This window comes from Mycobacterium sp. 1245852.3, from assembly GCF_001669335.1.
Lineage (GTDB): Bacteria > Actinomycetota > Actinomycetes > Mycobacteriales > Mycobacteriaceae > Mycobacterium > Mycobacterium europaeum_A.
Genome location: NZ_LZLL01000492.1, coordinates 1 through 41,500, shown reverse-complemented (window position 1 = coordinate 41,500; position 41,500 = coordinate 1). Strand labels below are relative to the sequence as shown.

At 68.6% G+C, this 41,500-nt stretch carries 36 protein-coding genes, 1 tRNA gene and 1 pseudogene; 11 read left to right on the top strand and 27 right to left on the bottom strand.

From position 1 onward, the window contains the following. Together A9W96_RS30700 and A9W96_RS21940 are read right to left on the bottom strand one after the other, a co-directional pair. Nucleotides 1-178 (bottom strand): ATP-binding protein (locus A9W96_RS30700; protein ID WP_156765360.1); only part of this gene is annotated, 178 nt, incomplete at its 3' end. A gap of 450 nt (nt 179-628) precedes the next feature. Next, nucleotides 629-3,337, bottom strand: a complete 2,709-nt coding sequence (locus A9W96_RS21940; RefSeq protein ID WP_369830858.1) for a LuxR C-terminal-related transcriptional regulator — start codon at nt 3,335-3,337, stop codon at nt 629-631. Nucleotides 3,338-4,470: 1,133 nt separating this feature from the next. Here A9W96_RS21940 and A9W96_RS21935 point away from each other — a divergent pair. The 3 genes from A9W96_RS21935 to A9W96_RS21925 are packed head-to-tail and all read left to right on the top strand — an operon-like array spanning nt 4,471 to nt 6,576. Then, complete coding sequence (locus A9W96_RS21935) at nt 4,471-4,872, top strand: helix-turn-helix domain-containing protein (protein ID WP_231999785.1); 402 nt, start codon at nt 4,471-4,473, stop codon at nt 4,870-4,872. Further along, entirely contained in the window at nt 4,853-5,353 is a 501-nt protein-coding gene (locus A9W96_RS21930) for a hypothetical protein (RefSeq protein WP_066876002.1), read from the top strand. Before A9W96_RS21935 ends, A9W96_RS21930 begins: the two co-directional genes overlap by 20 nt. Continuing rightward, the gene (locus tag A9W96_RS21925; RefSeq protein WP_067143021.1) at nt 5,350-6,576 is read left to right on the top strand and encodes a DUF6545 domain-containing protein; all 1,227 of its coding nucleotides are present in this window, start codon (nt 5,350-5,352) and stop codon (nt 6,574-6,576) included. Before A9W96_RS21930 ends, A9W96_RS21925 begins: the two co-directional genes overlap by 4 nt. Nucleotides 6,577-6,593: 17 nt before the next feature. Here the strand turns inward: A9W96_RS21925 and mshC are convergent, their stop codons facing one another. The 6 genes from mshC to A9W96_RS21895 all read right to left on the bottom strand — a co-directional run bounded on the left by mshC (nt 6,594) and on the right by A9W96_RS21895 (nt 11,460). Further along, nucleotides 6,594-7,829: a cysteine--1-D-myo-inosityl 2-amino-2-deoxy-alpha-D-glucopyranoside ligase gene (gene mshC, locus A9W96_RS21920; RefSeq protein ID WP_067143014.1), complete on the bottom strand. Its 1,236-nt coding sequence runs from the start codon at nt 7,827-7,829 to the stop codon at nt 6,594-6,596. A 197-nt stretch (nt 7,830-8,026) separates the two neighbouring features. Continuing rightward, a complete protein-coding gene (locus A9W96_RS21915) occupies nt 8,027-8,821 on the bottom strand; it encodes a 3'(2'),5'-bisphosphate nucleotidase CysQ (RefSeq protein ID WP_067143011.1) in 795 nt (264 codons plus the stop codon). A 66-nt stretch (nt 8,822-8,887) separates the two neighbouring features. Continuing rightward, nucleotides 8,888-9,703 carry an SCO1664 family protein gene (locus A9W96_RS21910; protein WP_066875956.1) on the bottom strand — a complete coding sequence of 272 codons (816 nt, stop codon included), beginning with the start codon at nt 9,701-9,703 and terminating at the stop codon, nt 8,888-8,890. Next, nucleotides 9,687-10,274, bottom strand: a complete 588-nt coding sequence (locus A9W96_RS21905; protein ID WP_007770786.1) for a DUF3090 domain-containing protein — start codon at nt 10,272-10,274, stop codon at nt 9,687-9,689. The genes A9W96_RS21910 and A9W96_RS21905 overlap by 17 nt, the downstream gene beginning before the upstream one ends. Before the next feature lie 62 nt (nt 10,275-10,336). Continuing rightward, nucleotides 10,337-11,122: a histidine phosphatase family protein gene (locus A9W96_RS21900; protein WP_066875958.1), complete on the bottom strand. Its 786-nt coding sequence runs from the start codon at nt 11,120-11,122 to the stop codon at nt 10,337-10,339. A 35-nt stretch (nt 11,123-11,157) separates the two neighbouring features. After that, nucleotides 11,158-11,460, bottom strand: coding sequence for a hypothetical protein (locus A9W96_RS21895; protein ID WP_066873465.1), 303 nt, complete (start codon nt 11,458-11,460; stop codon nt 11,158-11,160). 165 nt (nt 11,461-11,625) lie between these two features. On the opposite strand from A9W96_RS21895, the gene A9W96_RS21890 reads away from it, so the two are divergent. The 6 genes from A9W96_RS21890 to A9W96_RS21865 all read left to right on the top strand — a co-directional run bounded on the left by A9W96_RS21890 (nt 11,626) and on the right by A9W96_RS21865 (nt 17,307). Next, entirely contained in the window at nt 11,626-12,636 is a 1,011-nt protein-coding gene (locus A9W96_RS21890; protein ID WP_067143008.1) for a YncE family protein, read from the top strand. After that, the gene (locus tag A9W96_RS21885; protein WP_066873471.1) at nt 12,633-12,902 is read left to right on the top strand and encodes a DUF5703 family protein; all 270 of its coding nucleotides are present in this window, start codon (nt 12,633-12,635) and stop codon (nt 12,900-12,902) included. Before A9W96_RS21890 ends, A9W96_RS21885 begins: the two co-directional genes overlap by 4 nt. A 32-nt stretch (nt 12,903-12,934) precedes the next feature. Continuing rightward, on the top strand, nt 12,935-14,005 hold the full coding sequence (locus A9W96_RS21880; RefSeq protein WP_067143006.1) for a quinone-dependent dihydroorotate dehydrogenase: 1,071 nt from the start codon (nt 12,935-12,937) through the stop codon (nt 14,003-14,005). A gap of 108 nt (nt 14,006-14,113) precedes the next feature. Further along, nucleotides 14,114-15,649, top strand: coding sequence for a CdaR family transcriptional regulator (locus A9W96_RS21875; protein WP_067143004.1), 1,536 nt, complete (start codon nt 14,114-14,116; stop codon nt 15,647-15,649). 212 nt (nt 15,650-15,861) lie between these two features. Further along, a complete protein-coding gene (locus A9W96_RS21870) occupies nt 15,862-16,458 on the top strand; it encodes a hypothetical protein (RefSeq protein WP_231999783.1) in 597 nt (198 codons plus the stop codon). A gap of 318 nt (nt 16,459-16,776) precedes the next feature. Continuing rightward, nucleotides 16,777-17,307: a GreA/GreB family elongation factor gene (locus A9W96_RS21865; RefSeq protein WP_067142998.1), complete on the top strand. Its 531-nt coding sequence runs from the start codon at nt 16,777-16,779 to the stop codon at nt 17,305-17,307. Nucleotides 17,308-17,537: 230 nt separating this feature from the next. Here A9W96_RS21865 and A9W96_RS21860 read toward each other — a convergent pair whose 3' ends face one another. The 3 genes from A9W96_RS21860 to A9W96_RS21845 all read right to left on the bottom strand — a co-directional run bounded on the left by A9W96_RS21860 (nt 17,538) and on the right by A9W96_RS21845 (nt 21,232). Further along, nucleotides 17,538-18,920 carry an HNH endonuclease signature motif containing protein gene (locus A9W96_RS21860; RefSeq protein ID WP_067142995.1) on the bottom strand — a complete coding sequence of 461 codons (1,383 nt, stop codon included), beginning with the start codon at nt 18,918-18,920 and terminating at the stop codon, nt 17,538-17,540. 373 nt (nt 18,921-19,293) lie between these two features. Beyond that, nucleotides 19,294-19,824 carry a YbhB/YbcL family Raf kinase inhibitor-like protein gene (locus A9W96_RS21850; protein ID WP_066873491.1) on the bottom strand — a complete coding sequence of 177 codons (531 nt, stop codon included), beginning with the start codon at nt 19,822-19,824 and terminating at the stop codon, nt 19,294-19,296. Nucleotides 19,825-19,858: 34 nt separating this feature from the next. Next, nucleotides 19,859-21,232: a M20/M25/M40 family metallo-hydrolase gene (locus A9W96_RS21845; RefSeq protein ID WP_369806919.1), complete on the bottom strand. Its 1,374-nt coding sequence runs from the start codon at nt 21,230-21,232 to the stop codon at nt 19,859-19,861. 112 nt (nt 21,233-21,344) lie between these two features. On the opposite strand from A9W96_RS21845, the gene A9W96_RS21840 reads away from it, so the two are divergent. Both A9W96_RS21840 and A9W96_RS21835 read left to right on the top strand, forming a co-directional pair. Beyond that, nucleotides 21,345-21,430 (top strand) — tRNA-Leu (locus tag A9W96_RS21840). Nucleotides 21,431-21,698: 268 nt separating this feature from the next. After that, nucleotides 21,699-22,376: pseudogene (locus tag A9W96_RS21835) on the top strand (phosphoribosyltransferase); the annotation flags it as partial. A 24-nt stretch (nt 22,377-22,400) separates the two neighbouring features. Here A9W96_RS21835 and A9W96_RS21830 read toward each other — a convergent pair. From A9W96_RS21830 to A9W96_RS21755, 16 genes are all read right to left on the bottom strand, one after another. After that, complete coding sequence (locus A9W96_RS21830; RefSeq protein ID WP_067142990.1) at nt 22,401-22,733, bottom strand: phage holin family protein; 333 nt, start codon at nt 22,731-22,733, stop codon at nt 22,401-22,403. A 91-nt stretch (nt 22,734-22,824) separates the two neighbouring features. Continuing rightward, on the bottom strand, nt 22,825-23,634 hold the full coding sequence (locus tag A9W96_RS21825) for a DivIVA domain-containing protein (protein WP_066873501.1): 810 nt from the start codon (nt 23,632-23,634) through the stop codon (nt 22,825-22,827). A 275-nt stretch (nt 23,635-23,909) separates the two neighbouring features. Further along, nucleotides 23,910-24,200 (bottom strand): YggT family protein, encoded by a 291-nt coding sequence (locus A9W96_RS21820; protein ID WP_007770770.1) that lies wholly within the window; start codon nt 24,198-24,200, stop codon nt 23,910-23,912. Nucleotides 24,201-24,378: 178 nt separating this feature from the next. Then, entirely contained in the window at nt 24,379-25,026 is a 648-nt protein-coding gene (locus tag A9W96_RS21815; protein ID WP_066873504.1) for a cell division protein SepF, read from the bottom strand. 66 nt (nt 25,027-25,092) lie between these two features. Continuing rightward, on the bottom strand, nt 25,093-25,866 hold the full coding sequence (locus A9W96_RS21810) for a YggS family pyridoxal phosphate-dependent enzyme (protein ID WP_066873525.1): 774 nt from the start codon (nt 25,864-25,866) through the stop codon (nt 25,093-25,095). 5 nt (nt 25,867-25,871) lie between these two features. Further along, nucleotides 25,872-26,579, bottom strand: coding sequence for a peptidoglycan editing factor PgeF (gene pgeF, locus A9W96_RS21805; RefSeq protein WP_067142987.1), 708 nt, complete (start codon nt 26,577-26,579; stop codon nt 25,872-25,874). 78 nt (nt 26,580-26,657) lie between these two features. After that, nucleotides 26,658-27,815, bottom strand: coding sequence for a cell division protein FtsZ (gene ftsZ, locus A9W96_RS21800; RefSeq protein ID WP_067021187.1), 1,158 nt, complete (start codon nt 27,813-27,815; stop codon nt 26,658-26,660). Nucleotides 27,816-28,088: 273 nt separating this feature from the next. Beyond that, nucleotides 28,089-29,060 (bottom strand): cell division protein FtsQ/DivIB, encoded by a 972-nt coding sequence (locus A9W96_RS21795; protein ID WP_067142984.1) that lies wholly within the window; start codon nt 29,058-29,060, stop codon nt 28,089-28,091. Then, nucleotides 29,057-30,541: a UDP-N-acetylmuramate--L-alanine ligase gene (gene murC, locus A9W96_RS21790; RefSeq protein ID WP_067143030.1), complete on the bottom strand. Its 1,485-nt coding sequence runs from the start codon at nt 30,539-30,541 to the stop codon at nt 29,057-29,059. The genes A9W96_RS21795 and murC overlap by 4 nt, the downstream gene beginning before the upstream one ends. Further along, entirely contained in the window at nt 30,538-31,773 is a 1,236-nt protein-coding gene (gene murG / locus A9W96_RS21785; protein ID WP_067021189.1) for an undecaprenyldiphospho-muramoylpentapeptide beta-N-acetylglucosaminyltransferase, read from the bottom strand. The genes murC and murG overlap by 4 nt, the downstream gene beginning before the upstream one ends. Continuing rightward, on the bottom strand, nt 31,770-33,476 hold the full coding sequence (gene ftsW, locus A9W96_RS21780; RefSeq protein ID WP_067142982.1) for a putative lipid II flippase FtsW: 1,707 nt from the start codon (nt 33,474-33,476) through the stop codon (nt 31,770-31,772). Before ftsW ends, murG begins: the two co-directional genes overlap by 4 nt. Nucleotides 33,477-33,483: 7 nt before the next feature. After that, on the bottom strand, nt 33,484-34,968 hold the full coding sequence (murD, locus tag A9W96_RS21775; RefSeq protein ID WP_156765361.1) for a UDP-N-acetylmuramoyl-L-alanine--D-glutamate ligase: 1,485 nt from the start codon (nt 34,966-34,968) through the stop codon (nt 33,484-33,486). A gap of 17 nt (nt 34,969-34,985) precedes the next feature. After that, a complete protein-coding gene (gene mraY / locus A9W96_RS21770) occupies nt 34,986-36,065 on the bottom strand; it encodes a phospho-N-acetylmuramoyl-pentapeptide-transferase (protein WP_066873412.1) in 1,080 nt (359 codons plus the stop codon). Further along, entirely contained in the window at nt 36,062-37,717 is a 1,656-nt protein-coding gene (murF, locus tag A9W96_RS21765) for a UDP-N-acetylmuramoyl-tripeptide--D-alanyl-D-alanine ligase (RefSeq protein ID WP_231999781.1), read from the bottom strand. Before murF ends, mraY begins: the two co-directional genes overlap by 4 nt. Then, nucleotides 37,714-39,261: a UDP-N-acetylmuramoyl-L-alanyl-D-glutamate--2,6-diaminopimelate ligase gene (locus A9W96_RS21760; RefSeq protein ID WP_067142977.1), complete on the bottom strand. Its 1,548-nt coding sequence runs from the start codon at nt 39,259-39,261 to the stop codon at nt 37,714-37,716. Before A9W96_RS21760 ends, murF begins: the two co-directional genes overlap by 4 nt. A gap of 133 nt (nt 39,262-39,394) precedes the next feature. Then, nucleotides 39,395-41,362, bottom strand: coding sequence for a penicillin-binding protein 2 (locus tag A9W96_RS21755; protein WP_067143026.1), 1,968 nt, complete (start codon nt 41,360-41,362; stop codon nt 39,395-39,397). Nucleotides 41,363-41,500: the final 138 nt, after the last annotated feature.

Genomic DNA, 41,500 nt, shown 5'->3' with positions numbered 1-41,500 from the left:
ACCCCGTTTGCGTGCCCAGCGCGAATCGCACCGTGCGGCCGGCCGACTCGAGCGTCTTCGCCAGCATGCGAGCCAGCGTCGACTTGCCCACTCCGCTGTCGCCGACCAAGGCCACTCCGTTGAAGTCCCCGTTGCTGAGCGCCGCCAGTGACCGCCGAAACTCGGCGTCGCGGCCCACGATGGGCCACGTCGATTCATTCGCCCGGTGCGTCAAAATTTCCCCACTCCCGCCGACGCCGGCGACAAGCGCTCGTCGACTACCGCGAGCCAGCGCCGTTCTCGTCTGCCCGACAAGACGGCCCGAGCTCGCCGTTCGCTACATGAAGGCCGAACTCGCTGCCGCCAGATAAAGCCTGAAAGCGTCAAGCGGCGCCGAGGTCCCGCCCACGCGGCCCGATGCGAGTCGGCCCTCGACTGTGAGCGGCTCCCGTGGCAAAACCGTCACCGCGGGTCCGGACGGGTCAACATCGTGGTCAACGATCGCGACTTTGCGCTTCCGAATGCCTCTCATGGGCGGGAGCGTATGGCCCCTCAAGCAGGCATCATTGGAATCCACAGCTAAGTCGAGTGGTGAGCGCGCAGAGATAGAGTGGCGGGACGCCGAACTTCATAGGGTACCTATGAAGAGTCAGCCCGTCCGGGGGTGGTCGTGGCTCCCGTACCTCAGGGACTCGTCGTCACGAAGTGACAACTCCCCTCGTTTGGGCGGCTCCTGCCGGGTAAGGCAGATGAGTTGGTCGCGATTGTTGATGCCGAGCTTGGTGAAGATCCGGTACAGGTGTCCTTCCACCGTGCGTACCGAGATGACCAGCCGGTCGGCGATCTGCCGGTTGGACAGCCCGGCGGCGACCAGCATGACGATCTGGCGTTCACGGCCGCTGAACGGCAGCGGGCGAGCCGACGCGTCGACCGACGGGGTGCGCAAACCGCATTGGCTGGCCAGCGCGTGTGCGCGGGTGGACGAATCGAATCCCTTCGCGCGGTCGCCCCGGCGGGTGTGTTCGGCGGCGGCCTGGGCCGATGCGTCGGCGGCGAGAGCCAACGCGCCGAGGTCGGCGAACCGGTGTGCCGCGGCATCGAGCAAATTGCCGTCGTGCCGTGCCAGCCCCCGGGCATGATCGGCGACCGCCCCGGCCAACGGCGTGTCCAGTATGCGCGCCAGCTGCTCCAGCCGCGCCACCTGCGAGCGATCGCCGAACCGCACGGCGGCATGGCGCGCCTGCATTTCGACCGCGTGCATCCCGGCCACTCGCGCGTTTTGCGCCGCGCGCAACGCATGCGTCTGGGCGGCCGTGGTGTCACCGGCGGACACCCGCTCCCAGGCCCGGGCAAGCTCGAGTTCGGGCAAGAACACCGCGATATGCGGTCCGTAGGCTTTCTCCGCGCGGCGCAGCGCCGCCGCTGCCGCGGCACTGTCGCCCCGCGCACCCTCGGCCTGGGCATGGCGGGCGGCCACCAGTGCCAACCACGGCGACGGAAAACCCTCGGTGAACACCGCCCCCGATTTGACGAACGCGGCGCACGCCGACGCGAGCTCGCCGCGCGCGAGATGCACGAGTCCCAGCATCGCGTCCACCATGGCCTCGGCTTCCGGAAGGCCGGTGGCCATCGCGGCGTAACGCTTGTAGCTGCGTTCGGCCATGCGATCGTTGCCGGTGGCGGTCGCGGCGATGACCTCCGTCATCCCGATGTTGAACTGATGCGGCCCCAGTCCGCACAGTGCGGCCGCGCGCAGCCCGACGTCGGCGACGCGGCTTACCTCCGACGGTCGACCGGCCACGGCCAGGGCACCGCAGGTGGGGAAAGCAGCCCACACCGTCGCGATCGGTAATAGATCGGATTCGCAGAGCGCCGGCCCAAGTGCGATGGTCGTCTCGACGTCGCCGCGGAAGTAGCCCATCGACAACTCCAGCGCGTCGATCAGCTGCACACCCGCCTCGGCCGCCACCCGCTTCTTCACGTCATCGAGCGCCCGGGTGGCGGCTTCGACGTCGGCGCAGCCCCAGTACAGGTTGGCAGCGCGCAGACAGCCCCACCGCGCTATCAGCCATTCGTCGCCGCCGTCGGGTTCGGCATCGACGAGCACGGTATCGGCCTCCTCGCCGCGGCCCTGCCAACTCACCGCCTCGGCAAGCACCAACGCGGCGGGCAGGCCGCCGCCCCGATCGACAGCGAACCTCGCCAGCTCCTCGCCCAGCACCACATTCGACATCGACAACGCGTCCACCGCGGCCGCGGTGACGACCTCGAGGTCGGGCTCCATGTCGCTGCGCATCATGAACTGCGCCAGTCGGATTCGGCCCTGCAACCCGGGCAACTTCAGCACGCCGTCCCCGGCCCGCTCGTGCTTTTGCAGGGCCCGCACCAATTTGCCGTTGACCTGCCGCGAGCGCACCATTCCGGCGTGCCGGGTAGCCGCTTCACCGAGCATGGGTTGGTTCAACTGCGCCACCGCGTGCGACCCGTCGGCGACCAACTGGATCAGACCACGGCGCTCCAGGCTCGCCACCGCCTCCGGATCGCAGATGTCCCGCAGCACCTCCCACTTCAGCCGTTCGGCGGTGGCCAGGATCTCGACCACCTCCAACTCGTCCGGACTCAGTGATTGCAGCCGGAACTCCAACACATCGTGCAGTTCGCGATCGGCGCGCAGCGGTCCCCGAAGTCGCCAGCCCTCTTCCGTGCGAACCAGCGCCCCAGTCTCTTGCCCCGCCGCGAGAAAACCGCGCAGTAGCAACGGATTTCCCGCGCTGCGCTCGAACAACTCGTCGACCAACTGGAAATCGACCGGACCGCCCAGAACCGCGCGGGCCAATAGGGCCGTCTGCTCGCGGGTGAACGGATCGACGTGAACGGTCAGCAAGATGCGTTCCTTGAGCAACGCGGTCACCGCATCCGAGACCGGTTCGCCGGACCGGATCGTCACGATCAACCGTGCGCTGCGACCGGCCGCCAGCTGATTGACCAAGGTGGCCGACAACGGATCGAGCAGCTGCGCGTCGTCGACCACCACCACCAAGTTCTTCTCTTGAGCCAGCGTCTTGTGCGCAGCGGCCAGCATGACGGCCGGTTCGTGGGTAACCCCGAGGCTGACCGAGCGCGAAAACGCGCCCAGCGGCACCGCGTAGCCCGTTTGGGTCCCGAGCGCGAACCGCACTGTCCGGCCTGCCGATTCGACCGTCTTGGCCAGCATGCGCGCCAGCGTCGACTTGCCCACCCCGCTGTCACCGACCAATGCCACCCCGTGGACATCCCCGCTACTCAGAGCCGCCAGCGATCGCCGCAACTCCACATCTCGCCCAACAATGGGCCATGTAGACCCGACTTCCCCCGACACTTGTAAACCCTAATTTTTAGCGAGCGAGCACAGACACCTTGGCGTTTGGCAAAGCCAGGAAGGTAGCCAGTGGGCAGCGTTCCAAATTCCAGATGGGCCGGCGACCGGCCCAATCGGTAACGGCCACATGACGCTCCTGTGGCCGACGATGATCACGACGCAGCGGCCGACGGGGGTGACCGTCTATCGACAGTCGCGCGGGCTCGCTCGTCATGTGCACCGGACTCATCCCTTCTGCAGTCCAGTAAGTATTGAAAATGCTACCCCGATTTGCACCTAACAGCAAATTATTCCGACCCGCTGCGATTCGACGCATGTGTAAATTAATACCCAGGTTATACAGGTGTTTCATAGGTACGCACGTCGGATCCCAGGTAAGTTCATAGCAAACATCACTACACTCCACGGCTCGCCGCCGGCCGGCAATGGCGCCGCTGCGCAGAACAAATCTTTGGCTTCAAATCGTGGCGTTGGCTAACACCAACAGCGGGCGTCGTCGCAGGTGAGGATTCACCTAGAAGTGGCGCTTCTGCATCTGGATAGGGCCGTGTTACCCGATGTCGACAATGGCCATCAAACCGGAATTCGAGTTTGCTGTGCTGGGCGGCGATCTCCCGCCCTCGTGGTGAATTGCGCGGCGCATTGTTTCGCCGACAAAAAAGGCCTGTTAAGGCAGGATGGCCACGGCGAGACATCCCGGGCCGCCCCGCGCGAAGCCGGACCCGGCGCTCTGGCGTCCGCCCCTCGTCGTTCACCAGCAAAGCCGCGCCCGGACGCGCAGCGCGCGGCATGTCGATCGCCCTATCGGAAGGAAAAGGCGCCGCGCCGCACCGTACACCACAGTACACGCCGGAAATTCAACCGTACGCTGAAGAAAATGTAAACCCGCGCGCCGCCCCCTGTGCGTAACGAGGTGAAGCGCTTCACCATCCACAGACACCGAGGTCACAGCCGCGCACCGGAGCGTCTTCGCGAGTAGTGTTTCGAGGCCGTCGAGAAGGGCCTACCTGTAACATGAGTACACACCGAGAGAGATCTGATGAAACGAGAGTGCATTGGCAGCCGATGGCGCCCCAGCCAAAGGGTCCGACGACGGCGTGTTGGCAGCCCGCCTGAACAAGCTGTTCGAGCTCATGCGCAAGGCGGGCACGCCTCCGCTGTCCAACGCCGCGGCCGCCGCGGCGATCACCGAGAAAACCGGCGTCCCGATCAGCCCGGCTTACCTCTGGCAACTCAGAAGCGGCATAAAGACGAACCCCACTGTCGCGCACCTGAGGGCGATCGCCGATTTTTTTGGGGTGCCGCCGTCATACCTGATCGATCGCGGCACCGACCCGGCGATCGACGCGCAACTGAATCTTCTGCAGGCACTGCGCGATAACGGCGTGCGCGACCTGGCGGCGCGCGCCTCGGGGCTGACCCCCCAGGCCCTCAACAGCCTGGCGGCGATCGTCGACCACCTCCGCGAGCTTGAACGGCTGCCCCCGATTTCCTCCCAGAGAGATGACCAACCCGATGGCGGCCTCGAACGCTGAGATACTCGCGCTGACGCGCGAGCTGCCGATCCCGGTGCCCTGGGACCGGAACGTCTTCATCGAGAACCTGGGCCAGCTGCGCGGTCGGCCGATCAGGCTGGTCCCGACGGACACCGCGGCGCTGGCAGACAGCCCCTGCGGAATCTGGCTGGCCTGCGACGACGAAGACCTGATCCTGCACGAGGCCGGTACCACCGACTACCACATCGACCAGATCGTGGGCCACGAGATCGGACACATCTTGCTGGGCCACGGTCGAAGTGGCGGTCACAGCTTCGAGGAGGCACCGGAATACAAGGTGTGCCGGCAAGCCTTGCCCGACATCGATCCCGCCACAGTGCGCGCGATATTGGGACGCGGCGACTACGCCAGTGATCAGGAGCGCGACGCCGAGATGTTCGCTTCCCTGTTGCTGATCGCCGCCGCGGAGGCCGCCGAACGTCGCTCGATGATGCGCAGCGCCTTCTTTCGTCGCCAATGACGTCCACCATCCCGGGTATCGTCGCGTGGCCCGTGATCGCGATCATGGCGATGCTTCTCGCTGCCCGGTTCCGGTGGTGCAGGGCCAACCTGTATCAGACCTACTTCAACAACGTGATGGCGTGGCTGCTGCTGGCGCAGCTGCTGCGCGAGCGCCGAGTGGAAGCGGTGTTGTCGAAGAGCGCCCTCATGAACGTGACAACTGCCCAGCAATTGTCCTGTGTTGCAATGATTTTGGCGTCCGGCGAATTCATCGGTTTCACCATGCTGTGGAACCGGATCTCACCGGAGGCAACGCGTCGCAGTCACCGCTATTACCGCCTGGCCGCGATCGCGCTGTCCGCGGCCTTCCTGGTCGCAGGCACCCGGGCTCGCGTCGTGGGCCAGCCGTTCGAGGTGTCCGGCGGCTGGGATGCGGTGTTGGCGTTGAGCCTGTACCTGACCATCATCGTCATCTTGGTGGCGCGGTTGCTGTGGATGTTCGGCTCGGAGTTGCTGAGGGCCACCGACACCCGCGAATTGCTGCTCGCCGCCGCCGGGGTGCTCGCGGTTGTCCTGACGTCCGCGGCCTGCCTGGAGGCGCTGGTGCTGGCGGTGAGCGACCAGCTCGGCTGGAGCAATACCGTGGCATTCCGGGTGCGGGTGCACGGATTCGAATTTTTGTGGATGGCCGTCATCGTCTATCTCTTCGGCGCGGTTCCGCTCGCCGTGCGCCTGCATTCCTACCTCGGACTCGACCGCGTCAGCCGCACCTGGAGAGGTCTGCAGCCGCTGCGGCTCAGCATGACAGCCGTGGTCCCGGAAAGCAGTTTCAACCTCGAACACGACGACCTCGAACACGACGACCGGCGGTTTCGAAAGTCGACGCTGCAGCTGCACCAGACGGTCATCGAAATCCGCGATGCGATCCTGCAGCTGCGCCACTATGTCCGTGCCACCGCTCCAGACGAGCTGGCCCGATTCTTCCAGACATACTCCGTGCCGGCCGACGAACGCGATTCGGCGACAAACGCTTTCGAGCTGGCGCACGCCGCCAAGGCCAAGGCCGCGGGAGACCGACCCGAGACACCCGACCAAGCCGTGGTGGTCAATTCCCGGTCGACGAGCCTCTACGAGGAAGCGGCCGATCTGTCGGCACTGGCGAAATGGTGGCCGGCCGCCTTGGCGGCGACCGAACAGGTCATTCCCGAGGGACCCAAGACGGGAAGCGGCCTGCCGGCGTGACCGAGCGCATGCTCTCGCTAGACCGCCACGCCCAATAGCGCATCGATCGCCGTCGCCACCCGCCTGGGCGCCTCGGCGTCGTGGCCACCGTACTCCAGCGCGTCGGTGACCCAACCATCAAGGGCGGCAAGGGCTTTGGGCGTGTTGAGGTCGTCGGCTAGATATTGGCGCACCCGCGCGATCACGTCGCTGGCGTCCGGCCCGACGGCCAGCCCCGTAGCGCTACGCCAGCGGTGCAGCCGGGCGACGGCGTCATCGAGCACCTGGTCGCTCCAATACCGGTCCCCGCGGTAGTGCCCGGCGAGCAGCCCCAAGCGGATGGCCGCAGGCTCGACACCCTGCGCGCGCAGGGCAGACACCAGGACCAGGTTGCCCCGGCTCTTGGACATCTTGTGCCCGTCCCAGCCGATCATCCCGGCGTGTACGTAGTGGCGGGCGAATCTCCGCTCGCCGCGCACACATTCGGCGTGCGCGGCGGTGAATTCGTGATGCGGGAAGATCAGGTCGCTGCCCCCGCCCTGAATGTCCAGGCCGCTGCCGATGCGGCTGAGCGCGATCGCCGCGCACTCGACGTGCCAGCCGGGACGGCCCGGACCGAACGGCGAGTGCCAGCTGGGCTCCCCCGGCCGCTCGGCCCGCCACAGCAGCGCGTCGAGCTGGTCTGTTTTGCCGGGCCGTTGCGGGTCGCCGCCGCGCTCGGCGAACAGCCGCAGCATGGTGTCGCGGTCATAGCCGGATTCGTAGCCGAACTGCATCGTGGCGTCGGCGCGGTAGTAGATGTCCGGGTATTCGCCGTCCACGACGTAGGCCGCTCCGGACGCCAGCATCTTCTCGACGAGTTCGACGACCTCGGCGATGGCCTCGGTCGCCCCGACGTATTCGCGGGGGGCCAGGATGCGCAGCGCCGCCATGTCTTCGCGGAACAGCGACACCTCACGCGCGGCCAGCTCGCGCCAGTCGATGCCGTCGCGCTCGGCGCGCTCCAGCAGCGGATCGTCGACGTCGGTGACGTTCTGCACGTAGTGGACGTCGTGCCCGAGATCGAGCCACTGCCGATGGATCAGGTCGAACGCCAGATAGGTTGCCGCGTGGCCCAGATGGGTCGCGTCGTACGGGGTGATGCCGCAGACATACATCGTGGCGGTCGATCCGGCCGTCACGGGACGCACTTGCCGGTCGGACGTGTCATACAGCCGAAGCTCCGGGCCGCGCCCCGCCAACACGGGGACCTCTGGGGAAGACCACGACTGCATGGCAATCAGCCTAAGCGCGCCGACGATGCGGCCCGCGCGGCGGGCCGGGAAGGCGGCGCGCGACGAAAAACACGCGATGAAAGGAGCCGCTCTGGCATCCCTGCGGCACCAGGAAGGGCAGCTTCATCGAAAACATGGTGCGGATGCTCTCGGCGAAAGACTTGCGGCGCCGGCTCGGCCGCTGACGGCCTAACGGCCTACGTGCCGCGGATGGCGCTCAACAGGATGGGCGCCAGCTCGGCGCGACACATCACGAAGTCGGGCAGGTACGGGTCGAGCTGGTTGTAGCGCATCGGCGATCCGTCGAGCCGCGACGCGTGCATGCCGGCGGCCATCACCACCCCGGCCGGGGCCGCCGAATCCCACTCCCACTGGCCGCCCGCGTGCACGTAGGCGTCGACGTGCCCGTCGATGATGGCCATCGCCTTGGCACCGGCCGAACCGATCGCGACGGGCTGAATGGGCAACGTCTGGCGCATCCGGTGCAGGACCGCGGGGGGCCGGGTGGCGCTGACGGCGATGCGGATGGTGTCGCTGACGCCGACGCGCGCGGCGTCGGCGGTCACGGTGTCGCTGCGGTAGACGATGTTGCCGCGGGCCGGCAACGACACCGCCGCGTCGGTGATTTCGCGCTGGCCGTTACTGGGGCGCTGCCACAGCGCGATGTGTACCGCCCAGTCGTCGCGGCCCGGCGTGGAGAACTCCCGAGTGCCGTCCAGTGGGTCGATGATCCACACGCGGTCATGGTTGAGGCGGGACAGGTCGTCGTAGGCCTCCTCGCTGAGCACCGCGTCGTCGGGCCGCTCCGCGTGCAGCCGCCGCAGGATCAAGGCGTTCGCCAGGCTGTCACCGGCATCACCCAGCGCCCAGGGATACCCGAAGCCGACTTCGTCGCGGACCTTGAGCAATAACTCCCCGGCTTCGGCGGCGAGATCGGCGGCCAGCGCGGCATCGGTTATCTCGTCGGCGGTTATCTCGTCGGCGGGGCTCACCGCTTCAGTATCGCCGACGGCGTACCGCGGCCTTCACCGATGGCAGCGCCGCGCTTGCGATCACCGCTAGAAAGCCGGCCAGGGAATGGGGCGATGCCGGTTCGGCCCGGGCATCACCGGACGGTCCAGCAGCGCGTGGGCGCGCCTGCGCAGCGCTGCGACTTCGGCCCGGGTGATGTGCTCGGCCAGTTCGTCACCGAACTGATCCTCGAGCGCGTCCGCCAGGCCGGCCACGGCTTCCAAGGTGTGATCGTCGATTGGCTTGCCGGCCCATCCCCACAGCACCGTGCGCAGCTTGTCCTCGACGTGCAGGCACACGCCGTGGTCGACCCCGAAGATGTGGCCGTCGAGGTCGCGCAGCACATGGCCGCCCTTGCGGTCGGCGTTGTTGACCAGCACGTCGAACACCGCCATCCGCCACAGGCGAATGTCGTCGGCGTGCATCAGGACGACCTCGTCGCCCGCATAATCGAGGGCGCGCAGCACCGGAAGGTAACCGGGCTGCTTGCTGCCGGCGGGAAACAGGTCGACCAGGTCCGGCCCCGGCCGCGGCTCGGTGTCCACCGCGTCGCCGGGTTGCTGCACCCATTGCTGCAGCATGCCCGGGCCCGCCGGTCCGTGCCGAATGATGGTGTAGGGCACGATATTCCAGCCGAGCTTCGCCGACACCAGATACGCCGCCCGTTCGCGGCCGGCCAGCGTCCCGTCGGGAAAATCCCACAGCGGCGCCTCCCCCGCGACGGGTTTGTAGACGCAGTGCACGCTGGACTCGCCAAGCGTCGATTCGCAGAGAAAGGTGCCGTTGCTGGCCGAGCGGATCCGTCCGATGACCGTCAGCTCGCCGTCGCGCAACACCTCACGGTCGTCAGACCTCGGGGTCATCGTCAGGCCCGAGCAGCGCACTGCGCCGATATCCGTTGGCGCGCGCGCAGATATGGCCCTCCGGGTCCAGTGGTTCGTCGCACAGCGGACACGGCGGCCGTCCCGCGGAGATGACGCGATTGGAGCGGGTGGCGAACTGGCGCGCCGACTCCGGCGTCAAGAACACCCGGACCGCGTCGGGACCCTCCTCGGTGTCGTCGAGCACCACCGACGCGTCGAACTCGGCGTCGGTGACCGCCAGCAGCTCGACCACCACCGTCTGGGCCTCCGAATCCCAGCCCAGGCCCATGGTTCCGACCCGGAACTCGGCGTCGACGGGGGTGACCAACGGATCGAGGTCTTCAATCTCGGCGGGCTCGGGGGGAACCGGCGTGCCGAACCTGCGGTTCACCTCCAGCAGCAGCGCACCGATGCGTTCGGAGAGCACCGCCACCTGCTGTTTCTCCAATATCACCGACACCACTCGGGCGTCGTGCACAGCCTGGATGTAAAACGTGCGATTTCCGGGCTGGCCAACGGTCCCGGCCACGAAGCGGTCGGGTGTGCGGAAAACATGAATTGCGCGGGCCATGGCACTTCCCAAAATACCGGCAGTTGCCGTCGCCGTGCGATCCGATGGACCCACCCGCCGAATTAATCCGCGGAACCGCCGACCACCGCGTCGCTGGACGGCACTCCCGCACCCGGCCGCTGTGCTTCTCCGTTGGATTTGGGGTCGGTGTCGGGCGTCGTGTCGTGCTTCGAGCCTTCCTTAGCCTCTTCCTTCGCCGGAGGGCCGGCGCGCAAGGATGCCGCCAGCCGCGCACCGGTGTGGTTGACATGCAACACAAACGGACGCAGCTCGGTGTACCGGATCACACTCACCGACGCCGGGTCGGCGGTGACGCGTTGGAAGCCGTCCAGGTGGATGCCGTACGCGTCGGCGATGACGGCCTTGATGACATCACCGTGAGTGCAAGCGACCCACAGCACGTCGCCGCCGCTGTCTGCACCGGCTTCGGCGGCCAGGCGGCGGTCGTGCTCACGCACGGCGGCCACCGCCCGGGCCTGCACCTGCGCCAGGCCCTCGCCGCCGGGGAACACCGCCGCGCTGGGGTGAGCCTGCACGACCTTCCACAGCGGCTCGCTGACCAGGTCGCCGATCTTGCGGCCCGTCCATTCGCCGTAGTCCACCTCGGCAAGCCGGTCGTCGACGAGCGGCGTCAGGCACAGCGCGTCGGCCAACGGTTCCAGGGTGCGCCGGCAGCGCAGCAGCGGCGAGCTGACCAGCGCCCGGATCGGCAGCTCGCCGATCCGGTCGATGAGCCCCTCGGCCTGTTCACGGCCCTTGTCATCGAGGTCGACGCCCTCGGAGCGACCGGCGAGAACGCCCGCCGTGTTCGAACTCGAGCGGCCGTGCCGTAAGAGGATGACGGTCATATCGACCACGACGGTACCCGCTGGCCGGGTCACCGCTAGCGCGAAACGGGCACCGCATGCGCGATGGAGTCGCGCACCGCAGCGCTCAGGCTGCGCTCGTCGGTCAGGTCGATGTCGACCACGTCGCGGACCGCCGTGGCGACCACCTCATCGGCCTGCGGCACGGGCCCCGCCAGCCGCGGCCGGTAAACCTCGACGACCAGGGATCGGTTCTCGATGTGGAACGAAAAGCTCCGTCCATCACCGACTTGTCCGTATCCGCTTGCGGCAATGCCCGTCGACATGTCCTCGACAGCAAACTCTTTCTGCGTCAAATGACGGTCAGCGGTGACGGCCATGAGCTGACCATACCTCGCCGGTAGGGTCGGATGCAGGCGGCATGGCCCGGTGGAGGCGAAAGCGTTTCATAGAATCTGTGTTCCACGTGCTTCTCGCCGCCAGACCACGAGGGAAATGAATTGCTGCCACTACCGTCGCGCCGGAAACGGGCAGTTCGGGGCGGTTTGACGAGTCTCGCGGTTTTGCTGCTGGCGATAGCCGGATGTTCGTCCAATTCGCTCGGTGGCGCTCCGCACACCATCGAACCGGCACGCGCCGCCGTGTCGCCGCCCGCGTCACAGCAGCCCGCCGGCGCCGTGCGGCCGCTGGCCGGTCACGCCGCGGCGGCGGTCTTCGACGACGGCACGCATCAGCTGGTGGTCCTGACCCCGGGGGCCGACGCGGCCTCCCCCGCCAGCGTCACCGTCTTCGGTGATGCGCAGGTCACGCCGCGTGTCGTCGAGTTGCCGGGACCGGCCACCGCCTTAGCCGACGACGGCCACGGAACCGCCTACCTCGCCGCCCGCGGCGGCTACTTCACGGTCGAGCTGTCCACCGGCCGGGCGACTCAGGTGGCCGTCGCCGACGCTTCCCAGACCGATTTCACCGCGGTGGCCCAGCGCGCCGACGGCAAGCTGGTGCTGGGCAGCGCCGACGGCGCCGTCTACACCCTTGCCTCCCCGACGCCGGGCGCGACCGTCGTTAACCGCAACAAGATCTTTGCGCGCGTCGATGCCCTTGCCACACAAGGCAATACGACGGTGGTGCTGGACCGCGGCCAGACGTCGGTGACGACGATGGGCGCCGACGGTCATGCCGAGCAGGCGCTGCGCGCGGGCCGGGGCGCCACCACCATGGCCGCCGATCCGGCGGGCCGGGTGCTGGTCGCCGACACCCGCGGTGGCCAGCTGCTGGTGTACGGCGTGGACCCGTTGATTCTGCGGCAGGCCTACCCGGTTGCGCAGGCGCCGTACGGCCTGGCCGGCTCCCGCGCGTTAGCCTGGGTTTCGCAGACCGTTTCCAATATCGTCATTGGTTACGATCTGTCCACCGGAATTCCCGTCGAAAAGGTGCGTTACCCGACCGTGCAGCAACCGAACTCGCTGGCCATCGACGAAGCGTCAGGCACCCTGTACGTGGTGTCGGGTTCCGGTGCGGGAGTTCAGGTCATCGAGCACGCGGCGGGTACGCGTTGACCGCGGCGCGGCGCAGCCGCCTGCCCGCGGGATGGGACACCGAGATGTCCGACGAATACGAATGGGCGCCGCTGCGTTTGCCGCCGGACGTGACCCGGGTCAGTGCGTCCACCCGATTGTCCATCGAGGCCGAATACCGCGGCTGGGAGTTGACCAGGGTGCGGCTTTACACCGACGGTAGCAGACGAGTGTTGTTGCGCCGCAAGAAGTCTCGCATCGAGGGCGCGGCTTCCGAGGGGCGACGGCCCGACCAGCCGGAACTGTGACGGCCGCCCGGCCACGCGAGGGCGGACACCGGATGTACGGCCTGGCGCGACGGCTGCTTTTCGTGATCCCGCCCGAGCGGATTCACACGCTGGTGTTCGCCTTGCTGCGTGGTGCCACCTCGGTCGGCTGGACACGGCGGTTGCTGCACCGGCTGCTGGCCCCGACGGATCCGGCACTGGCGAGCACGGTGTTCGGGGTGCGCTTCGCCGGGCCACTGGGACTGGCCGCCGGCTTCGACAAGGACGGCCTGGGGCTGCTCACGTGGGGGGCGCTCGGATTCGGGCACGCGGAGGTCGGGACGGTCACGGCCCGCCCACAGCCGGGCAACCCGGCCCCCCGGATGTTTCGGCTGCCGGCCGACCGGGCCCTGCTCAATCGGATGGGCTTCAACAATCTCGGTGCCGGCGCGCTGGCGGTGCGCCTCGCGCGGCAGCGGCCCGAGGTGCCGATCGGGGTCAACATCGGCAAGACGAAGGTGACGCCGGCCGCCGCGGCCGTCGACGATTACCGGGCGAGCGCCCGGCTGGTCGGCCCCCTGGCGTCCTACCTGGTGGTCAACGTCAGCTCGCCGAACACCCCCGGGTTGCGTGATCTACAGGCCGTCGACACGCTGCGGCCCATCCTTTCGGCGGTGCTCGCCGAGACGTCCAAACCGGTGCTGGTGAAGATCGCGCCGGACCTTTCCGATGCCGACGTGGACGAAATCGCGGACCTGACAGTGGAACTGGGCCTGGCCGGCATCGTGGCCACCAACACCACGGTGTCACGGCAGGGTCTGCGGACGCCCGGGGTCGACGAGCTGGGTCCGGGTGGCATCTCCGGGCCGCCGGTGGCACGCCGCGCGGTCGAGGTGCTGCGCCGGCTTTACGGCCGGGTCGGTGACCGCCTGGTGCTGATCAGTGTGGGGGGCATCGAGACCGCGGACGACGCCTGGGAGCGGATCACCGCGGGCGCATCGCTGCTGCAGGGTTACACCGGCTTCATCTACGGAGGAGGCTTGTGGGCCAAGCAGATTCACGATGGCATCGCGCAGCGGCTGCGCGACGGCGGATTCGCGTCGCTCAGCGATGCCGTCGGCTCGGCGGCCCACCCGCCGGATTGAGTCGGGCCGCGCGGTCGAGCAGAAGCTCATCGGCCTAGCAATGCATTTTCATCGGACCCGCTTGACGCCTGGCTAGGCTGACTACCAGTTCGGCATAAGGAGCGGCTGGTGATCACGTTGGACCGCTTGGTGAACGTGCTGGGTGGTTATAGGGTCCGCTTGCGGTGGTCGTCGGTGCCCAGGTCGACCGAACTGCGCAGCGTGGTGATCCACGAAGCCGCGCCGGATCGTGTGGTGGTAGGCGATGTATTGCTGGCCATCGGCGCCGGCTCCGTTCGCGAAGCGGTGCGGTGGGCGGCTTCGGCGCGCGCCGTCGTGGTGTTGGTACGCGACGGTGAGCCGATCGCGCTCGACAGAGAGGCGTTCGACAGCGAGGCCGAGGTCGGCGCCGTCCTGGTGGTTGACGAGGCGGTCACCTGGAGCGAGGTGAGTGCGGTCGTCTACGGTCTCGTGTTGGAGGGCCGCGAGACCGAATCCGGTCGTGGCCCAACGGATTTGTTCGCGCTGGCCGATAGCCTGGCGGATGCTGTCGGCAGTTCAGTCGTCATTCACGACGCGCTGTTGCGGGTGTTGGCGTATTCGAAACAACAGCAGCATGCTGACCCGGCGCGGGTGCAGACCATCCTGGAACGACAGACGCCCGAGCAGCTGCGCGAATTGTTCGATGCGCGGGGCGTATTCGCACACCTGGGGGTCTCCGACGAACCGCTGTTCGTCCCCGAGGATCCCGAACACGGTTTGATCGGGCGGGAAGTGGTGGCGGTGCGCTCCGCGGGAGAGCTGATCGGGTCGGTATGGGTGGCGTGTTCGGCGCCTCTCGACGAAGCGGCGCGCACCGCCTTGGCCGCGGGTGCGCACACCGTAGCCCTGCATCTTCTCCGGTCCCGCGCGAGCGCGGATTTGGAACGTCAAGTCGAATCCGAACTCGTGCTTCGGCTGCTGGAGGGCACTGCTGATGCAGCCATGGTGGCGAGCAGGCTGGGTCTGCCGCACGATGGCCTGAGAGTCATTGCGCTGCAGGCGTTCATCGGCGATGAACGCGATGCCGCTTTGTTGTTGTCGTTCGAGCGTGCTACCACCGGATTCGGCTGGTCACGGCCGGGGCGCAGCGCTTTGGCGGGCAAAATCGTGTACACGCTGCTGCCCGCCGAGCAAGCGGCGACGGCGCGACGCTGGGTAACCGGTCTGCGGGCGGCCCTGCCCGAACAGGTGACGGTGTTGGCCGGTGTAAGTGGCGCGGCTGAGGTGACAGACCTTGCCGCTGCACGCCAGGAAGCCGAGGAATGTCTTGCGCTGCATGAGATATCACCCGGGGCCGCGCCTCCGGTCTATGACGAGTCATGGGCTGACATCCTGCTGCAGCGGTTGCGCGCCGCGGCGCGCAAAGGCCGTTCCCCATCCCGTGGGCCGGTGGCCGAGCTGGGCCGTCATGACCGCGCCCACGGGACCGACTACGTCGCCACGCTGCGAGCATGGCTGGAGGCCCAGGGCGACCCGGCCGAGGCCGGAGAACGGCTCGGAGTGCACGAAAACACCGTGCGTTACCGGCTGCGCAAGATGGCCGAGATCACCACTTTGCCGTTAGACGACGCCAGAAAGCGGCTGGCGATGATGATCGAACTCGCGGCTATCGACACCGATTGACCACGCGCTGTCGGAACCCGACAAAGCGGGTCGGCGACATTGTCCGGCCGCGGCAAAGCTTGCGGCGAACATCCGCATCATCATGAAGGTTGCCCAGTCAGAGGCCAGGCTTGACTCACGATTGGTTTCCGCCCCCATTCCGCGACCTCAACCCTAGGCCGAACCCTCCGATAGGAAATGCGATGTCCACCCCAGAGCCCGATCATCAACGGATGGCCAACCGCCGACCAGACGATGACGCCGCGATGGAAACATTCACCCTGCCCGTGCCCCGAAGGCTGTTGGCGCGACTGTTTGGTCGTAACCCGCTGATACGCAAGACAGACCGAGTGGAGGCACTGATTCTGGTACTAGCCGTTGCGATGTCGTTGATCGCCGTACCCATCGGTGCCGCCGTGGGCACGGTGGTCCATGATTCTCGAAGCCGTCTCTATGCCGAGCAGGTCCAAACTCGCCGCCCGGTGACCGCGACTGTCACCGGTGAGAGTCAGCGTCGCAACCTTGACAGCCCGACAGTGACGGTTCCCGCTCGATGGTTCGCCGCCGGGACCGAACGCACCGGCGACGTTACCGCGCCGCTGAAAGCCAAAACCGGGGACGAGATCGAGATCTGGGTCGACGACCGGGGCCTTCCGGTGGCAAGACCGCTAAACACCGCCCGCAACGACGCGCTGGTCTTTGCAGTAGCGACCTGGTGGGGGGTGAGCCTCTTGGCAGTCGCCCTGTTCGCCCGCGCGCGCATCACCCTTGACCGACTCCGCTACGCCCGATGGCAGCAGAGCTTCGACCGCCTGGTCGAACGACGATAAGCAGCGCGCTCCACTCTATCTCCGACTCAGCCCCGCGGGGGTTGAGTTTTGGTATTTAGAAGCGCGCTCCCCTGTGGTGTGTTGGGACGCTACCAGCCACAGCGTTGTCGGGGCGTGACAATGCCGCGCACCGCGGTTGTCGGTGTCCGGCAAGCACCCTCGTACCGATGCAGGCACCATGGAATTAGAGCGCTACACGAAAAACTTTGAACCGCATCAAAATCTCGCCCACCACGGGCCTCCGAGTCGTCAGTGGCGGCTGCCCACTTCGGCCCGCCCCTGACGACGCTCCCCTACAAACGAAGGGACACCGCTGAAATGACCAGCTCCGAACCCATCTGGATGACACGACAGCAATACACCCGTCTGCGGAACAGACTCAACGCGTTGCGCTCGGGGCTCATCGTTGAAACTCCCGACGACATAATGGACTTCGACGCGAATCGCGTAGCGCGACAACGACGCATCCGCGAGATTCAAAAGCTGTTGTCCAAGGCGGTCGTTGACGAGAGTCCCGCCGGTGACTCCATGGCCGAACCGGGCATGGTTCTGACCATCCGTTACGACGTCACCGGCGAGACCGAGACTTTTCTGCTCGGCAGACGCGGCAGCGAGGGCGCCAATATCAAGGTCTACTCGATGGCGTCGCCCTTGGGCCGCGCGATAGCCGGCGCGCGTCCCGGCGACCAGCGCATCTACTCAATTCCCGATGAGACGGGGCGGCTGGTGACGCTACTCAAAGCCGTGCCCTATGACATGTATCTGGCGGACGGTAGCCGCGGAAAACCAACCGCATCAACGACGTTCGCATCACAAAGGGCAGCGGCCCGGACTCGCACTACGGCATAACGAGAATGACAAATATGATTAGCACGCAACGTATCCCGCTAGGCGTCGCGATCGCATGATGCCCGGATGTGCTGAACCACGGCCGGTTACACCAGTTCTCGACGCCTCGCTGATCCAGGGATGATCACATGATCTTCGAAGTGATCGACCCGGTCGCAATCATGTTTCTGTTGCTGGCGGGTTTGGGTCTAATCATGGCCGTCGCGTACGGACGTATGTAAGTCGCCGCCTTAAGCCGCCCCCACTGAGTTGTCGTTCTCGCCGTCTTCTCCCTCGCTCAGCAATTCCTCCGGGTGATGGAACGTGTTGGTCCGCGGTTGCCGCCGATCGAGATGCGGCGGGGGTATCCATTCGGTGTCGCCGTTCGCCCGTTTTCGGGTGGTCCAGCCCTTCTCGAGAAGCCGGTGGTGCGGTCCGCAGGCCAAGGTGAGTTGGTCGATGTCGGTGCGGTATGTCTTGGCCCAATCTTCGACGTGGTGCACTTCGCAGTAATAACCGGGCACGTCGCAGTCGGGATGGGAACACCCTCGATCCTTGGCGTACAGCATGATTCGCTGACCCGGTGATGCCAGTCGCTTGGTGTGATACAGCGCCAGCGCCTTGCCCTTGTCGAAGATCGCCAGGTAATGGTGGGCGTGCCGGGCCAGGCGGATCACATCCGACATCGGCAGCAGGGTGCCGCCGCCCGTCAAGCCCGTTCCGGCGGCGGCTTCGAGTTCCCTGAGCGTGGTGGTCACGACGATGCTGGCGGGTAATCCGTTGTGCTGACCCAACTCTCCGCTGGCCAGCGCAGCTCGCAACGCCGCGTTGAGCCCGTCGTGATTGCGCTGACCGGGGGTGCGGGTGTCATGTTGCACAGCCTCTTCCGGCGGGGCGCCGTCCACTATCGGCGTGTCGTCGTCGGGATTGCACATGCCCGGCGCGGCCAGCTTGGCCAGCACCGCCTCCCAGCTGGCTCTGGCTTCGGGCGTCAGCCATCCACTCAGGCGCGACATGCCGTCGGGTTGCTGATTGCCGAGTACGAGCCCGCGCATTCGTGCTCGATCCTCGTCGGTGTAGTTGCCGTCGGGATTGAGGCAGTCCATCAGGCGGCGGGCGAGCTTGGCGAGCTGATCGGGCCGGAATTCGCGCGCCTTGGCTGCCAGCTGCCGCTCGGCGTGCTCACGCGTTTCGATGTCGACGGACTCGGGCAGCTGGTGGAAAAGCCGACGGATCACCGCCACGTGGTCTTGCCCGATCGCCCCGTCGCGCTGGGCCGCCGCAGTGGCCGGCAACGCCGGAGCCAACGGCTCACCCGTCAGCGCCCGGCGGGGGCCCAGATCGGCGGCCTCAGCGATCCGGTGGCCGGCCTCGGCGCGGGTGATGTGCAGCCGATCGGCCAACACCCAGGACAGCTTGCCGCCAAACTCCGTTGAATCCCCTTGCTCACCAAGCTGATTGATGAGCTGATGACTTGGCGTTTGAAGCTTGCGTGTTACGCGTTCGAGTGTCTCCAAGATTCCGAGGCGTTCCGGGTTGGTCAAAGCCTCGTAGGAATGCTCCTGAAAGCGAGCGGCCGCAGCGCACAATGCCTCAACGTCGTCCTGAATCTGCTCGCGGTTGGTCAAAGTCATGGGCGCGTCCCACCCAGCCGTGCGAAAGGGCTTCGCAGCTCATATATGAGGGCATCCAGCCGGCCGATAAAAAACGCGTATCTCTCCAGCGCGTCAACCAGCTCGGCAGGCGTCAGAGCCTCCCAGGAAAGCGCCTGGAAGCGCGAGACGGCCGCGCTCAACGCGTCAACGTCAGCCTGAATCTTTTCCCATGCACTCGAACACATGTTCGAATGCTACGACAGCCCACCGACAAAACGCGCCGCCGCGAAACCACCGGGACGAAACTGGCGACGTGATTTGGGATGCCGGGCGGCCGGAGCGTGCCTCGCGCCGGAGCCCCACCAGCGCCGGGAACCTTCCCGCCCGGAACGCCGTTGGCCGTAACCCGCCCCTACTTCTGTTCGTAGGTGGCGTGGATGACCGCTCGCGCGATGGCGTGCTGGAACAGATTGAACCCGAGGAAGGCTGGGCTGGCGTCCTCGGGCAGATCCAGCTTCTCGGTGTCCACGGCGTGCACGGCGATGTAGTACCGGTGGGGGCCATGGCCCGCCGGCGGCGCGGCCCCGATGTAGCGGCGCTGCCCGGCGTCGTTCACCAGCGTCAGCGCATCGCCGGGCAGGTTGCTGCCGTCGCCGGCGCCCGCGGGCAGCTCGGTGACGTCGGCCGGCAGGTTGGCCACCGCCCAGTGCCAGAACCCGGAGGCCGTCGGGGCGTCGGGGTCGTAGACCGTGACAGCGAAGCTGCGGGTCTCGTCCGGGAAGCCCGACCAGCTCAGCTGGGGGCTGACGTCTTCGCCGCCCGCGCCCATGATTCCGCTGACTTGCGGCTTGGCCAGCGGTTGGCCGTCGGTGACCGACTGGGAGGTCAGCGTGAAGGTCGGCAGCTTGGGCAACGATGCGTACGGGTCGGGAGCAGTGCTCATGGCGGTCCTCTCGTGTGATCGGCTTGCGTCTGATCTAGCAGTGGGTCAGGAAGTGGGCCAGCACGTCGGTGCCGAACCGCAGCGCATCGATGGGTACCCGCTCATCCACGCCGTGGAACAACGCCGTGAAATCCAAGTCCGGCGGCAACCGCAGCGGGCTGAAGCCGAAACAACGAATACCCAAGCGCGCAAACGACTTTGCATCGGTGCCGCCGGAAAGCATATACGGCACGGTACGGGCGCCCGGGTCGAACGCCAGCACGGCGGCGTTCATGGCATCGACGAGGTCGCCGTCGAAGCTGGTCTCATAGGACGACAGATCCTGGATCCACTCGCGCGTCACGTCCGGTCCCAGCAGCTCGTCGACCTCGGCCAAGAACGCCTCCCTGCGGCCCGGCAATATCCGGCAGTCCACCACCGCCTCCGCGACGGCCGGTACGACGTTGGCCTTGTACCCCGCCTTGAGCATGGTGGGGTTCACGGTGTCGTGCAGCACGGCCTTGAGCATGCGGGCCATCGGGCCCAGCTTGTCGATCGCCCCGCGCAGGTCCCCCGATTCGGTGTCGAAGGTGAGGCCGGTCTCCTCGCTGACCGCGGCGAGAAACTGCGCGACGGCGTCGTTCAGCACGAGCGGAAACTGGTGGCGGCCCAGGCGGGCAACGGCCTCGGCGACGGCGGTGACGGCGTTCTGGTCGTGCACCATCGACCCGTGTCCGGCCGGCCCCCGGGCGGTCAGCTTCATCCAGGACAGCCCCTTTTCGGCCGTCTCGATCAGATAGAGCCGACGTTCGCCCCCGTCCTTGCGCGGCACCGTCAGCGAGAAGCCGCCCACCTCACCGATCGCCTCGGTGATGCCGGTGAAGAGCTCCGGGCGATTGTCGACCAGCCACTGCGCGCCGAAGGTCCCGCCGTGTTCTTCGTCGGCGATGAACGCGAAGACCAGGTCACGCGGCGGCACGATGCCCGCCCGCTTCAAGTGGCGGGCCACCACGATCATCATGCCGACCATGTCCTTCATGTCGACCGCGCCGCGACCCCAGACGAAGCCGTCTTTGACCGCGCCGGAGAACGGGTGCACGCTCCATTCGGTCGGCTCGGCCGGCACCACGTCCAGATGCCCGTGAATCAGCAGGGCGCCACGCGAGGAGTCCGCTCCCGGCAGCCGGGCGAACACGTTGCCGCGGCCCGGGGCGCCGGATTCGACGTAGTGCGGCGCGTAGCCGACCTCGGCGAGCTGCTCGGCCACCCACTGCGCGCAGTCGGCCTCTCCCTTGGTCGTCTCCGGTTCGCCGGTGTTGGTGGTGTCGAACCGGATCAACTTGCTGACAACCTCGACCACGTCGTCGCTCGGGTTGGTTGGCCCCTCGGTCGCCCCGCTCTGAATGGTCACAACCACCTTTCCTACCATTGCCGAGGCCGGACGGCTCGATGCCGATCGTCGACACGTCTCGAGGAGCTGGATTGGGTTCGCGGCCCGCGATCCGATAGCCTTAGCTGCCAACCCATGCTGGTTTGGCCTTGTCCGAGTGGCGGAATGGCAGACGCGCTAGCTTGAGGTGCTAGTGCCCTACTAATGGGCGTGGGGGTTCAAGTCCCCCCTCGGACACGCGACTGAGCCGAGCGAAATGGACGCTTGCGTTCATTTCCGAGGATGGAGTGTGTTGAGCCGCGCAGCAGCGCGCACACGCGACTGAGCCGAGTGAAATGGATGCTCGCATTCATTCCTGAGCCGATGGAGTGTGCTGAGCCGCGAAGCGGCGATCACGCCCGTACCTGGTCACGCCGCCTGGGTGGCGCGGTCTCATCTCGCGCATCCTCCCCTTTGCGACCGCACGTAGCCTGGAAGCAGGCCCAGTAGCCGGGAGTGTGAACGCATGAACCGATCGAGTGGCTTTGTCCGGCGGACATCGCCGAAGACGTTCGTCGACCGACGCGAGGCCGGACGCGCGCTGGGACTGCAGCTGGCGGCCTATCGCGGCCGCGGTGACGTGCTGGTATTCGGTCTGGCGCGTGGCGGCGTGCCGGTGGCCTGGGAGATCGCCGCGGCCCTCGGTGCTCCGCTCGACGTCTTTCTGGTCCGCAAGCTCGGGGTGCCGCAGTGGTCGGAGCTGGCGATGGGCGCCTTGGCCAGCGGTGGCGGCGTGGTGATGAACGACGATGTGGTGGCCAGCCTGCACATCACCGACGAGCAGGTCCGCGAGGTGATCGACAGCGAGGCGGCCGAGCTGCTGCGGCGCGAACACGCCTACCGGGGCGGTCGCCCGATGGCCGACCTGCGCGACAGGATCGTCGTCCTGGTTGACGACGGAATCGCAACGGGCGCAAGCATGCTCGCCGCCGTGCGCGCCATCCGGGCCGCCGGGCCGAAATCGATCGTGATCGCCGTGCCGGTGGGTCCGGAGTCGACCTGCCGCGACCTCGCGCGGGAGGCCGATGACGTGGTATGCCTGACGATGCCGCCCGGATTCGAAGCGGTCGGACAGGTCTACGACGACTTCCACCAGATCAGCGACGACGAGGTGCGCGAGCTGCTGGGCACGGCTACCGGCTGATCGCCGAGCCGTCGAGGCAAAGAATTACTTGGCAGGCTCGTCGCCGTGGCCCTCGGCCGGGACCCTGGACTCCTCGGTCGGCGCGGTCTCCCCCGTCGCCGTTTCGCCCTCGCCCGGGACCTCCTCGGGGTAGTCGACGTAGTCCTCCTCGTCGACCTGCGCCTCGTCGGCGTGCTGGGCTTCGTCGCCGCCCAGGTCGCGCCGCTGGCGTTCCCGCAGCGCGTCGAGGATCAACAACACCACGCCCACCACGCTGGCGGCGATGCAGACCCAGGCCACCAGCTCGTTGCTGGTGACGACCGCGAACACCAACGCGACGAGCCCGATCAGGGCCAATACCAGCGCAATGATGAGCATCAGTCATCCTCCAAGCGACGAGCGGGACCGCGGTTTCATGACCTAGTGTGCCAACCCCGAAGCTCGGCGAGCGACCGGCACGCCCGAACGGCTAGTTGTTGCCCCGGTTGAACTGGTCGAAGCTGCCCGCGTCGGCGCTGGAGTCCACGGGTGCCGCGGATCCGCGCTGGCCGAGTTCTTCCAGCTGGGACTCCAGGTAGGTCTTGAGCCGGGTCCGGTACTCGCGTTCGAACGTGCGCAGCTGCTCGAGGCGGCCTTCCAGGACGGTGCGCTGCTGGTTGATGGTGCCCATGATCTCGGAATGCTTGCGTTCGGCGTCGGCCTGCAGGGCGTCGGCCTTCTCCTGGGCCTGCCGCAACTGGGTCTCCGAACGGGTCTGCGCGTCGGCGAGCATCGCGTCGGCGCGCTGCCGGGCCTCGGTGACGGTGGTCTCGGCGGTGCTGCGCGCCTCGCTGAGAATCTGGTCGGCATTGGCGCGGGCGTCGGCCAGCATCTTCTCCGACTCGGCCTTTGCGGTCGTGGTCAGGCGGTCGGCGGTGTCCTGCGCCAGCGTCAGCACCCGAGCGGCCTTCATGGCCTGTTCCTCGTTGTTGGCCGCGGCGGTCGGGGCTGCGGCCGGCGCCGGCTTGACCGGTTCCGGTTCGGGGACCGGCTCGCGCACAGGAATGGCCTGGGTGGGGGCGGCGGCCGCGGCCGGAGTGGCCGAGCCACCGCCGGAGGCCAGCTCGTGGTCCAGCTCCTCGATTCGTTGGCGCAGATCGCTGTTCTCTTCGATGAGCCGCGTCAGCTCGGCTTCCACCAGATCGAGGAAGGCATCCACCTCGTCTTCGTTGTAGCCCCGCTTGCCGATCGGTGGCTTACTGAACGCCACATTGTGGACGTCGGCTGGTGTAAGCGGCATTGTTTCGTCCCCTCAAGTTCCTTCTCGAACGTTCTGGAAAGTGTAGAACGCAGTGGTAGCCGTAGTGCAACTGCCGTCCATCCTGTCACACCAGGCGCGACCGTTGCTGATTAGCCCAATAAATAAGGACCAATTTCAAACATTGAGGGCAATAAAATCCGAAACCTTAGAAATTTTAAATCGGGGGAACCAAACCGACGCTAAAACGTGTCCGAACCGTCTCCGGGGCGGAATGCGTTAGCTCCGACGGTCCGCCCGGCGGGCCTCCGGGCGGCCTATGCGGCGGCGCCGAAGGCCAGTTGCATGCCGATGAACGCGACGAGCAACAGCACCATGATCGACAGGTCGAAGCGGACCGCTCCGATGGTGAGTTGCGGGATGAGCCGGCGCAGCAATTTCACCGGCGGATCGGTGATCGACAGGATGATCTCGAGCACCACGACGGTGATGCCGGTGGGATGCCAATCCCGGCTGAACGAGCGGATGAACTCGACGACGACCCGAGCGATGAGCAGCAGCCAGAAGATGAACAGCGCAAACCCGAGGATCTGAAAGAACAACACCAACTGAAGTGCCCCGACCTTACCCATGAGATGACAAGCGATGCTCAGCGATGGCCAAGCGCCGCGGACCAGCGCGGCGCCTGCCAGCCTACCGACTCCGAGTAAGAGCCCCTATCTCACGTCACCCTTGCGGTGGCTCGGGTGACCGAGCCGCCGCTGCGGATCGGGGCGGCGGATGCGCCTATTGGTAAGCGTAGAAACCGGTTTCGGCGATCCGGCGGCGCTCCTCCGGGGACACGTCGACGTCGGCGGGTGACAGCAGGAACACCTTGGTGGCGACTTTGTCGAACGAGCCGCGCAAGGCGAAGGCCAAGCCGGCCGCGAAGTCGACGAGCCGCTTGGCGTCGGCGTTGTCCATCGACACCAGGTCCATGATCACCGGGGTGCCGTCGCGGAAACGCTCGCCGATGGTGCGGGCCTCGCTGTAGTCCTTGGGCCGCAGCGTGGTGATCTTCGACAGCGGGTGGCCCTCTTCGAACATCATCGCCATCCGGCGCGGGTCCATCGCCAGCGCGCCGCGGGTGGAGTTGCGCAACCACGACCCGAAGCGCGGGCCGCCGCCGCGCTCGGCGCGGTCGAACTCGCGGGGGTGGACGGCGCCGTAGCGCGGCTCGTCCCCGTAGCCGCCGCGGTAGCCGGCGGGCGGCGGGTAGTCGGCGGGTTCGCGGCGCGGATCGTCGTAGTCGTCTTGCTCGTAGCGACCGTATCCGTCGTCAAATCGCGGGCGCGGGAAACCACGGGACGGCGCGTGGTCGTCGTAATACTCGTCCTCGTAGTCGTCCATTGGGGCCATACCGAAATAGGCCTTGACTTTGTGCAGTGTGCTCATTGCGTTGACCCTTCTAGCCCCTGGGAGTACTGGTGTTAGTGATAAAGCTGTTACTGCAGTGACTACTTACGGTGACGGTAACCGCCGCGGGCCCATTAGCGCGGTACCGACACGCACACACGTCGAACCGTGTTTGACGGCGATTTCGAAGTCGTTCGACATGCCGGCGGACAGCCCGACGGCGTTGCGGTGGGATTCGAGAACCCGTCGATGCTCGGATCGGAGCCGGTCAAAGGCCTCTTCGGGGTCCGAGTCCAGCGGCGGAATCCCCATCAGCCCCACCAGGTCCAGGTTCTTGGACTCCTCGACCTGGTCGCACACCTGATCGACGGCTCCCGGCCGGGATATGTCGACGCCACCGCGAGACTCGTCGCCGTCGAGGCTGACTTGGACATAGATCCGCATCGGGTCGGTGCGACGGCCGTCGGAAAGCGCCGCGGCCACCCCCTTGTCCAGCGCGGTCACCAGGTGAGCGCTGTCGACGGAGTGAGCGGTGTGCGCCCAGCGCGCCACCGACCGTGCCTTATTCCGCTGGATGTGACCGACCATGTGCCAGCTTGGATTTCCCACGCCCGCCCGCGCGGACGCCGCCAGCAGCCGGGTGACTTCGGCCACTTTCGCCGTCGCCTCCTGGTCCCGCGATTCGCCGACGGCGCGACAACCCAATCGGGACAAAGTCACAACGTCGGTTGCTGGAAAGTATTTGGTAATCGGCAGAACTTCGATTTCGCCGACGTTGCGGCCCGCCGCTTCCGCTGCGGCGGCCAGGCGCGAGCGCACCGACGCCAACGCGTGGGTCAATTCCGATTCGCGGTCGCTTCGACTATTCGGGGCCGCCATCGCAATCACTCCATCCAGACCAGTGAGGCCAGCCGCCCGGTCGGCGCGTCCCGGCGGTGACTGAACAAGGCCGGGTCGTCCACCGTGCAGCGCGGATCGATGTCGATGGCCGTCACGCCTAAATTCCTTAGCTGCCAAGCTATTCCGGCACGCAGATCCAGCCCGGGCGTGCCCGCCCCGGTGGTGGTCCGGCTGCCCGGCAACGCCGCCTCGACCTCGTCGGCCATCGCCGCGGGCACTTCGTAATTGCGGCCGCTGACCGCCGGACCCAGGAGCGCCGAAATGTCTTCGGGCCGCGCGCCGAGCTCCACCATCGTCTCCACCGTGCGGGCCACCACCCCGCACTGGGCGCCGACCCGACCGGCGTGCACCGCCGCGGCCACACCGGCACGCGCGTCGGCCATCAACACCGGAACGCAATCGGCGGTCACCACCGCCAGCGCGAGACGCGCGGTGCGGGTCACCAATGCATCGGTGTCGTCGACCGCGGTGTCGCGCGCCCCGTCGACCACTTCGACCCGATCGCCGTGGACCTGGTTCATCCACACCACCCGAGCGCCGCGCAGCCCGATGGCCGCGGCCAGCCGGGCGCGGTTGTCGGCCACCGCCGCGGGGTCGTCCCCGACGTGGTCGCCGAGGTTGAAGCTGTCGAAGGGCGGCTTCGAGACACCACCGGCGCGGGTGGTGGTCACCCGTCGAATGCGAACGCTCACGTGACCAGTATCGGAGATGCCCTGTCTAACAGGCGGCCCCGACCGTCGCGGCCGGGGATCCAGGGTCACCGGCATATCTCAGCGACGCATGAAGGGCGGCACGTCGACGTCGTCGTCATCGCCGCCGATATTCAAGGTCGAGCCGTTGGTGTGAACCGGCACGCTGACCGCGTCGACCGGTTCGAACAACGTCGAGGTGAGCTTGCCCGCCTTTGCCGACTCGATCCGGTGCGCACCACCCTTTTCCTCCCTGTCGGCGCTGCCGCCGATGACGGGTTTGCGGCCGGCGCCGGCGGCATCGAAGCCCGCGGCGATGACGGTGACGCGCACCTCGTCGCCCAGCGAGTCGTCGATCACGGTGCCGAAGATGATGTTGGCGTCCTGGTGGGCGGCGTCCTGCACCAGCGAGGCCGCCTCGTTGATCTCGAACAGCCCCAGGTCGCTGCCGCCGGCGATCGACATCAGCACGCCGTGCGCGCCCTCCATCGAGGCTTCCAGCAGCGGCGAGTTGATGGCAATCTCGGCGGCCTTGAGCGAGCGGCCCTCGCCGCGGGCGGAGCCGATACCCATCAGGGCCGTGCCCGCGCCGGACATGATGCCCTTGACGTCGGCGAAGTCCACGTTGATCAGGCCCGGGGTGGTGATCAGGTCGGTGATGCCCTGCACACCGTTGAGCAGCACCTCGTCGGCGCTGCGGAAGGCGTCCATCAGCGAGACCGCGGCGTCGCCCATCTGCAGCAGCCGGTCGTTGGGGATCACGATCAGCGTGTCGCAGCTTTCGCGCAGCGCCGAGATGCCGCTCTCGGCCTGGTTGCCGCGCCGCTTGCCCTCGAACGAGAACGGGCGGGTGACCACGCCGACGGTCAGCGCGCCCAGCTTGCGCGCGATGCTGGCGACGACGGGCGCGCCGCCGGTGCCGGTCCCGCCACCCTCCCCGGCGGTGACGAACACCATGTCCGCGCCGCGCAGCAGCTCCTCGATCTCGTCCTTGGCGTCCTCGGCGGCCTTGCGGCCGACCTCCGGGTCCGCCCCGGCGCCCAGGCCACGCGTGGATTCGCGCCCGACGTCGAGTTTGACGTCGGCATCACTCATCAACAGCGCCTGCGCGTCGGTGTTGATCGCGATGAACTCCACGCCTTTGAGGCCTTGTTCGATCATCCGGTTGACGGCGTTGACGCCGCCGCCACCGATACCCACGACCTTGATGACGGCCAGGTAGTTGTGCGGGGGGGTCATCATTCGTCTTCCTCCCTGATGGGCTTGGCTCAGCTCTGCCGGCGGTGGGCTCCTCCGGACGTCGCGGTCCCTCCCTGGCAAACCCTCAACCTCAACCATAGAGTTAGAGTTATGTCAAGTAGTGGCGCGCAACCAGAACGGTATGGGTAGGGCGCGCCCTAACCCCGCAGGCGCGCCGACACGCGCCCCGCAAATTTTGGGCAATTTTGGTGCGTCGCGGCGGCGTGAGCGCTGCTCGACGGCGGATCGGGGCGGACGACGTGACGAAGATCGCTACTTGACCGTCGGCAGATCCGGGCTGGACACGTCGTAGGTCTTGCCGGGCTGCGTCAACAGCGCGGCCAGCTTCTCGGCCTTCTCGTCGGTGCGGTCGGTAGTGCCCCAGATCACCACCCGGCCGTCGCCGAGGGTCAGGGTGATCGAGGCGACCGAGGGCGCCGCGATCCGGCCGACCTGGCCTCCGACCTCGGGCCGCAGCGCGGTCAGCACCTGCAGGGCGGCCTTGGTGGCCGGGTCGTTCGGACCCGGGTCGGCGACGTCGAGGTACGGCAGGGCCGGGGGCGGCGGGCCGGTCGCGAAGTCCACGCCGTCGCGGTCGAACAGATGCGGGCCGTCGGGAAAGTCCTTGACCGCCACCGGAACTCGCTCCACGATGGTGATCCGCAGCGCCGACGGGTACTGGCGCTGCACCCGCGCGCTGGCCACCCGCCGGATCGCCGCCACCCGGTCGGCCACCTGGCTGGTGTTGATCTGCAGCAGCGGCGTTCCGGGCCGCACGTGCGCCGCCTCCAGGACCTCTTCCCGGGTGACCACCCCGGTGCCGACGACCACGATGTTGCGGGCCGACATCGCCGGCGTGAAGTAGAGGATCAAGGCCAGCCCGATGCCGACGACCACCAGCAGGATGGTCGCCAGCAGCATCTTCAGGCCCCGAACGACCCCGCGCGCAACGGGTTTGGGCTCGGTGACCAGCCGCCCGCTGGCCCGGCGCTTGGCCTCGCGGCGCGCCTCTTCGATGGCGGTGGCGCGGGCCTGCGCGGCGCGGCGTTCGGCGCGTTCCCGGCGGGCACGCCGGCGTGGCCCCTCGACATCGGCCTGATCGGGCTGGGGGCCGGCGTCACCCCGCTCCGCGCCTGTACCGGTGACGAGCGGTTCGGTGACCGCGATGTCGTCGGCGCCGGACGGCTGACCGGCGGCCCGTGCCCCGGCCACGTCGGTAGGGACCGGGTCGTCCGGCTCCGTCATCGCAACGCCCCGGGGGCGCCGCGGTTGGCCCGCACCCGCAACGCCGTCACGATCTCGGGCCCGAGCAGGGTCACGTCGCCGGCTCCCATGGTCACGATGACGTCGCCGGGCGCGGCGACCGCGGCCACCTGCTCGGCGGCCGCGGAGAAGTGCGGCAGGTAGCGCACCGGCACGCTGACATGCTCGGCGACACTGGCGCCGCTGACACCGGCCAGCGGCTGTTCGCGCGCGCCGTAGACGTCGAGAACGAACACCTGGTCCGCCGCGTCCAGCGCCCGCCCGAACTCTTCGGCGAAAGCCTTTGTCCGCGAATACAAATGGGGTTGGAACACCGCGATACTGCGGCCGTCACCGCTTTGCTCGAGCAGGGTGCGGACCGCCCCCAGCGTGGCGACGATCTCGGTGGGGTGGTGGGCGTAGTCGTCGAACACCCGCACCGAGGCCGCGCTGCCCACCAGTTCAAACCGGCGGCGCACGCCCTCGAAGCCGGCCAGGCCGTCCAGCACGGCGTCGGCCGGGGCGCCGATCTCGAGCGCCGCCAGCAGCGCACCCATCGCGTTGAGCGCCATGTGGCGGCCGGGCACCGACAACCGCATCACCCGCGGGTGCTGCTCCGGGTCGAGTTCGGGGGCCAGCCGGATCTGCGCGACGGCCTCGGTGCCCTGCTGCTGCCACGAGAGCAACGTCGCGGCCAGCTCCTCGCCCGGGCGCGATGACCCGTCCTGCGACACCGATCCGTACCGCAGCACCCGGATGCCCAGCTCGGCCGTGCGTCTGGCCAGCGCCTGTGCCCCCGGATCGTCGACGCACACCACCAGCGCGCCGCCGGGGGCCAGTCGCTCCACGAAGGCGTCGAACACGGCGACATAGGCGTCGGCGCTGCCGTAGAAGTCCAGGTGGTCGGTCTCGATGTTGGTGACGACGGCGACGTTGGGCGTGTACTCGAGCAGCGAGCCGTCGCTTTCGTCGGCCTCGGCGACGAAGCAGTCGCCGCTGCCGTGGTGGGCGTTGGTGCCGGCCTCCCCCATCTCGCCGCCGACCGCGAAGGACGGATCGCGTCCGCAGTGCTGCAGCGCCACGATGAGCATCGACGTCGTCGTCGTCTTGCCGTGCGTGCCGGTGACCATCAGCGTGGTGCGCCCGTCCATCAGCTTGGCCAGCACGGCCGGCCGCAGGATCACCGGGATGCCGCGCCGGCGGGCCTCGACCAGCTCCGGGTTGGTCTTCGGGATGGCGGCGTGGGTGGTGATGACGGCGGTGACGCCGCCGGGCAACAGGTCCAGTGCGGCGGCGTCATGCCCGATGTTGATCTGCGCGCCGCGGGCGCGCAGCGCGTGGATGCCGCGTGACTCCTTGGCGTCCGAACCGGATACCAGCCCGCCGCGGTCGAGCAGGATGCGCGCGATGCCCGACATGCCGGCTCCCCCGATGCCGACCATGTGCACGCGCTGCAGCTCGGGCGGCAGCTGCGGGGTGTTCACCGGGTTCTCCCGGCCCACCGGCCACTCTGGCGGCCGAGCTGCGCCTTCCTGGCGATGTCCAGCGCCGCCTGGGCCACCCGCCGGGCCGCGTCGGGGTGTCCGACCAGCGCGGCGGCGGTGGTCATGGCCGCCAGTCGCGGCGGGTCGCCTAGGAGCCCCGCCACCTCGCGGGCCACCAGCTCGGGCGTCAGGTCGGCGTCCGCGACGATCATGCCACCACCGGCGTTGACCACCGGCAGCGCGTTGAGCCGCTGCTCGCCGTTGCCGATGGGCAGGGGCACGTAGATGGCCGGCAGGCCGACCGCCGACACCTCGGCGACCGTCATCGCACCGGATCGGCAGATCACCAGGTCAGCGGCCGAATAGGCCAGGTCCATCCGGTCCAGGTAGGGCACCGCCACGTAGGGCGGGTCACCGGGGTCGGGTTCGCGCAACTCCAGCGTGTTCTTGGGGCCGTGCGCATGGAGGACCGCCACGCCGGCGGCGGCGAGCTCGGCGGCCGCGCCCGAAACGGCCCGGTTCAGCGAGGCCGCGCCCTGCGAGCCGCCGAACACCAGCAGCACCCGGGCGTCGTCGGCGAAGCCGAAGTGCCTGCGCGCCTGCGCACGCAGCGCCGCGCGGTCCAGCGAGGTGATGGCCTCGCGCACCGGCACCCCGACCACCTCGGCGCGCGGCAGGCCGCAATCGGCCACCGCGGACAGCACCCGCTCGGCGCTGCGGGCGCCGACCCGGTTGGCCAGCCCGGCGCTGGCATTGGCCTCGTGGATCACCACCGGGATCCGCGGCGTGCGCGGCGAGACACCGCGGGCGGCGAGATAGGCCGGCAGGGCCACGTATCCCCCGAAGCCGATGATCACGTCGGCGTCGACCGCCCTGAGCACGGCGCGGGTCTCGCGAACGGCCCGCCACACCCGCGAGGGCAGCCGCGCCAGGTCGCCGCTGGGCTTGCGCGGCAGCGGCACCGGCGTGATTAGCTCGAGGTCATAGCCGCGCTCGGGCACCAGCCTGGTTTCCAGCCCGCGCGCGGTGCCCAGCGCGGTGATGCGGACGTGCGGATCGAGCGCGCTCAGCGCGTCCGCGACGGCCATCGCCGGCTCGACGTGACCGGCGGTTCCCCCACCGGCCAGCACGACCGACAGGGGCTTTTCGGGCGTAAAAGAGGGCAACGCGGCACCGGCGGGCAAGGGGTTTGCCCCCCGCCCGCCGGTCGGCTTGTTGACCGTGTCGTTCACCCGTAACGCTGACCTTCCAGTGCGCGTGCGCGTCGTGGCTGACGCTGGCCTGCCGCCTGGCTGACGCGGCGCTGGCCAGATCCATGATGCCTGGCCCGCGATCGGGCGGTACCTCCAGTCTGGCGAGCCGGCCGGCCGGCCGTTCGCGGCAGCGCCGGCCGCTGCGGACCCTCTACCTTCGGGGAGGCCTTGCGGGCGGGCTTGCGGCCGGGCGCCCCGGCGGCCTTGCGTGGGGCTTCGCCCGATTGCGAGGCGGCCTTCGGGCGGGCCCGCTTGCGGTCGCGGAACGCCTCCAGGCGCGTCGGCGAGTAGGGCTCGGGCAGCGGCAGCCGCAGGATCCGGTTCACCTTGTCGTCGCGACCGGCCCGCAGGGCGGCCACCGCTTCCGGCTCGTGACGGGCAGCGTTGGCCATGATGCCGATCATGAAAAGTGTTGCCGCGGTGGACGTTCCACCGGCGGAAATGAGTGGCAGCTGAATGCCGGTCACCGGCAGGATGCCGATGACGTAGCCGATGTTGATGAACGCCTGCCCCAGCACCCACATCGTCGTGGTGGCCGTCAGCAGCCGCAGGAACGGATCGGCCGAGCGGCGCGCGATCCGCATCCCGGTGTAGGCGAACAGCCCGAACAGCACCAGCAGCGCGAAGGCGCCGATGAAGCCGAGCTCCTCGCCGATGATCGCGAAGATGAAGTCGTTGTGCGCGTTGGGCAGGTAGTTCCACTTGGCCACGCCCTGGCCCAGGCCGTCGCCGAAGATGCCGCCGTGCGCGAGCGCGAACTTCGCCTGCCGGGCCTGGTAGCCGGTGTCCTGCGGGTCGTTCTCCGGGTTGATCCAGGACCGTACCCGGTCCGACCGGTAGCCGGCCGACATGGCCAGGATCGCGCCGGCCACGAACACGGCCAGCAACGAGGTGACGAACACGCGCAGCGGCAGGCCGGCGTACCACAACAGGGCCAGCAGGATGATGCCCAGCGACACCGTCTGCCCGAGGTCGGGCTGCGCCACGATCAGCGCGAGCGCGATCACCGCCGCCGGCACCAGGGGGATCAGCAATTCCCGCAGGGTCGCCCGCTCCAGGCGGCGGGCGGCCAGCATGTGGGCGCCCCAGATGGCGAAGGCGATCTTGGCCAGCTCGGAGGGCTGCATCGAGAAACCCGCGACCACGAACCATTTACGAGATCCGTTGGCCAGGTTGCCGATACCCGGAACGAGCACCAGCACCAGCAGAATGACGGTGACGACGTAACCGGTGAATGCGACCCGCCGGATGAACCGCACCGACATCCGCAGGGAGGCGTAGCAGGCGATGAGCCCGACCACGGTCCACAACACCTGCTTGCCGAAGATCACCCAGGCCGACCCGTCGGCGTCGTAGGACCGCACGCCCGACGCCGAGAGCACCATGATCAGCCCGAGCGTCGTCAGTAGCCCCGCCACGGCGATGATCAGGTGAAACGACGTCATGGGCCGGCCCAGCCAGGCGCCGAACCTGCCGTGCGCACCGCCGTCTTTGGCGGGCTTGTCCTTCGTCTGCGGCGCGTCGGCCTTCTTGTCGGCCTTCCTGTCGGCCTTCTTGTCGGTCTCGGCTGCCGGGGCGTCGGCGGCATCGGCGTCGGCATCGTCGGCCGCACCGGCCTCGGCCGCGGCCGTCTCGGTGGTGTCTTTACCCCGGCGCAGCCGCCGGGTCAGTGCGTTATCCACGCCCGCCCTACCGGAGCGCCGCATGCACGGCGGCGGCGAAGGCGTCGCCACGGTCGGCGTAACCCGCGAATTGGTCGAACGATGCGCCCGCCGGAGCCAGCAGGACGGTGTCACCGGGCTTGGCTACGGTACGAGCCGCGGCGACCGCCGCGTTCATGACCGCCGTGCCCACGTTGCCGGAATGTTTCTGCTCCCCGGAATGTTGCTTGTCGCCGAATTGTTTCACTTCTGTCACATCTGCCCCAAAAACCACAGCAGTCGCATCCATATCAGCATCCTCGCCTGTCACAACGTGCAGGACGGGGACATCCGGCGCGTGTCGCGATAACGCCTCTGCAACCAATTGCCGATCTCGGCCGATGAGCACCGCCGCGACCAGCCGCGACGCCATCCTGGAGACCTCGGCGTCGACCGACGCGCCCTTGAGCAGGCCGCCGGCGATCCACACGACCCGGGGGTAGGCGAGCACGGACGCCTCGGCGGCGTGCGGGTTGGTGGCCTTGGAGTCGTCGACGTAGGTGATTCCGTCGGCGACGGCCACGACCTCGGCCCGGTGCCGGCCGACCCGGAACGCGGCGATCGCGGCCGCGATCGCCTCGGCCGGCACGTCGACGCTGCGCGCCAGCGCCGCGGCGGCCAGCGCGTCGAGCACCCCGACCGGCCCCGGCACCGGGATGGAGTCGACCGGGAGCAGCGCCAGGTCGTCGGCGAACGCGCGGTCCACCAGGTGGCCGTCGCGCACGCCCAGCTCCCCCGCGGCCGGTTCACCCAGCCGGAAGCCGACGCGCACCGGCGCCGCGGCGGTGTCCAGCAGCGCCGCCGCCCGGCGGTCGTCCAGGCCCACCACCGCCACCCGGCCGTCGAGCACCCGGGCCTTCGTCGCGGCGTAGGCGGCCATGCTGCCGTGCCAGTCGAGGTGGTCCTCGGCGATGTTGAGCACCGCGCCGGCCTCGGGCTTCAGCGAAGGCGCCCAATGCAATTGGAAGCTGGACAGCTCGACGGCCAGCACCTCGGCGGGTTGCTCCAGGACGTCGAGCACCGGGTCGCCGATGTTGCCGCACAGCAGGCTGCGCCGCCCGCCGGCGCTCAGCATGGCGTGCAGCATCGACGTCGTGGTCGTTTTGCCGTTGGTCCCGGTGACCACCAGCCAGCGCCGCGGCGGCCCGTACCGGCCCGCGGCGTCGAGCCGCCAGGCCAGCTCCACGTCGCCCCAGATCGGCACCCCGGCGGCCGCGGCGGCCACCAGCAGCGGCGTCGTCGGCGAGAAGCCGGGACTGGTGACCACCAGCGCGAAGCGGGAGATCTGCTCGGTGGCCGTCGCGGTGGACGCGGTCGCCACGCCGGCGTCGGCGTAGCCGCGCAGCGTGGCCGGGTCGTCGTCGCACACCGTGGGCACCGCGCCGAACCGGGTCAGCACCGCCAGCGCGGCCCTGCCCGTGACCCGGCCGCCGGCGACCAGCACCGGCGCGCCCGGCGCCAGGGGGTCTTGCACTGGATCAGAGCCGCTCATCAGGCACCGATCGCGCCCAGCCACTCACCGTAGAACAGGGCCACGCCCAGGCCGCAGGCGATCGCGGTGAGCAGCCAGAAGCGGATGATGACCGTGGTTTCGGCCCAGCCGGCCAGTTCGAAATGGTGATGAAAGGGTGCCATCCGGAACACCCGGCGCCCGGTGGTCCGAAAGGTCAGGATCTGCAACACGACCGAGCTGACCTCGGCGACGAACAGCGAACCCAGCACGACGGCGAGGATCTCGGTGCGGCTGGTCACCGAGATACCCGCGATGATGCCGCCCAACGCCAGCGATCCGGTGTCGCCCATGAAGATCTTGGCGGGCGCGGCGTTCCACCACAGAAAGCCGATGCAGGCGCCCGCGGTGGCGGCCGCGACCAGCGCCAGGTCCAGCGGATCGCGCACGTTGTAGCAACCCAGCCCAGGCGCCGTGACGCAGGCGTTGCGGTACTGCCAGAAGGTGATCAGCACGTAGGCGGCGGTGACCATCGCCATGCAACCGGCGGCCAGCCCGTCCAGGCCGTCGGTGAAGTTCACCGCGTTGGACCACGCGCTGACGACGACCACGCAGAACAACACGAACAGCCCCGGCGCCAGGGTGACGGTGGCGATCTCGCGCACGTAGGACAGGTCGGCGCTGGCCGGCGTCAGGCCGTTGTTATTGCGGAACCGCAGCGCCAGCACGCCGAACAGCACCGCGGCGGCGACCTGCCCGATCGTCTTGGCGGTCTTGTTCAGGCCGAGGTTGCGCGACCGGCGGATTTTGATCAGGTCGTCGAGGAATCCGACGACGCCGAGCACGGTGGCCAGCCCGAGCACCAGCAGGCCCGACACGGTGATGCCTTCACCGTCGAAGGCCATCCCGGCCAGGTGGGTGCCCAAATAGCCCGCCCAGATGCCGGCCAGGATCGCCACGCCGCCCATCGACGGCGTGCCCCGTTTGGCGTGGTGGGTGGGCGGGCCGTCCTCGCGGGTGTGGTGGCCGAATCCCTGCCGGGTGAACAACCGGATCAGGGCCGGGGTCAACAGGATCGACACGGTCAGCGCGACGGCCACCGCGATCAGGATCTGCCTCATGCGCGCGTCCCGCGGTCGTCCGAGCCTTCTGCTGGTGACGACCCGCTTCGCCCGGCTTCGCCGCCCTCGCGATCGTCACGGCTCGATGGTGACGACCCGCTTCGCCCGGCTTCGCCGCCCTCGCGATCGTCACGGGCCAGCGCGTCCGCCAGCGCGCCCAGCCCGGCCGAGTTCGACGCCTTCACCAGCACCACGTCGCCGGGTTGCAGCTCGGCTCGCAGCAACTCCAGGGCGGCGTCGCTGTCGGCGACGTTGACGGCGCCCTTATCGGCGGCGCCCCAGGAACCCTCCATGACCGCTCCGTGGTGCATGGCGCTCATCGACCTCCCACTTCCCACGACAACGAGTCGAGACACATCTAAGCGCACGGCCAGCCGGCCGACGCGATCGTGCTCGAGGATGGCGTCCTCGCCGAGCTCGGCCATCTCGCCGAGCACCGCCCAGCTCCTGCGCTTTTCGGCGGGGCCGCCCTCGCCCCCGCCGTGGGCGATCCACGCCAGCGCCTGCAACCCGGCCCGCATGGAATCGGGGTTGGCGTTGTAGGCATCGTCGATCACGGTAACGCCGTCGGCGCGGGTGGTGACGTGCATCCGGTGCCGCGACACCGGGCCCGCCCCGGCCAGGGCGGCGGCCACCTGTTCGAGGTCGGCGCCGCATTCCAGGGCGACCGCGGCCGCGCTCAGCGCGTTGCCGACCTGGTGATCGCCGTAGACGCCGAGCTGCACCGGCACCTGCGCCACCCCGGCGGCGTCGCGCCGGTGCAGCGTGAACCGCGGCCTGGCCAGCTCGTCGAGCGACACCGGCCCGGCCCACAGGTCGCTGGGGCTCCCGTTGGTGTGCTCATCGCGGCTGACCCGGACCACCCGGGCCGCGGTCACGTCGGCCATGGCCGCCACGGCCGGATCGTCGGCGTTCAGGATCACCACGCCGGAAGCTGGAACAGATTGTGGCAGTTCGGATTTCGTTTGGGCAATGGCCTCGCGCGAGCCGAACTCGCCGAGGTGAGCGGTGCCGACGTTGAGCACGACGCCGATGGAGGGCGTGGCGATGTCGGCCAGCGCGGCGATGTTACCGGGGTGGCGGGCCGACATCTCGAGAACCAAATAGTCGGTGTCGGACGTCGCGCGCAGCACCGTCCAGGGGTGGCCCAGCTCGTTGTTGAAGGACCCGGGCGGGGCCACCACCTGACCCAGCGGCGCCAGCACGGCGGCCACCAGGTCCTTGGTCGAGGTCTTTCCCGACGACCCGGTGATGCCGACGATCGTCAGCCCGCCCGCCACCAGTTCGGCGGCCACCGCCTTGGCCAGCCTGGCCAGCGCGGCCAGCACCGCGGCACCCGAGCCGTCCGGGTCGTGCTCGAGGACCCCGGCCCGCGATCCCGAAACCCCCGCGGGTGCGACGACGATGGCGGGGACCCCGACCGGCCGCGCGGCCAGCACCGCGACCGCGCCGGCCGCCACCGCCGAGGCCGCATGGTCGTGCCCGTCCGAGCGTGCGCCGGGCAGCGCCAGGAACAGCCCGCCGGGCCCGACGGCACGCGAGTCGAACTCCACCGTCCCGGTGACGTGGCGGTGCGCGGCGTCCTCGGGCGAGATGTCGGACAGGGTGCCCCCGACGATGTCGGCGATCTGGGCGACGGTCAGGTCGATCATGCGCGATCCTCCAACGCCCGCGCCAACTCGACGCGGTCGTCGAAGGGGCGGACCACGTCACCGGCGCGCTGCCCGGTTTCGTGGCCCTTGCCGGCGATCAGCACCACGTCGCCGGGCCTGGCCCAGCCGACCGCGTGCCGGATCGCCTCGCGCCGGTCGGCGATCTCGACAACTTCTGTCGCGCAGCCACTTTCGGTCACCCCGGCCAGGATCTCCCGGCGAATCGCCGACGGGTCTTCGCCGCGCGGATTGTCGTCGGTGACGACCACCAGATCGGCCAGCTCGGCGGCCGTCGCGCCCATCGGCGCCCGCTTGCCCGGGTCGCGCTCGCCGCCGGCGCCGAACACCACCGCCACCCGGCGACCCGGACGCGCCAGCGTGCTCAGCACCGCGCGCAGAGCGCCTGGCTTGTGGGCGTAGTCGACCAGCGCCAAAAACTCCTGGCCGGCGTCGATCTGTTCCATGCGCCCCGGCACGCGGGTCTGCCGCAGCCCCGGCGCCGCCTGCTCCGGCGTCACCCCGACCGCATCCAGAAGGGCCAGCGCCACAAGGCAATTGGCGATGTTGTAGTGGCCGGGCAGCGGGACCCCGACCTGGTGCCGCGCGCCGGCGGGGTCGATGACGGAGAACTGTTGTCCCCCGGCGCCCAACGGGGCGACGTCGACGGCGCGCCAATTCGCCGGCCGGCCCTCGGCGCTGACGGTGACGGCGTCGCCGGCTCGATCCGCCATGGCCCGCCCGGCCTCGTCGTCGACGCACACCACCGCGCGGCGCGCCCGCAGCGGCGAATTCGGCTCGAACAACAGGGCTTTGGTGTTGAAGTAGTCTTCCATGGTCGGGTGAAAGTCGAGGTGATCGCGGGACAGGTTGGTGAAACCGCCTACCGCGAAACCGGTTCCGTCCACCCGGCCCAGCGCCAGCGCGTGGCTGGAGACCTCCATGACCACGGTGTCGACACCCTGCTCGGCCATGGCCGCCAGCATCGCCTGCAGCGCGGGCGCCTCCGGGGTGGTCAGCGCGCTGGGGATGTCGGCGCCGTCGATGCGAATGCCGATGGTGCCGATCAGCCCGCACCTGCGCCCGGCGGCCCGCAGGCCGGATTCGACCAGGTAGGTGGTGGTGGTCTTGCCGGAGGTGCCGGTGATGCCGATAACGGCCAGCCGCTGCGACGGGTTCCCGTACACCGTGGCGGCCAGGCCGCCGAGCACGCCGCGGGGGTCGGGGTGCACCAGCGTCGGCACGGGCGGGGCGCCGGCGGCGCTCATCTCCGCGACCCCGGCGGCATCGGTGAGCACGGCGATCGCGCCGCGTTCGATCGCCTCCGCGGCATAGCGGGCCCCGTGCGTGGTCAGGCCGGGCAACGCGGCGAACAGGTCACCGGGCAGCACGTCCTGGGCGCGCAGCGTCACGCCGGTGATCGCCACGTCGGGCACGACGGCGCCCTGACCTGCGACGTCGGCCGGGACCGCTCCCACCTGCTCGGCGAGCGCGGGCAACCGCACGCCGGCGACGGCGCTGGGGCGTAACCCAGTGGGCAGCACCACTTCTTCTCACACCTCCCTCCGACGCCGCGCGATCCTCATGATCGGCCATGACACCCTACCTAGCCGCAACCGGCCACGAGGCGATGCGCGCGCCGACGGAAGGTCCGGCTCGGCCCTGGCGAGGTCGCTAGGGCTAGGTGGCCTGCAGCGTCAGCGGCGGCCCGGGGTCGGGCGACAGCGGCACGTTCTCGCGCTGCATCAGCCAGCCGGCGATGTTGTGGAACAGCGGGGCCGCCGAGTGGCCCGGCGTCCCGTCGGCGTTGCGCTCGGGGTTGTCCATCATGATGCCGATGACGTACCGGGGATTGTCGACGGTCGCCATCCCCGCGAACGTGATCCAGTAGACGTTGTCGAAGTAGCAGCCGCAGGCCGGGTTGATCTGCTGGGCGGTACCCGTCTTGCCGGCCATCTGGTAGCCCGTCACCGCGCCGGCGGAACCGGTGCCCTGCTGGTAGCCCATCGGGTCCTTTTGCACGACGGCGCGCAGCATGTTGCGCACGGTCTGCGCCGTCTGCGGCGACACCACCCGCACGCCGTCCGGACGCGGCTCCTCGGTGCGGGTGCCGTCGGGGGCGATGGTGGCCTTGATGATTCGCGGCGGTATCCGCAATCCATCGTTGGCGATCGCCTGGTACATGCCGGTCATCTGCAGCAGCGTCATCGAAAGACCTTGGCCGATGGGCAGGTTCGAGAAGGTGCTGCCCGACCACTGGTCGATCGGCGGCACCAGCCCGGCGCTCTCACCCGGCAGGCCCACGTTGGTGCGCTGGCCCAGACCGAATTTGCGGACCATGTCGTAGAAGCGATCCGGGCCGACGCGCTGTGCGAGCATCAAAGTGCCGACGTTGGAGGACTTTCCGAACACACCGGTGGTGGTGTAGGGCATCACGCCGTGGTCCCATGCGTCGTGGATGGACACTCCGCCCATCTGGAGGGTGCCGGGGACCTGAAGCACCTCATCGGGATTGGACAGGCCGTACTCGATGACCGACGAGGCGGTGATCACCTTGTTCACCGAGCCGGGCTCGAACGGCGAGGACACGGCCAGGTTGCCCAGCTGTTTGTCGCCTTGGCGCCCGATGTCCTGCGAGGGGTCGAACGTGTTGTCGTTGGCCATGGCCAGCACTTCGCCGGTCTTGGCGTCCAGCACGACGGCCGAAACATTGTGCGCGCCAGAGACATTCTTGGCCTGCTGGACCTGCTGCTGGACGTAGAACTGGATGTCGTCGTCGAGGGTCAGCTGGACCATCGAGCCGTTGACCGCCCGGTGCCGGTTGCGGTAGCTGCCGGGGATGACCACGCCGTCGGATCCGCGGTCATAGGTGACCGCGCCGTCGGTGCCCGACAGCACCGAATCCATGGCCTCTTCCAGCCCCAGCAGGCCGTGCCCGTCCCAGTCGATGCCGCCGACGATGTTGGCCGCCAGCGATCCGCCCGGATACTGGCGCAGATCCTGGCGCTCGGAACCGACCTCGGGGTACTTGTCCGAGATCGCGCTGGCGACAGCGGGATCGACGGCGCGCGCCAGATAGACGAAGTTGTCGTCGGTCTGCAGCTTCTTCAACACGGTCGCCGAGTCCGGCTTGTTGCCCAGGCGGCTGGAGACCTCCTTGGCGATGTCGCGCAACCGCTGCTGCGGATCGGGAGCGGTCGAGTTCTTGGCTTTGGCCTCCTCGAGCTGCTTACGAATCCGTTTCGGCTGAAACGTCAGCGCACGCGATTCGATGGTGAAGGCAAGCTGGTCTTTGCGACGGTCGATGATGCTGCCGCGCACCGCCTTTTCCACATCGGTGACCTTGAGCTGGCCGGCGGCCTGGGCCCGCAGCGACGGGGCGTTGGTCACCTGCAGGACGAACAGCTGGGCGGCCGCCACCAGCATCAGCACCAGGATGACCACGTTGCCCGCGCGGTGCCGGAAGACGAACGACCCGCCGCGGCTGGTCAATTGCACGATCTGACGGGTGCGGCGCTCCCGCGCCGAGTGCCCCGCCGCCACCGCCTCGGGCCGCTGCGCGGCCCCGGCGCCCTTGGCCTGCTTGGCTTTCCGGAATCGCTTCGGCTCCCGAACGTCGCGGCCGGTGTCGGCCTGCTGCGGTTTCAGGCGGCGCTTGGGTTGCCGGACGCCCTTGCCCGCCAAGTCCTTACGGGGACCACGCGTCGGGCGCGCCGGCTCAACCGGCGGTCCCCGCCGCCCCGGTCAACGGCCTGCCCGGGCCCGCGGCCGGCGCGGCGCCAGGTG

Excerpts from the sequence above, each read along its gene's own strand:
- A9W96_RS21935 (WP_231999785.1), top strand. The coding sequence starts at position 4,471 with ATGCGCAAGGCGGGCACGCCTCCGCTGTCCAACGCCGCGGCCGCCGCG.
- A9W96_RS21815 (WP_066873504.1), bottom strand. The coding sequence starts at position 25,026 with ATGAGCACACTGCACAAAGTCAAGGCCTATTTCGGTATGGCCCCAATG.
- A9W96_RS21795 (WP_067142984.1), bottom strand. The coding sequence starts at position 29,060 with ATGACGGAGCCGGACGACCCGGTCCCTACCGACGTGGCCGGGGCACGG.
- A9W96_RS21850 (WP_066873491.1), bottom strand. The coding sequence starts at position 19,824 with ATGAGCACTGCTCCCGACCCGTACGCATCGTTGCCCAAGCTGCCGACC.
- A9W96_RS21810 (WP_066873525.1), bottom strand. The coding sequence starts at position 25,866 with ATGGCGGCCCCGAATAGTCGAAGCGACCGCGAATCGGAATTGACCCAC.
- A9W96_RS21880 (WP_067143006.1), top strand. The coding sequence starts at position 12,935 with ATGTACGGCCTGGCGCGACGGCTGCTTTTCGTGATCCCGCCCGAGCGG.
- ftsZ (WP_067021187.1), bottom strand. The coding sequence starts at position 27,815 with ATGACCCCCCCGCACAACTACCTGGCCGTCATCAAGGTCGTGGGTATC.
- A9W96_RS21830 (WP_067142990.1), bottom strand. The coding sequence starts at position 22,733 with ATGCTCATCATTGCGCTGGTATTGGCCCTGATCGGGCTCGTCGCGTTG.
- mraY (WP_066873412.1), bottom strand. The coding sequence starts at position 36,065 with ATGAGGCAGATCCTGATCGCGGTGGCCGTCGCGCTGACCGTGTCGATC.
- A9W96_RS21930 (WP_066876002.1), top strand. The coding sequence starts at position 4,853 with ATGGCGGCCTCGAACGCTGAGATACTCGCGCTGACGCGCGAGCTGCCG.
- A9W96_RS21825 (WP_066873501.1), bottom strand. The coding sequence starts at position 23,634 with ATGCCGCTTACACCAGCCGACGTCCACAATGTGGCGTTCAGTAAGCCA.
- A9W96_RS21925 (WP_067143021.1), top strand. The coding sequence starts at position 5,350 with ATGACGTCCACCATCCCGGGTATCGTCGCGTGGCCCGTGATCGCGATC.
- A9W96_RS21865 (WP_067142998.1), top strand. The coding sequence starts at position 16,777 with ATGACCAGCTCCGAACCCATCTGGATGACACGACAGCAATACACCCGT.
- A9W96_RS21860 (WP_067142995.1), bottom strand. The coding sequence starts at position 18,920 with ATGACTTTGACCAACCGCGAGCAGATTCAGGACGACGTTGAGGCATTG.
- A9W96_RS21895 (WP_066873465.1), bottom strand. The coding sequence starts at position 11,460 with ATGGCCGTCACCGCTGACCGTCATTTGACGCAGAAAGAGTTTGCTGTC.
- A9W96_RS21870 (WP_231999783.1), top strand. The coding sequence starts at position 15,862 with ATGGCCAACCGCCGACCAGACGATGACGCCGCGATGGAAACATTCACC.
- A9W96_RS21900 (WP_066875958.1), bottom strand. The coding sequence starts at position 11,122 with ATGACCGTCATCCTCTTACGGCACGGCCGCTCGAGTTCGAACACGGCG.
- A9W96_RS21845 (WP_369806919.1), bottom strand. The coding sequence starts at position 21,232 with ATGGTAGGAAAGGTGGTTGTGACCATTCAGAGCGGGGCGACCGAGGGG.
- A9W96_RS21910 (WP_066875956.1), bottom strand. The coding sequence starts at position 9,703 with ATGACCCCGAGGTCTGACGACCGTGAGGTGTTGCGCGACGGCGAGCTG.
- A9W96_RS21905 (WP_007770786.1), bottom strand. The coding sequence starts at position 10,274 with ATGGCCCGCGCAATTCATGTTTTCCGCACACCCGACCGCTTCGTGGCC.
- mshC (WP_067143014.1), bottom strand. The coding sequence starts at position 7,829 with ATGCAGTCGTGGTCTTCCCCAGAGGTCCCCGTGTTGGCGGGGCGCGGC.
- murF (WP_231999781.1), bottom strand. The coding sequence starts at position 37,717 with ATGATCGACCTGACCGTCGCCCAGATCGCCGACATCGTCGGGGGCACC.